Origin of the sequence: Nitrosomonas sp. sh817 (assembly GCF_030908545.1) — a bacterium.
GTDB lineage: Bacteria > Pseudomonadota > Gammaproteobacteria > Burkholderiales > Nitrosomonadaceae > Nitrosomonas.
Genome location: NZ_CP133083.1, coordinates 461372 through 519042, shown reverse-complemented (window position 1 = coordinate 519042; position 57671 = coordinate 461372). Strand labels below are relative to the sequence as shown.

The following is a 57671-nucleotide window of genomic DNA, read 5'->3' as shown; positions in this document are numbered from 1 at the left end:
CCGCAGCGAGAAAGCATTGCCGGTTTGGTCGGAGCGTTTAGGGTTGATCGGCAAATGCGACGTCGTCGAGTTTTATCCGGATGGGCGGATTTATCCGGTGGAATACAAGCACGGTAAAAAACGTGCAAAAGCGCATGACGATATCCAACTGGCGGCGCAAGCGATCTGTCTGGAAGAAATGACCGGAAAACCGGTGACGCACGGTGCGATTTATCATCACACTTCCCGTCGCCGCCGTGAAGTCGCTATTACCGAGGCGTTGCGCCGGCAAGTCGAGGAAACCGTGGCGGCTGTACGTGCTTTGCTGGCTTCCGGGACATTGCCGCCGCCGGTTAACGACGCGCGTTGCAAGGAATGTTCGTTGAAGGAAATTTGCCAGCCGCAGGCGTTGGCGGATAAAACGCACCAGCATGAATTGCTGGATGAATTGTTTAACGTGGACGAATAGCGTAATGAAGCATACCGCATACTCCCAGAAAAGCGCGCTCAATGGAAATCATTTCATCTTCGCTGAGTGTCGCCAAAGGCCCTTCTCCGAATCGGGCGCGATCCAAGGTTCGCGGTTGATCGACGATGATTTGGCAATCCTTCAACAAGCGGTGGCGAGCGGTGACGGTGATGCGCCATTGTTTGAAAGTAGGGTAAACCTGCGTTGTCAGCGGCAGGATGATGATCATCGGTGTGCCGATCGCGGTCAGTGCGTTATCCTGAAAAACCAGAACCGGACGGATTTTGCCGACTTCCTGACCGCGCGGCGGATTCAGATTGGCGACCCAGATTTCGCCACGGCGGATTACTTCCACCATGTTTCGGAAGATTCAGTCTGCGGCAAATCGCCGGATAACAGGTCTTCGGCATTCTCCAGCATGTCGTTTTCGAGGGACAGAAACTCTTCGGAAATGGTCCGCGCTTCTTGCCGGATGCTTTCGTTTGAGTAGGCTGCGCGGGCTTCTTCCAGGAGTTGATCCATGAAACGTTTTTTCTCGATTTCCAACAGATACCAATTCAATGCATCGCGAGCGATTTCGGAACGGGTTTTATTTTCGCGTTCGGCTTCTTCCGAAAGCCGCTGTTCAATCTGCTCGGTCAGCCGGATGTTGAGCGTCGTCATATTGTAAATCCCGATAACTTGGATAAATTTCACAAATTGTAATACATAATGTATCAAATCCTCAACACACTTTATATCATGACACCCAATGCCTACGCGCATTTGGAAAACGATACCGTGCGCATCGACGTGGAACGGCAAAAGAAACTCCAAGTGCCGCTGCATCATTTGGGTACGCTCGTTTGCTTCGGTAACATCATGATTTCCCCGGCGCTGATGCATCGTTGCGCCGACGACGGCATCGGCTTGGTGTTACTCGATGGCAACGGGCGATTCAAAGCCAGGCTGGAAGGCGCGGTCAGCGGCAATATTCTGTTGCGTCAGGCCCAGCATCGCTTGGCTGCGGATACATCCTTTGCCGTTGCGGTTGCGAAAGCGGCGATAGCCGGAAAGCTGCGCAATTCCCGCCAGGTATTACTGCGCGGCGCGCGGGAAACAACGGACGAACAGGATCAAAAAATACTCAGCCAAGCCGCCGATGCATTGGCCGGTTCCATACGCAATCTGGCGGTAGCGGCGGATCTGGACGTGGTGCGCGGCATTGAAGGCGACGCCGCCAAAGTGTATTTCTCCGCATTGCCCAATTTGGTGCGGCGTAATGTCCGCGAATATTTCACCATGGACGGACGCACGCGCAGACCGCCGCGCGACCGTTTCAATGCGCTGCTGTCGTTTCTTTATTCGATGGTGATGAACGATTGCCGCTCGGCCATTGAAAGCGTCGGGCTCGATCCGCAATTGGGTTTTCTGCACGCAGTGCGCCCAGGCAGAGCGGCATTGGCACTGGATCTGATGGAAGAATTCCGGTCGATTCTGGCGGACCGGCTGGCGCTCACGCTGGTCAATCGCGGCCAGATCACCGAACGGGATTTGCAGTTACGCGAAGGCGGCGCGGTGTATCTGGAAAATGACGCGCGAAAAATTGTCGTAGCCGCTTACCAGGAACGCAAGCAGGAAGAAATCAATCACCCGCTGCTGGATACCAAAGTGCCGTTCGGGCTATTGCCGCAACTGCAAGCGCGTTTCATGGCGCGCGCCATTCGCGGCGACATGGAAGCGTATATTCCCTTTCTGGTGAAATGACCATGCTGATTATCGTAACCTACGATGTTTCAACCGAAACCAAGGAAGGCCGCAGAAGATTGCGGCGCGTTGCCAAAATCTGCGAAGGAATCGGACAGCGCGTGCAAAAATCGGTATTCGAATGTAAAGTCAGTTTGATGCAGTATGAAGATTTGGAACGCAGATTACTGGCCGAAATAGACGAAAAGGAAGACAACCTGCGGCTCTATCGTTTGACGGAACCCGTCGATCTGCACGTCAAGGAATATGGAAAATTTAAAGCCGTCGATTTCGATGGATCGCTCATCATCTAACATCCGCGAATCGCAAGCAACGGCAAAATACCGGCTGGTTCGCGCAAAGAATAACCTCATGAAAAATTGCAACCTCCTGAAAACCTTGTTCGCAATCACATCCCAAAATCATTCCCCAAATCCCCAGTTCGCGCGTGAACAAAAAATTTCTTTGTTGTATGATCGGGTTGCAGTTGTACTGTAGCGCCCGGCCCCAAAGCCGGGCGAGGATTGAAACATCTATTTGACCGCAAAAGACCGGGGCAAGTGCGTGTAGCGCCCGGCCCCAAAGCCGGGCGAGGATTGAAACGACGCCAGCGGCTTGCATTTCTGCAATAATTTGTGTAGCGCCCGGCCCCAAAGCCGGGCGAGGATTGAAACAAGCCACAATTGCTTCACCGGATCACAAAAATATGGTAGCGCCCGGCCCCAAAGCCGGGCGAGGATTGAAACGCTAAATACGCTGCTAAATGCATCCGCGTCCATCGTAGCGCCCGGCCCCAAAGCCGGGCGAGGATTGAAACACGCTCAAGTCGGTACTGGCGAATGGTATTTGATTGTAGCGCCCGGCCCCAAAGCCGGGCGAGGATTGAAACCAAGCCAAATTTAAACGAGGCTGTTAATTACGTCGTAGCGCCCGGCCCCAAAGCCGGGCGAGGATTGAAACATTCAGAGACGGTGGGGAAAATGAAAGGTCTAACGTAGCGCCCGGCCCCAAAGCCGGGCGAGGATTGAAACTGATGGCATTACAAACTTTTCCGCAGAAGCGGTGAGTAGCGCCCGGCCCCAAAGCCGGGCGAGGATTGAAACCCGTTATTCGGCGCTATGCCAAACGAATCAACGCAAGTAGCGCCCGGCCCCAAAGCCGGGCGAGGATTGAAACACGGGAGAGGCGAGAGACATACAAGAAAAACTGGGTAGCGCCCGGCCCCAAAGCCGGGCGAGGATTGAAACATCACTGCACCGCCCTTTGATTGCCAACAATCTGGTAGCGCCCGGCCCCAAAGCCGGGCGAGGATTGAAACAATGTACAATTGCACAGTGCCAGCGCCGATCTGAGGTAGCGCCCGGCCCCAAAGCCGGGCGAGGATTGAAACATAGCGTCACCTTTAAAAATGACAGATTGCGAGCGTAGCGCCCGGCCCCAAAGCCGGGCGAGGATTGAAACTTTTACAAATTGCAAGACAAACGCGACAAAAAAACGTAGCGCCCGGCCCCAAAGCCGGGCGAGGATTGAAACTGGTCGACGGTGACGTCGATTCGGTGTATTCCGGTAGCGCCCGGCCCCAAAGCCGGGCGAGGATTGAAACTTTTTACAATAACGAAGCTAAATCAGCCGTAGCCACGGTAGCGCCCGGCCCCAAAGCCGGGCGAGGATTGAAACCATATCCAATTTAATCCGGCCGAAGGGAACAAAACGTAGCGCCCGGCCCCAAAGCCGGGCGAGGATTGAAACCACATAATGTTGATTACGATGATAAGCCCAAAAAAGTAGCGCCCGGCCCCAAAGCCGGGCGAGGATTGAAACTTCCCACAACCAATTCGCGGTCAAGGCGATGATGGCGTAGCGCCCGGCCCCAAAGCCGGGCGAGGATTGAAACCCGTTGAGCTTGGATTCCCGCAAGATTCACAGCGGGTAGCGCCCGGCCCCAAAGCCGGGCGAGGATTGAAACAGCTTGTCGCGCTGCGGCGCAAATGGCCGCCATGAAGTAGCGCCCGGCCCCAAAGCCGGGCGAGGATTGAAACCATCAGCCGGCCTAAATTGGATATGGAAGCCTGAAAGTAGCGCCCGGCCCCAAAGCCGGGCGAGGATTGAAACGTGTTTACGTAGCAACCGGAGTAAGGCTTGCCGGAGTAGCGCCCGGCCCCAAAGCCGGGCGAGGATTGAAACTGCTGATTGCAATTCCCACAGTCTAGTCGGCTGCGTAGCGCCCGGCCCCAAAGCCGGGCGAGGATTGAAACAAACGCAATATTCTATAGGTAGATTAAGTAGATGGTAGCGCCCGGCCCCAAAGCCGGGCGAGGATTGAAACAATGTTACTGGCGATAATAAATCGGGCATAGATAAGGTAGCGCCCGGCCCCAAAGCCGGGCGAGGATTGAAACCAAGTATGCTGATGGATGCGGTGATGACGAGGACGAGTAGCGCCCGGCCCCAAAGCCGGGCGAGGATTGAAACTGAGCATGTTTATCGCCCATACCTAGGCCTTGGGGTAGCGCCCGGCCCCAAAGCCGGGCGAGGATTGAAACCTTGATATCCCACACTTTACCTTTGCGTAACGTCGTAGCGCCCGGCCCCAAAGCCGGGCGAGGATTGAAACTTCGCCATCGGGCCGGACGATTGTATAATCCGCTGTAGCGCCCGGCCCCAAAGCCGGGCGAGGATTGAAACGGGTCTAATTCAGGACAAGGCAACTCTTCGCCGTGTAGCGCCCGGCCCCAAAGCCGGGCGAGGATTGAAACAAGCTGGGCTTGGAATAGTATTGTTGCGGCTGATGTAGCGCCCGGCCCCAAAGCCGGGCGAGGATTGAAACTTAACGCCGGTGGCGCGCTCGCCCAGCAAAAACAGTAGCGCCCGGCCCCAAAGCCGGGCGAGGATTGAAACCCGCAAAAATTGAGGCAAACGTTATCCGTGGCGCGGTAGCGCCCGGCCCCAAAGCCGGGCGAGGATTGAAACCCGCCGTGCGATGCGCAGCATATCCTGGGGTATTGTAGCGCCCGGCCCCAAAGCCGGGCGAGGATTGAAACAATTTGTCTCTCTGTGGCGCGAAAGGCCGCCAAGAGTAGCGCCCGGCCCCAAAGCCGGGCGAGGATTGAAACCTTTGCCATAAGCAGAATTATCTGAAAAGAACCAGTAGCGCCCGGCCCCAAAGCCGGGCGAGGATTGAAACAAAACCCGCTTTACATTGCGCTCAATGAGCGTATAGTAGCGCCCGGCCCCAAAGCCGGGCGAGGATTGAAACGCAATTTGCAACCGCAGACGGGAAAGAGAAAGGCGGTAGCGCCCGGCCCCAAAGCCGGGCGAGGATTGAAACAGCCATTATGATTTTCCTATGTTTGGATTCGTACGTGTAGCGCCCGGCCCCAAAGCCGGGCGAGGATTGAAACATCGGAATCAGGCCAAAACCGCTTGCCTTTGCGGGTAGCGCCCGGCCCCAAAGCCGGGCGAGGATTGAAACAACTCATTTAACAAGCCGCTTTTTAGCGGCTTTTTTGGTAGCGCCCGGCCCCAAAGCCGGGCGAGGATTGAAACTGTGTGGACGTACCGGCTGCTACCGAACTGGCGGCGTAGCGCCCGGCCCCAAAGCCGGGCGAGGATTGAAACAGCTATGCCGTGAAGCAGTGGGGCTTTCGCTTGGTAGCGCCCGGCCCCAAAGCCGGGCGAGGATTGAAACAAAGATGACACCGCGCAAAAGAATTTTGTTAAATGTAGCGCCCGGCCCCAAAGCCGGGCGAGGATTGAAACAGCGCGATGAGCAATATGCCCATGTAACTTTTCAGGTAGCGCCCGGCCCCAAAGCCGGGCGAGGATTGAAACTTTAGCGGCGGCTTGGATAACATGGTCAAGAACGGTAGCGCCCGGCCCCAAAGCCGGGCGAGGATTGAAACCCAGAACGGGTGATGCGGATCCAGCGCAACAAACAGTAGCGCCCGGCCCCAAAGCCGGGCGAGGATTGAAACGCATGGCTTCCCGAAGACGGACTTGGGCGCAGAGGTAGCGCCCGGCCCCAAAGCCGGGCGAGGATTGAAACTGCTGATGATACTGGATAACGCCGACAGCTTGATAGTAGCGCCCGGCCCCAAAGCCGGGCGAGGATTGAAACTTCCGAAATCGTTGGCATGCGGATTAATGCCGGGGTAGCGCCCGGCCCCAAAGCCGGGCGAGGATTGAAACCGCTGGCAACTGTTTTTGTCGGACTTGCTACAGTCGTAGCGCCCGGCCCCAAAGCCGGGCGAGGATTGAAACGACACAACCGCTCGACATTATTTGCTAAACGATGGTAGCGCCCGGCCCCAAAGCCGGGCGAGGATTGAAACTTTGATCTCTTGTTCGATAGCACCTGCGCTTGCTTGTAGCGCCCGGCCCCAAAGCCGGGCGAGGATTGAAACCCATCTTACGACCGGCACCGTGCGAACATGAGTGGTAGCGCCCGGCCCCAAAGCCGGGCGAGGATTGAAACCGCTATAAGCGGATGGATCCCTTGTTGTATTTGCGTAGCGCCCGGCCCCAAAGCCGGGCGAGGATTGAAACTGCGCATCGACAGCCGAGAGCACTTTCGCGCCGGACGTAGCGCCCGGCCCCAAAGCCGGGCGAGGATTGAAACTTCTTCTGTCAGTTCTTTCGACAAATCAATTCCGTGTAGCGCCCGGCCCCAAAGCCGGGCGAGGATTGAAACCCCAGCACGATTGAGCGCAACACGTTGACGCGCCGTAGCGCCCGGCCCCAAAGCCGGGCGAGGATTGAAACATTTTGTTGATATCCCTAAGCCGGGTGACAAGCCGTAGCGCCCGGCCCCAAAGCCGGGCCAAGATTGAAACCTAGCTTCGGTTCTTCGATCTCCTTTTAATCGCCAGTACATAATGTTATAGTCTGTCCGACAATCAGTCAGACGAGGAGCGAATGATGAGAATAACGGTGCGGATTGATGACAGTTATGAACAAAAAATTAAAGCCATTCAGCAAAGAACACACCTCAATACCACGGATGTCATTAAACAGGCTATTGATTTGATGTATGAGAAGGCGGAATTGAGCGCAAAGGAAAAAAACCAGAAGTTAATAGAAATGTTGGCGGGTACGGCTAAAGGTCCGGAAGATTTATCGACTACTTATAAAGTATATCTTGATCAGGGCTGGGAAGAGAAGCATGGTATTAAGTGACACTGGATTCTGGCTTGCATTCTTTAACGCTAATGATCGGTTTCATGCAATGGCTGTGGAACGAATGCAGAAATTGGAAGAGGCTTTGATAACTACCTGGCCTGTCATTACTGAAACCAGTTATTTGTTAGGTAAACGCCTGGGGGGTTCAAGTCAATTACGATTTATTTCGGTTTTAGAGACGGGTTATATCGAGGTTTTTGATCTACAAACTTCACATTTAATCCGAATTCGCCAATTAATTAAACAATACGAAGATCTACCTATGAATTTAGCCGATGCATCTTTAGTCTTGCTTGCGGAAGAGTTAGGACACGGTCAAATTCTTTCCACCGATGTGCGAGACTTTAAAACCTATCTCTGGAAAAATCATCATCCATTTCAGAACTTACTATTGCCCGATGACTGATGTTACCGCCGCTTAAACCGATTGCGTTTTCCCACGCCCGCGGGGATGAACCGGTCAAAATGACGAGCGAGGATTGAAACAAAAGCTTCATGCCCGAGCGGATGCAACACGTATAATACAACTCGGTTAACGATTTTGCCCCTGCAGCCATGCCCACTCCTGAAAGTAATAAGCATCCGCAAACCAAAAACCCTTTACAAGGTGTCACCCTGGAAGCACTGCTGACCGAGCTGCATGCGTACTATGGCTGGGAGGGGTTGTCCAAAAGGATCGATATCAATTGCTTTAAACAAGATCCCAGCATCAAGTCCAGTCTGAAGTTTCTGCGCAAGACACCGTGGGCCAGAGAGAAAGTCGAAACCATTTATATCCAACTGAAAAAGGAAAACCATGAGTGAATTCAGTCTTAAAGGCCACGACGCGATTGCATTGAACGATCTGTTGAAGATCACCGGCCTGTGCGGGAGCGGTGGCGAGGCCAAGGCCGCAATCGCCAAGGGTGAGGTCAAAGTGAATGATCAGGTCGAGCTACGCAAAACTTGCAAGATTCGCAATGGCCAAGTGGTGGAATATGCCCGGGAACAAATCACCGTAACACTCTGAACCGCCCGGTTCAAAAAAGCCAGCGCGGCGCCGGTACATTCGAGTATCCTACGCGGTTATTCAGTACAGATCGTAAATCATGACGCAATACCAACTCTTCGCCACCACGCCGAAAGCGATGGAAGGCATACTCGCCAACGAAATCCAGGCGCTCGGCGGACAAAACGTACAGCAGAAGATGGCCGGAGCGGCATTTCAAGGCGATCTGGCGCTGGCCTACCAAGCCTGCTTATGGTTGCGCACCGCCAGCCGCGTGTTATTGCTGCTCAGCAGTTTCGAGGTGAAATCGCAGCAGGATCTCTACGATGGCGTGCAACGCGTCGACTGGTCGGAGCATCTGAACGCTGACGACAGTTTGGCGGTATCATTCAACAGCAAGAATAATCCGGCGATCAACAATACCCATTTCGGCGCGCTCAAAGTCAAGGACGCCATCGTCGATCAAATACGCGCCAAATTCGGCAGCCGCCCCAATGTCGATACCGAGTACCCCAGCATCCGTGTCAATGTCTATCTGCACAACGATACCGCGCAATTGAGCCTGGATTTATCCGGCGAAAGTTCGCATAAACGCGGCTACCGTGAAGTCAGCATCGCCGCACCGATCAAGGAAAACCTGGCGGCGGCGATCTTGCTGCGCGCCGGTTGGCCGGACATCGCCGCGCAAGGCGGTTCATTGCTCGATCCGATGTGCGGTTCCGGCACGTTGCTGGTGGAAGGCGCGCTGATCGCCGCCGATATCGCGCCGGGGCTGCACCGCGATTATTTCGGTTTTCTCGGCTGGAAGCAGCATGATCCGCAATTATGGCAAAGCTTGCTGGACGATGCCCACAAACGGCGCGAGGCCGGTTTGAGCAAATTGCCGGTGATCGCCGGATTCGACCAAGACCGGCGCACCGTTACCACCGCGTTGCAGCACATCGAGAACGCCGGATTGGCGGGAAAAATTCACATCGAGAAGCGCAACATTGCGGATGCCGCTGCCGCTTTGAGCTGGCCGAAAGGGTTGATCGTCTGTAACCCGCCGTACGGCGAGCGGCTGGGCGATGAAGAGGAAACCGCGGCGTTGTACCGGGAATTCGGTGACGTGCTTAAGCAGCGCTTTAGCGGCTGGCAAGCGGCGATCATTATCGGCAACCCGGAGCTGGGGTTCCGTCTCGGCATCCGTTCGCAAAAACCGGTGACATTATTCAACGGCGCGTTGGAATGCAAGTTATTGCGGCTCACGATTGAAGAAAGCGCATTTTTCGAACCGAAAGCCAAGTCGCAGCAGGAGCGCATCGAACACATCAGCCGCCGCGCGCAAACGGAATCAACCGATAGTCATGCGGAAATGTTCGCCAACCGCCTGCGCAAGAATCTTAAGAAGCTGGGTAAATGGGCTGAAAAAAACCGTATCGATTGTTACCGGCTGTACGACGCCGACTTGCCGGAATATGCGGTTGCCGTCGATGTTTATCACAGCGATCAAACCTGGGTTAACGTGCAGGAATACGAACCGCCTAAAACGATCGATCCGGCCAAAGCCAACCAACGGCTGGCAGGCGCACTGCGAGAAATCGCCAGAGTGCTGGAAATCCCGGCGGAGCAAGTGTTTCTAAAAATCCGCCGCAAGCAGAAAAGCACCGATCAATACGAAAAACTTGGCGATTCGCGCCATTTTCACGTCGTTACCGAAGGCGGTTGCAAATTCTGGGTAAACTTCGAGGATTATCTCGATACCGGCTTATTCCTCGATCATCGTCCGGTACGTTTGCTGATTCAGCAGCAAGCCAAGGGCAAGCGATTCCTGAATTGTTTTGCTTATACCGGCAGCGCAACGGTACATGCCATTATCGGCGGTGCGGTATCGAGCGTAACGGTCGATATGTCAAACACCTATCTCGATTGGGCGCAGCGGAATTTCACACTGAACGGTATCCAAGGCGATCATCAATTGATTCGCGCCGATTGCGTGGAATGGCTGAGCGGACAAGCCAGCAGCAAACGCCGCCCGCAATTTGATCTGATTTTTCTCGATCCACCGACGTTTTCCAATTCCAAGCGCATGGACGAAGCATTCGATATCCAGAAAGACCATGTATCATTGATCCGCAACGCGGCGGCTTTGCTCGCGCCGGGTGGCATTTTGTATTTTTCGACCAATTTCCGCCGCTTCAAGATGGATCAACAGGCTCTTGCCGGATTAATCTTAGAAGATCTCAGCGCGAAACTGATCCCGGAAGATTTCGCGCGCGACGCGAGAATTCACTCTGTTTGGAAAATCACTCGCTGACAGGTCATTGAAAAACTATCTGCGTTGCCGCTACGGTGTTAAAAACAGGCTCAAAATGCTCATTTATTATGCATAAACTGCGCTTTCTCGCCTGTTTTTGCCTTGTATCGGCTGCCTCGAAAACATTTTTTTATAACCTGCAAAAAAACAAACCCCGCACGAAGGCGGGGTTGCTGATTCGATAATGATCACTGTTTAAACGTTCTGGGTCCTGCGGCGCGCCATGAAACCCAGCAATCCCAAACCGGCCAATAGCATGGCATAGGTTTCCGGTTCCGGAACGGCAGTAACTTGATCGAAATTGATATTGTCGATACCGATGTTCCAATCGTTGTAGCCGTAGCGGATCGAGATCGCACCGAAAAATGTTAGGTTGGGGGTAAACGTGCTATGTGTTCCACCTGCTCCCAGCACCGTTACCGGTGAATAATCGATCAGCACAGCCTCGCTGGCGGCATCCAGAATGCGCACTTGTGAATCGGGGTGATCGATTTTAGCGTAACCGGCCAAGTCAAAACTGTTCAGGCGAATCGCCCAGCCCGGTTCCGGCACCAGGGTAATTTCCGCAAAGTGATCTGCGCTAGTCACACTGAATGCCACATTGACCAAGTCACCGTAATTGAAATCCCAGAAATCGAGATTGTTGTAGGCCACTGTATCGGTGCTGATTCGCCAGGTACGGTATTCGGTGGTGATATTCGGCGTATAACCGTTACCCATCGAATAGGATCCCACCGCGTCACTGGCGGCATTGACGTTATCGCCGTATGCACCGGGGATATCACCATAATTACCTACTGACGGGTCCAAATCGAACGTCAAAATGGTCGCTTGCGCGGAAACGGCGAATAACGCGCTTGCGCTCAGCAATAACGTGCTTGAAATAAGCGAACGGGTTTTCATTGTATCTTTCTCCTCATGTTTTTCGTGTAACGAGCGTGCTTCGGATTGCCAGGTAACGGGAAGCGGCTCGAACATCATTATCCGATTACATTTAGTAACCTATTCCACCACTTGCGGCACATGCCCAGCTTCGCGATGCTCGCGTCAAAAGCATATGCAATCCCGCTAAACCTCACAAACCGAAACCATGTTTATCAAAAAGAAAATGCTTAATAAACATAGCTCTGAATGATAGTTTCTCGAACCACACAACCGCTATAGTTGATGCATCCTTTTTTTCCAGGACATTTGTCATAGCGATTCCGCCTGTTTTTAAATGATATGGTATAGTGCAAACGGCATTGCATGTCGCCACTCCGTTAACACACTGTGGAGGATCAAGATGAAGAAAAGCAGACTTGATTTACGTGAAGCAATTGTTGATACGGCAGTCACCATCGCGGAACGCTCGAACTGGGAATCGGTTCGATTGTTCGATGCCGCGGCGGAACTCGATATTACGCTGGACGATATCCGCGTCCATTTCCGCGAAAAAGAGGACCTGGTCGATGCCTGGTTCGATCGCGCCGACAGCCGGATGCTTAAAGCCGCCGAAACTGTCGAATTTTTATCCCTGCCGCCACGCGAACGCTTGCAATTGCTCATCATGGCGTGGCTCGATGCGTTGGCCGCGCATCGCAAAGTTACGCGGCAAATGATCGGCGGTAAACTGGAACCTGGTCACTTGCATATTCAAATCCCCGCCATCCTGCGTGTCAGCCGCACTGTGCAATGGGTGCGCGAAGCCGCGCAACGTGACGCCACGTATGTGCGCCGCGCTCTGGAAGAAACCGCGCTGACGACGATCTACCTGGCGACGTTTGCTTACTGGATGCAGGATGATTCGGAGAATTCGCAAAACACCCGCGATTTCCTGGCGCACAAACTGAAATATGCCGAATCGCTCGATCACTGGGTATACGGAAATCCTCGCAATGAAACTGCGGACAACTCCGGTACCGATTCGGAATCTCAGACAGTTGGGGAATTTGCCGAAGCTCACGGTTCTCCGGCGCCAACATTATCCATCGTCCCGGAAATCCGCGCAAAATCCGGTTAATCAGTGGATCCGCTCACCCATGCACTGAGCGGTGCGCTGCTGGCGCGCGTTGCAAGCCCAACGCGGCCAACGGCGCATCCACCCCACCATGCATTGCCGTTACGCTGGCAAATTGCCGCCGGATTTATTGCCGCTGCTTTTCCCGATATTGATCTGGTTCTGCGGCTGATCGACACCCTCACCTATCTAAACTGGCATCAAGGTCCGACGCATTCGCTGGTATTGCTGCCGGTTTGGGCAGGACTGCTGGCATGGTCGTTTTCCGGACTCAGCCGCGGACGTTTCGGCTGGCAGTTGTTTTATCAACCCGCCTGTCTCGGTCTCACCATCCACATCGCCGGGGATTTGATCACATCGTATGGGCTGATGCTGTTCGCGCCGTTTTCGACTGAGCGTTATTCGCTGCCGCTGGTATTTGTCATCGATCCGTGGTTCAGTTTGATCATTGCCGCCGGTCTAATCGCTTCATGGCGCTATCCGCGGCGTAGAATCGCGGCTATCGCGGCATTGCTGGTGTTATGCGGTTATGTCATCTTCTTGTTCATGCTGCATCAGCAAGCCGCCGCCATCGCCCACCGCTACGCCGAGTCCCAAACCATTTCCTATTCGCAGATCGACGTGTTGCCGCAACCACTGTCGCCGTTTCACTGGAAAATCATCATCCGCAACCGGGAAACCTATCATATCGCCGATATCGATCTATCAATTTCCACTGAAAAACGGCAAACCGATACGTGGCTCCTGTCAAAAATGACCGCCGCCTACCGTCCGGTTGCGGAAAACAACTGGAAAATTCAGCAACAATTCGGCAGCGATCCCACCCGCGCCCCCCTGCTTCGCGAAGCCTGGCTGGCGAACGCTTTCACGCCGTTCCGCGCCTTCGCGCAGTTTCCGGTTTTAGAAGATTCCGTGGATGTGCAAGGGCAGAAATTTTGCGCCTGGTTTTACGACTTGCGCTTCAAATTCCCGGAATTGCCGCCATCATTTCGCTATGGTGTGTGTAGAGAAAACGATCAAACCGATTGGCAGATGGCACGGCAACGGGGGGTGTTTTACATTGATTGAATAAATTCCTAAAATCCATATTTGTTGATACATACACACTTAACATCAGCCTAAATAATTAATATAGTATTAATAATTTTAATTGACTCTATATAAATAAACATATACTATTATAACTATCAATCGTTAAATATAGGAGAATATGATGATAAAACGCCATGTTGATCAAGTCTGGGACCGCCTCGATCAGCTATACGCAAATGGCACAACATTCATTAGCTGGGGAGAGCTATATCATTGGTATGACATTCAGCGCATAGCAAAAACCCCATGGAGGGATATTCAAGCAAAATGGCAAGAACTCCTTGAACAAAAAGGTGAAGAATATCTTGATCCGCAAATCGCGGAAGTACCTGGTGGAATCTCATTCTTCTTCTCCAGAAAGCCAGGACAGCTTAGTAAACTTGCTATTTGACTTCAGATACTGAAGAGATGCTCAAAAGTGTCTCTTCAATCTGAATTGTTATTTTTACTATATGTCATGCCACACCTTGTAGTATGTAGTAGCTACAAACCTGCATACCGGCAAATCTCTTGAGCAAACTGCCGGAAATCCTGCAAAGAATTCCGGCAGATGGCGTACACGATTTCCCAGTTGATCGCCTCATAGTTGTGAACCGCGATATTTCTGAAACCAACAGCCTTTCGTAATCGTTCGTTGGTTTCTTGCGAAATTGCTCCAAGTTCATGCAACTTCGTAAAAATATCGCCCATCGTTTGAGGTAATGTCTGATTGGTTGTACTGATGATGTGACTGCCAATATCGATGCTGATTTGTACAGCGCGTGTGAGATTGATCACCAGAATATCTTGCAAATCGATGTCCCGGATCAAACTGCCCGCATCCTCTGGTGTTTTATCTTCGATGCGTTGCATGCAACGCCGCAGCGATTCCAATTTCTCGGCAATGATCACTTGATCCATCGATTACGCCTTTCAGTAAGCATCCGTTGGTGCAGTGGCAGAAAATCGGCAACGTTGAGCAGATGCCGGTACAACAGATTGCCGCATGCAGTATCGTCGCCAAGCAAGCGGATCCCTCCCAAAACCTGTCCGGTGATAGGTTCCGGTACGTGAAACAAATCGACGATATCGACCGGGCGGCCAAATTTAGCACTAATCGCCTGCATCAATTGCAGCCTAAAACCCGCATTCAGCGGTTCTTGTAACAGCATACCAAGATCAATGTCGCTATCCGGACGTACGCACCCTGTTGCCTGAGAACCGAACAATATCGCTAATTTGATTTGCGGAAATTGCAGCAATAGGGCTGTCAACTGATCCAAAAAACTCTGATCGCTTCCTTTTTTGCTGGCTTCTGTATTCTGTTGATGGGCCTGGAAAGCTTGTCGAGTCATGTCATTCGCTCATCTTTTACGAACCTGCAATCTTGCCCCACGAATCGCGCAATGTCACCGAACGGTTGAAAACCGGCTTGCCGGGCTTCATGTCGATGCGGTCGGCGACGAAGTAACCGTTGCGTTCGAACTGAAAACTTTGCTCGGGTTGCGCTTCGCATAACGCCGGTTCGACGTAGGCGGTAATGATTTGTTTGGAATCCGGATTCAATGCGGTTTTGTAATCCTTGCCACCGCTGTCCGGATGCGGGTCTCTGAACAAGCGGTCGTACAAGCGCACTTCCGCCGCATGCGCATGCGCAGCGGATAGCCAGTGAATATTGCCTTTGACCTTGCGGCTATCGGCACCCGGTGTGCCGCTCTTGGTATCGGGGTCGTAGGTACAGTGAATCGCCTCAATTTCGCCTTGAGCATTTTTGTCGATACTGACACATTTGATCAAGTAAGCATAACGCAACCGCACTTCCGCACCCGGCGACAATCGGAAATAGCCTTTGACGGGCGTTTCCATGAAATCATCGCGTTCGATATACAGCACTTTGGACAACGGAACGGTACGCTTGCCCCACTCCGGTTGTTGCGGGTGATTCGGCGCAAAGCAGTCTTCTTGCTGCCCTTCAGGGTAATTGTCGATGATCAGTTTCAACGGCTTGAGAATGGCAATCCGGCGCGGTGCATGTTCGTTCAAGTCTTCGCGCAAACAATCTTCCAGCACGGTCATATCGATCCACGAATCCGCCTTGCTGATGCCGATACGCTCGGCAAACAACCGGATCGCTCGCGGTGTAAAACCGCGGCGGCGGACACCGGCCAAGGTACTTAAACGCGGATCGTCCCAACCATCGACCAATTTCTTTTCCACCAACTCAATCAGCTTACGCTTGCTCATGACTGTGTAAGTCAGATTGAGCCGGGCAAATTCGATCTGCTGCGGATGACACGGCACTTTGTCAGCCAATTGATCGAGCACCCAATCATACAGCGGACGGTGATCTTCGAATTCAAGCGTACACAAGGAATGTGTAATTCTTTCCAGCGCATCGGAAATGCAGTGGGTGTAGTCGTACATCGGATAAATACACCAACGGTCGCCGGTACGCTGATGATGCACGTGACGGATGCGGTAAATTACCGGATCGCGCATATTGATATTGGGCGATGCCATGTCAATCTTGGCACGTAACACGTATTGCCCGTCGGCAAATTCACCGGCCTTCATGCGACGGAATAAATCGAGACTCTCGTCGGCCGGGCGATCGCGGTAAGGGCTGTTTTTACCGGGACTGGTCAAAGTACCGCGATACTCGCGGATTTCCTCGGCAGTTAGGCTTTCGACGTAGGCCTTGCCTTGCATGATCAAATATTCGGCAAATTCGTAGAGTTGGTCAAAATAATCCGATGAATAATACAGATGCTTGCCCCAGTCAAAACCCAGCCAGGAAACATTGTCGCAGATCGAATCGACGTATTCCTGCGCTTCTTTTTCGGGATTGGTATCGTCAAAACGCAGGTGACACACACCGTTGTAATCATGCGCAATCCCGAAATTCAAACAAATACTCTTGGCATGGCCGATATGCAGATAACCGTTCGGTTCCGGCGGAAAACGCGTTTCCACCCGCCCGCCCCATTTGCCGGTACGGTTATCGTCATCGATAATGTTGCGAATGAAATTGGCCGGAGCTGTCTCTGCGGCAGAATGGTGTTTGGATTTTTCGTTCAAAGCAGGTCTCTCGCAAATGGTAATGATGCTTCCTTTCTAATTATAATTGGCTTTGATTCGTTTGATCTACTGGGAGCCGTACAATCTATTTATCAATAGAACTCTAAATATCTGTTTTATATCATTACAAACAAACGAGAAACCTTTATCAATCCATGACAAACCTTTCGCTATACTCTGAATAATAGGTACTTAGTAATATCTTATAAATTGTAGACAACATATCTTCAATCTCTGTATAGTATAAATTGCTTAAACAACTTCTCATCAGGAGATAGAAAATGGACTTAAAGCGATTCTTTTCATTTTTAGTTCTAGGTATTTTTTCTTGTATGTTATCTGGACGAGCAATAGCTGCTTTACCTCAAGGTTTTATAGATCAAGTAGTTCTTCAGAATAATATATGGACTATTAAAGGTTGGGCATGTCAACCCTACTTAGGAAGCGCAATTAAAGTTCAAGCATACTTGAATAATATAGCAGTTGGTGTTCCGATTAATACTAATCAACCAGCAGAAGTTGCAATCCATACTGCATGCGGAACAAATATAACTTCTGGCATTAAATACCGATTTGAGATTACATTGAATTCAATTTCATCATTAAGTGGGCAATCTATAAAAGTTAATGCGGTAGGCCCAGGTGGTACAGTAGCATTAAACAGATCGAATCAATTTGGCTTACCTAGTAATAGTCAAACTCCCGATAAAGTGCTTGCGGCTGCTAATCGAATTCTGCTTATAATCGCCCACCAAGACGATGAAATTGTATTCTCACCATTTCTGGGTCGATATTGTGGCTCAAAAACTTGTAAAATAGTTACTGCAACTAACGATCCTGTACGAGCAGGGGAATGGCCTGTTTCTATGGGAAAATTTCCTGCACAAAGTTCCTTAGGTGGTTTCAGTTGGAATAGCCCAAACGAACGACCAAGTGTCGTTTTAAGCAGATGGAATAGCGAAGCAGCTAGTCTTGGCTTAATTAATATGAACAATATTATTAAGCTTGAAATTGATAATTTCCGTCCAGATGTAATTTTGACTTTTGATCCCCGACATGGAACAAGCTGCCATTCGGAACATCGTGCTGTCGGTGAGGCAGTTAGACTAGGGGTTGCTGCATATACTGGAACAAATTTCCCAGATAAATCGAAATTATTTTTCTTAACTACACGCAGGGTCGATGGCCTCACAGAAAATGGTTCACCATATACAGCCTTGGTTCCAATCGCACCTATTGATAAAAATAGTGTTGTCTATAGTGCAAATGATTTTATTTCTACTGCCAAGGGAACTGGTTGGGAATTTCTAACAAATCTTATGCGAACTTATCCTTCACAATTCTCACTCGCATCAGTTAACGCTGCTTTAAATACAAATTCATTGGAAAGAACAACAGCGTTTCAACGTGTAACTAATTACTCTCCAACTGATTCTAGATATACTAATGCATATTTGTACGACCCAGCATTCGTACAGTGCCCTCCTTGGTAGCTTCTCTCTAGGTCAATGAGCAAATATTAACTTTATCTAAAGAAAAATGATTTCAGCCTTGTTCGTCAATTATTTTACCCATCAACTTATATCACGCGCAGTAAAAAGCGTGTTAGCCGATGATCCAACCGCTGAAATCATTGTAGTCGACAACAGTGAAGACATGACAGAGCATACAGGTCTGGCATCCATCCTGCCTGGTAATGTTAAGCTTATTCGCGCGGAAAAGAATTTGGGGTTTGGTAACGCATGTAACTTAGCATTTAAAAATTCTCAGGGAGATTTTGTTTTATTACTTAATCCCGATGCCGTCATCTTGCCTGGCTTTATTAAGGGTGCAGTCGAATGTATGCAGCAAAATCCCGATTTCGGAGGAATCACTCCAAAAACATATTGGGATAATTCAAAAACCTTTGTCTTGCCGCCCGGGCAAATGCCAACCCCCCTCTGGGAATTATTAATCAGCATCGGCTTTAGATTGCCGGTGTGGGGAAAGCATTTCTCAAACCGATTCAAATCAGATTCGATAACAACGTTATATGGTGATTCGCTCTCCAATCAAGAAATGCTTTCAGGAAGCACTGCTTTTTTCAGACGCAACGCAATTTTATCACTCGATCATTTTTTCAGGCCCGAGTTTTTCATGTATTACGAAGATACAGATTTATCGATACGATTGCTACGTAAAGGCTGGAAGCTTGGATTAAATCCAGCGATTGAAGCAATCCACGAATGGGAAAACAATCCCAGCAAAGCAGTATATTCCGGTTCTTCGCGTGACTTATTCATGAAACTGAATTTTCCACGGATCGATAAAGTCTTGGGCGGCTTAAGAGGCTGGATAGAGCGTCAGATTCAGTCCAAAACCATATATCACTATGACAATCTCGGAAGCCTAGCGCACTCACCCAAATTTTACTTGGCGCCAGAAGATGGTCCTTACATCATAGAAGTTTCACCGCACCCGCTTTTTATCCCTGCTGCCTATTTTCAATATGCAGGTGCTTTGGAAGAATTCTCCGTTTTTTCTCCCAATATATGGCGATTAATGTTCAAAGGGGATTATTTTATTCGTATAACAAATAAGAAAGCCGAGCAAAATCTTTATCGCTTCAGTATGCTTTCGTCACCAGTGAGCTTATCTGACAATTAGTAAGGACTGAGTATTCGGTCTCAGGGAGCGTTAGGAGATCCAAAATAGTCGCGATTCGCAACATTCAGTATTCTCTCAGAAACTTTTCAGTGCTCCACTCGCCCAACACAGATTATCCCAATAACACCTCAGCGCGCTGGCAGGCCGCCCGACAAGCCGTGCAATTCATCGCGCCGTATAAACGCCAGGTTGCCTACAGCCTGCTGGCATTACTTTTTACCGCAGCGATTACCTTATCGATCGGGCAAGGCATCCGGTTGTTAATCGATCAAGGCTTCGCAACGCAATCGAAAGAGTTGTTAAGCCATTATGTGCTGATTTTTTTATTATTAGTCGTTGCTTTGGCGGTCGGCACGTTTACCCGCTATTATTGGGTCACCTGGTTAGGCGAGCGCGTGATCGCCGATATCCGCAGTCGGGTGTTCAATCATCTGATCCATTTGCATCCCGGATTTTTTGAAGCCAACCGCAGTCTTGAAATTCAGTCGCGTCTGACTGCCGATATGACGCTGCTGCAAACCGTGATCGGATCGTCGGTTTCGTTTGCGCTGCGTAATTTGATCATGATGACCGGCGGCATTATCTGGCTGTTCATCACCAATGCCAAGCTGACCGCGCTAGTGATGATTTGCGTGCCGCTGGTAGTGATGCCGATTCTGATCTACGGCCGCCGGGTACGGCAGTTATCGCGGCAAAGCCAGGATAAAATCGCTGCTGTCGGCGCTTATGTCGGTGAAGTGCTGGGGCAAATCAAAACCGTGCAAGCCTACAACCATCAACCCATCGATCAAAAGCAATTTCATAGCCAGGTTGAAGACGCATTTGCCGTTGCCAAACAGCGCACGTTGCAACGCGCATTGTTAATCACACTCGTCATTTTGCTGGTGATGGGGGCCGTCGGGTTGATGCTGTGGGTGGGAGGTCTGGATGTCATCGAAGGCCGCATCAGCGCCGGTGAATTAGCAGCCTTTGTATTCTACAGCGTGATCGTCGGTTCCGCCGTTGCATCCATCTCGGAAGTGATCGGAGAATTGCAACGAGCAGCCGGTGCCGCCGAGCGCACCATGGAATTACTGAACTCGCCGAATCTGATTCAATCGCCACAACAACCGCAACGCTTACCCAAAGTTTCCGGAAATATCGATATCGACCGGTTGTGTTTTGCTTATCCCGCGCGTCCCGAGGTACTCGCCATCAACGACTTAACGCTGTCGATCCGCGCCGGTGAAACGCTGGCATTGGTTGGTCCGTCCGGCGCCGGAAAATCGACGTTATTTGATTTGTTGCTGCGATTTTTTGATAGCCAATCCGGCACGATCAGGCTGGAAGGCATCGATATCCGCAATCTTGAATTATTTGAGCTGCGCCGCTGTTTTGCATTGGTATCGCAAAATCCGGTGCTGTTTCACGGCACGATCGGCGACAATCTGCGTTATGCCCGCCCCGATGCCAGCGATGCGGCGATACAAACCGCCGCTGAGGCTGCATATGCGCATGAATTCATATGCAAATTGCCTCAAGGCTATGACACGCCACTGGGGGATTTAGGATCGGGATTATCAGGCGGCCAGAAGCAACGATTGGCAATTGCCCGGGCGGTTCTGGCCGATGCGCCGGTGCTGTTGCTCGACGAAGCCACCAGCGCGCTCGACGCGCAAAGCGAGTATTGGGTACAGCAAGCATTGCAGCAATTAATGCGCGGCCGCACCACGCTAGTTATCGCACATCGTCTAGCGACCGTTCAATCCGCGGGCCGTATCGCGGTACTCGATCATGGCCGTCTCGAGGCGCTCGGTACACATGCGGAATTACTACAATCCAGCGCACTTTATGCACGCTTGGCGGCGTTACAATTTCAACAAGCGCAATAACACGCGCTAATTGCCCTGACTCGCCAAGCCGGTACCAGCCATTTCGATGACTTGCGACAATGTTTTGCGCGCTTCCCGCATGCCCGCTCCCATTTGCAATAAGGTGCCCAGCCGGACCGAACGCTTTAGCAGCAGCGCGGTTAAATGCAACGGCTTGACACTGCCATCCGGATTGATGGCTGCAAGCAGCGCTTGCGGCGGCGAGAAATATACCGGATCGATGATCGCGCGCACGGCAATAAACGGAATATTGGCTGCCTTCGCCACTTGCGCGACAGCCGCGCTTTCCATGTCCACCGCGTGAGCGCCACTGGTTTGCGCGAGTCCGCGTTTTGCCTTCTCATCGGTCAGAGGTACGTGACTATCGGCCAGAAGGCCATTAAAGACTGTGATAGATGCTGGCAGTTGCCGTTGCAGCCGGTCGCGCCACGCACAATCGACCGGCAGTAGCTCACCGCTATGGATGGCATCCGGCAGCACCAAATCGCCGGGTTTTAATTGATCGCTCAAGGCGCCGGCGACGCCGAAACTCACCAATGCGGCAACACCGTGCTGCCGCAACCCTTGCGCCGCGGCCCGGGCTGCTTGCGCGCCCATGCCGCTGAGCCACAACAGCGTCTGATCGTTTAGCGAAGCGGGTTGATTGAATGGAACACGCCCCGGTGACACGCATGCGGCCTCAGACCGCAGCGCGGTCACCAAACCGGTTACTCGCACGCGGCGATCGTACGAGTCAGTGCGCGATAACGCGCCAGCGCCCATAGCGGGAAGAATTTTGAATAACCGTGGTAGCGCAAATAGAAAACGCGTGGAAATCCCGGCGCGGTAAACCAAGGATCATCCCATAGATGATCGGCGTTTTGACTACGCAACAAATACTGAATACCTTTTCGCACCGCTTCGCTGTTGACCTCATCCGCCGCCATTAATCCCAGCACCGCCCAGGCAGTCTGGAAAGTTGTGCTGGTTTCGGGAAACTGGCCGGCCCACTGAGCATCCAGGTAAGAATCATTGGTTTCACCCCAGCCGCCGTCATCCCGCTGCACTGATTCCAGCCACTTGACGGCACGGCGCACTGAAATATGCTGCATATCGAACTGCGCCAGCCGGAATGCTTCCAGCACTGACCAAGTGCCATAAATATAATTGGTTCCCCAGCGTCCGAACCAGGAACCGTTTTTCTCCTGCTCGCGCAGCAAAAAGCTGATCCCGCGCCACACTTCCCGCTGATGCTTGCCGTATTTTCCGAGCAAACCGACACAACGCGCGGTCACGTCGCTGGTTGGCGGGTCGATCAATGCACCATGATCGGCAAAAGGTATTTCATTCAAATAATGATAGGTATTATCAATATCGAAGGCGGCAAACCCACCGTTCCGCGACTGCATTCCCGCCAGCCAATTGGCTGCACGATCCAGCGAATACTGGTGGCGCTCTTCGCCCCCTTGTTCCAAGGCCCATGCGACCGCCGCGGTGTCATCCAGATCGGGATAATGCGGATTGGCATATTGAAAAGCCCAGCCGCCGCCCGGTAAATCGGGCCGTTTATCGCGCCAGTCGCCGGGTTCATCCAGCACTTGTTGTTCCACCAGCCAATCCAGTGCCTTCAAAACAGGTGCTTGACCGGTTGTGGCGTCTTCCTGCAACGCCAGGCTGGTCAAAACGGTATCCCAAACCGGCGATGTGCAGGGTTGGCACCAGACACGCTCCCCTTCATCAACCAACAATCCAAGCAGCGCATTGCGGCATTGCACACGATTCGGATGATCCGGCGGATAACCCAGCAGCGCCAGCGCTTCGTAGGCATTGACCATCGCCGGAAAGATCGCGCCGATACCGCATTCACCGTTAAGACGTTCCAGAACCCATTTCTCCGCGCGACGGATGGAATATTGCCGGATCGATTGCGGCAGTTGCGGCTCGAACCGGGACAATAGCCTCTCGACCAGCATAAAACCGCGCTTCAGCGGTGTATCCGCTTTAGGAAAATAATTCTTTTCTTCTTCCGGCGGCACAATGAACAGTTCACGGATATCCACTTTCCGCGGGTTTGCAGCACGCGCCTTCAAGGTACATAAAATTGACAAAGGAATCATTACGGTACGCGACCAGTATGACACTTTGCTGATATGGAAAGGAAACCAGCTCGGCAACAGCACCAGCTCCGAAGGCACGACCGGCACGCCCCGCCACGGAATCTGATCGTACATCGCCAGCAGCAAACGTGTAAAAACATTGGCTTTAGCCGCTCCTCCGTGCGCCAGAATCGCTTCCCGGGCGCGCGCCATGTGCGGCGCATCCGGCGAATCCCCCACCAGCTTCAACGCATAATACGATTTAATCGTGCAACTGATGTCGAAGGCCCCGCCGTAATAGAGCGGCCATCCCCCATGTTTCATGTCTTGCTTGTCACGAATAAAGCGGGCGATCTTATTTTCCAGAATGACATCCACCTCATCCATGAAGTGCATCATCAGGATATATTCAGCCGGAATAGTGCAATCCGCTTCCAGCGGAAAACACCAATGACCGTCAGGATTCTGCAAGGCCAAAATGGCATCGCGCGCCTGATTAAATTTCAAATCCAGTTCACCAGTGTTAACTTCATGCTGATCCGGGTTTGTTGTGATGTGCAATCGCGTCATTTGATCCTTTTCAGCAGAGTCAATTTGCTCCGATACGCTCGAGATTTTTAGAAGCCTGTCCATATATATTTCTAAACACCTTCATATTCATTTAAAAAACGGGATACATGTTACCAACTCTGTACGGCCATATTGTTTTTTTTCTCATGACGGTTTCTGCCGCACAGCCTGATTCATTGATTCAGTGCAATTGCCCCGGCCGCTCATAGTTTCTGCTTCTTCCCATCCGGCTCGAATGGATTATCCTGGAAAGGCTCGTAGTAAAGGTCTAATGGCAGCTTGCCATCGTGCACCAGAAATTCGCGCTGTTGTAACGACGCTTCGCGCACAAACAAATAAGGATCCAGCGCCGCTTCATCCCGGATGCGCATCGGGCCTACTAATCTTGCGCGTTTGTCGATTGCGCCGAGGATTGTCAGAGGGGCTGCAAAATAAGTACCCACCGCAAGTCCCGCATAGAATAATACATTGGTCACAAGCCCTATCGGAATATTGGTGACATCGCGTTCACTGCTCGGTCCAATCAACGGCACAAACAGATAGGAACCCGGTTTAACGCCCCATACTCCTAGCGTTTGGCCAAAATCCTCATCGTGTTTTTGCAAACCCATGTGGCTCGCCATATCGAACAACCCGAACATGCCGATTGTCGAATTGACAAAAAAACGTAAGGTATCTTCTGTCCCTTGTTTTACCTTGCCTTGAAGAAACGAATTCAAAGCGACATTGGGATACGCCAAATTATCATAAAAATTACCGATCGATCGCTGCGCCGCATCCGGCACATAATCGATATAAGCATTTACGACAGGTTCAAACACCGCGCGATCGACTTTATCCGTGAAGTCATAGGACGCGCGATTAAATTTTTCGTGAGGATCGGCCGGGTCAAGCTCTTGATCGCTATTCTTGGGTGTTGAAGCACACCCTTGCAAGACTGCAAAACAAATCCACAAAACAATAAGAAACAAATGGCCATGATTCGTTATTGCACGTGTCTTTCTTAAGATTCCAATAATTCTAACCATTGGCTTTACAAATCAACTTATGGACATCTCGAAAAATTCATATTTCATCACAATACGTCGTTGCCAACAAAAACTATTTCCTTACATATCAATTATATGTTGTGTCAATATTTTTTATTACCGCCTTGTCTTGTTCAAAACTCTGAATTTTTAGAGACCCCTTTATCTTAAATTTCTCTCAATAAAGGCAAACGCCGCATTACTAAACCGCTATCGAGTAACCACTCAATCTCGTCAGCAACTGCCTGACGTACGGAATTTTGTGGCAAACCAAGATCATTAACTGCCTTGCTGCAATCAAAATGCATCGGGTAACGCGCTAATCTTACGCCGGCAAGCGGCGCCATTGGCGGCTTGTGCGTCATGTAATCGGCAACAAACTCACTGACAACCGCCGCTATTAATGCCAACCCATAAGGAATGCGTTTTTTGGGCATGAGCAAACCGGTAATTTCCTCAATCCATGTCAATAATTGACCTAAAGTAATATTTTCATTACCCAGAATATAGCGCTGTCCCGGTTTTCCACGCGCAGCCGCCAATATATGCCCCTGAGCGATATCGCGAACATCCGCCATGTTGAAACGGCAGTCCAGATAGGCCGGTGTTTTGACATTCAAAAAATCCAGTATCATGCGCGTAGGCGGGGTAATGGACCTGTCTCCCGGGCCAACCGGCAATGTCGGCGCAACAATAACAACCGGCAGCCCACTTTCAGCGGCTTTTAACGCTTCCAATTCCGCCAGTAATTTTGATTTGCAATAAGGTCCCGGCATTTCGTTTAATTGACACTCCAATGCGGAAAATGCCGGTACGTTCCTAAGCGCATTTCCAGTCACTATCGATTCGGTCGAAGTATACACGATTACTTCAAGATCATGCTTTGCCGCTTCAGCAAAAATAGTCCGGGTTCCTTCAAAATTAACCCGGTTAAAATCACTTTTTTTCTGCGCCCATAAATTAGGGTTGCCCGCCAAGTGATAGAGCCTTTGAACCCCTTTTAGCGCTTTACGAACCACATGAGGATCACAAATCGTGCCGCGCACAACTTCCACATTGGCCGGCAAAGGAACATCCGGTAGTTCCAGTACTCTGACGATATCGCCATTTTCCTGTAATTGCCTTACCAGATGCGATCCGATAAAACCGCCGCCGCCAGTCACCAATGAACGCCGGTTGCTCATAAAATCCCCCTATTACAGCCCGCGAACTGCAGCGCGAAACATTTAAAATCCGATTAATTTTAAGGACAGATCAACGTTGATGGAACGGGTAGACAACAATCAGCTGTCCCGTTCGCCATGTACAATCTCCACTAATTTTAATGCTTGTAATTCCATTTCAATTACAAAATCATCAACCTTAGCTCGAAAATGGCGATAAAAAATCATACTCGGAATTGCGACGAGAATGCCGAACGCGGCATTATACAATGCCACTGAAATCCCATAAGCCAGCTGTGCCGGATTGCTGCCGGCCGGTGAGCTGGAACCGAAAATTTCAATCATACCGACCAAGGTGCCAAACAATCCCATCAACGGACTTAGTGCAGCAATCGTACCCAGTGTCGTCAGATAGCGATTGAGCTCATGCGCGATTACCCGGCCTGCTTCCTCAATCGATTCCTTCATCACCTCCCGGGAGCTTTTCACATTCTTCAACCCAGCCGCCAGTATCTGCCCGAGCGGAGAATGTTTTTGCAGCTTCGTCAGCATCTCTGCACTGACACCATTACGCTTGTATTCATTTAGCACCTTTGGCAGCAGTTCCTTAGGTGAAATAACATTTAAACGCAAGGTCCACATACGTTCTCCGATAATCCCGATTGCAACGACGGAAGCAATGATGATCGGCCAAATCGGCCAGCCTGCTGCTTGAATTAAAGATAACACGAGATAGTCTCCTCACCCGCTGTAGATCCGGGTATCATTTTTCTCTGGATTTCAGCCAATTTGCATTCTAAAACTAAGTACGCTTTCCAGTATTGATGCAACTTAATACTGAATCATCGGCTTAAAAAGCAACCGATTTTTTATCCACAAATTCTGTGAATAAATTTGTGAGTATGTATCGAAAATAGGAATTAAGTTAGCAATTCCAAACGTCTTTTTTAACTTGATGATTTTTTGATCTTACCTATTGTTGATTAACAAACAACAAGTTATTTTAAAATTATATCATTTTCAGTCATTTAAGCGGTACCCTGTCATCATAAAAATCTACATCGACCCACGGCTCTGATATGAATCTATTTCCGATTACCGGTCTTGCACGCAAGGTCTTGACCGTCAGCGAATTAAATAGCAGTACCCGGCAATTTCTGGAGCAGAATATTCCATTATTGTGGGTGAAAGGTGAAATTTCCAATTTGAAATGTTACCAATCCGGTCATTGGTATTTTTCGCTGAAAGACGCCGAAGCTCAGGTGAGATGCGTGCTGTTCAGCCATAAGAATCGATATTTCGATTGGCAACCCATGGATGGCATGCAAGTGGAAGTACTGGCGTTAGTCACGTTATACGAACCCCGCGGGGATTATCAGTTAAATGTTGAAACCATCCGGAAAGCCGGCCAAGGCGAATTATTCGAAGCTTTCGAGAAACTTAAAGCCAAGCTGGAACAAGCCGGTTTTTTTAACCCAGAAAGGAAAAAAAAGCTACCGGCGTTTCCAAAACAAATCGGCATTATCACGTCACTCGATACTGCAGCGTTGCGGGATGTGCTTTCAACCTTACGCCGGCGCATGCCTTCATTGCCGGTTATTATTTATCCGTCATTGGTGCAAGGAAAAGCCGCCGCCGCCAGTATCGCCGATGCCGTTAAAATTGCCGTATTGCGCAACGAATGCGATGTATTGATCGTGTGCCGCGGCGGGGGAAATATTGAAGACTTATGGGCGTTTAATGAAGAAATCGTCGCACTGGCGATTGCAGCAAGCTCAATACCCATTGTCAGCGGCGTCGGCCATGAAACAGACTTCACAATTACGGATTTTGTTGCGGATATTCGCGCACCGACGCCAACGGCTGCCGCCGAGTTAGTCAGCAAAGACCGGGGCGAATTAGATCGCCATCTGTGTACGATCCGCCAACGCATGTTCCGCATGACTTTACATAGCCTCGAACGAGCCATGCAGCGCGTAGATATGATGTCGCACCGTTTGATTTACCCCGGTCACCGGATTCAACAACAATTTTTTCAATTGCAATACTTGCAGGACCGGCTCAATAAGATCTGCGCACATTCCATGGAAAAAAAACAGTGGGTATTACTTGGATTCAACCAACGGCTAGTTAACACAATTGCTCGTCTCGTCCAATTGGAGCAGCAACATCAAGTATTAGCGGCGCGCTTCTGCAGAGCTTTTTCCTTCTATTTCGAATCACGTTCGGTCAGGTTAACGCATATTCAAGCGCAATTATTACAGTTAAATCCGCAATCGGTCCTAGAGCGTGGGTATAGCATTTCATTCTCAAAGACAGGCGCGATCATCCGGGACAGTAAACAAATTCAATGCGGCGAAAAAATTCAGGTAAAATTCGCGCACGGCATGTGCGAAGCGGATGTTTCCAGCATCAAGAATTCTTAGCCGGCATAGACAGGACAATCCAATTTTCTTTTTGTCAAAAATAATGAGATTTCAATGCCTAAAACTTTTCTGATTCTAGGTGCGCTAAATATTTTCTTCTGCATAGCACTGGGTGCTTTTGGCGCCCACGGCTTGAGAAATTTCCTCCAGGCGGACATGCTGGCGGTTTACCACACCGGCGTACAGTACCATTTCTATCATGCCTTCGGCATACTTGTTAGCGGCTTGCTTTTACTGCATTTCCCGAATTCGCGCTTTATCCGGATAGCCGCCTGGTTGATGATGATCGGGATCGTTCTATTCAGCTTCAGCCTTTATGCGTTGAGCCTCACAGGTACGCGCGCGCTTGGTATGATTACACCGTTCGGTGGGGTTTCATTCCTTACCGCTTGGGCATTACTTGCGTACGCGATTTGGAAAAATAAATAGCCGGGCGCCACACCTGTTTAATCTTTTTGGGATCCAATACCTCGCCCTTTTGGGCGAGGTGCTATCTGGTTATTTGGTTTTCTCCGCCATTTTCCGGTGAGCAGCCGCCATTTCCTTATTACGCTCTACCGCTTTTTCATATTCTCGTAATAACGCTTCATGATGCGAATGAAAATCTTGACCACTCCGGCCATAGTATTCACTATGATCGCTATACTCTTTTAGTAATTCTTTTTGTTTCTCCGCTTTTGCATTCATTTCTTGAGCTTCTTTTTCATACATTTCAGCTAATCCGATATGATCAAACTTGGTTTTAGCTTGAGCTTCAGCTTTATCCATTTTCCCTAATTCTGCAAACGATACGTTTGAAATGGATAAAGCAAAAGTAACCAGTATTGCAATCAATAGCTTTGTTTTCATGACAAGTCTCCTCGATTTGATAAATAATAAGCACGCTCCAGTGCTACTATGGACATTTGACGAGCTGAGCTATTTCATAATAGCAAACTTTGTAAAATCCACAAACGCTTAATGGATAAGCTGCGAGAAGTTTGACTGTAAAATTCTAAAATGAGATTACTATTTTTATTTATTCTGCTTTGTTGTATCTGCCTTCTCGGTTATGCGCAATACTTACAGCATGTGGAAAAATTGCTGCCCTGTCCATTGTGTGTGGCGCAACGCTTGGCTTATTGGTTATTGGGATTAACTGCACTACTGGCATTTCTTCATAACCCCCAAGGAATCGGGCGCCGCATTTACGGTTTTTTGATGGTTGCATTTGCACTAACGGGAGCAGTCATCGCCGCACGCCACGCGTGGCTGATACGTTATCCGGAGGCTTTTGAATGCGGTATCAGTGCGGAAGAAGCTTTTTTGAATTCTTTGCCTATTGCTGAATGGTGGCCTGGCATGTTTGAAGCCAATGGAGATTGTGCAAATGTTGATTGGGAATTTCTATCGTTGACTATACCTGATTGGTCGCTTGTAGCTTTTGCAATTCTTGCACTCTCTGCACTTTATGCATGCTTCGCCAAGAAATAGCTTATTTTAGCCACGTGGATGGTGGCTTGCGTGCAATTGTTTTAGCCGTTCTCGTGCAATATGCGTGTAAATCTGCGTGGTTGAAATGTCTGCATGCCCCAACAATAACTGCACAACCCGTAAATCCGCTCCATGATTCAGCAGATGAGTAGCGAACGCATGACGTAATGTGTGCGGGGAAAGCTGCTTGGTAATACCAACTTGCTGAGCATAACGTTTAATGAGGTACCAGAATGCTTGCCGTGTCATCGCTGCGCCACGGGTAGTGACAAATATCGTATCAGTCACAATGCCATTCAACAACACTGTTCTAGCTTCTCTCGTATAACGATTGAGCCACTCGAGCGCTTCTTCTCCTAAAGGCGCCAGCCGTTCCTTTCTGCCTTTACCCATAACCCGCAAAACGCCCATGTCCATGCTAACTTGCGAGTACCTGAGATTAATCAATTCCGATACGCGTAACCCGCTCGCATACAAAACCTCCAGCATTGCACGGTCACGTAAACCTAATGGCAATCCGAGATCCGGAGCGCTCAACAGCAATTCCACCTCATTTTCTGAAAGACTATCTGGTAAATGGCGTTGCAGCTTAGGGGTTTCGATGTTTAAACTAGGATCGCTGGAGATTTTTCCTTGGCGCAGCAAAAAACGATAAAAACGCTTTAAACTCGACAATTCTCGACTTGTTGTACTGGCTTTCATTTTTGCAGTGACTCTTGATGCAAGAAACTCAAGCAGATCAGAATGTGTCGCTTCCGTTAGTATGCCATTGCCTTGATTACGCTTTCCTAACCATTCTCCGAAAAGCTGCAAATCATTCCGGTAGCTATCGAGTGTATTTCGGGACAAGCCATCTTCCAGCCACAGCGCATCCGAGAACTCATCCAGTAAACTGGCATTAGTATTAGATTCAGGCGCTCTCATGGGATAATAACCAGCGTTTGATCTCGAGCGGATTGCCATCACTTGCATTCATAAAACCTCCCAATCCACCATTTTTGGATATTACTCGGTGACAAGGTATGACGATAGGAATCCTATTAGCGCCGCAGGCCCGTCCCACTGCTCTTGGTGCTGAATGTAGTTGCGCCGCTATCTCTGCATAACTGCTTGTTTGTCCGCTTGGAATAGCCATAATGGCTTTCCAAACGCGTTGTTGATGTGCCGTACCGCCAATATGCAAACTTAAGTCAAATTTGTAATCGGGTTCCGTCAAATATGCTGTTAACTGCCTGCACACTTCCTTCGCCAGTAAGGTTTGCGGAGGTAATGTTGGCGTATCGAGCGGTAAATAATCAATGTCAGTCAACCAGTCTTCATCTGTTCTGATACCTAAAATAGCGAATGGAGTAGCTATCTTGGCCTGATAAATTCTCGTTAAAGGCTTCGCTTCCTGATTCTTCTTTTGCTTGGTCACTGTCTGCCTATATTAATTATCGAAAATAAAGAAAAAATATCAGTCTTTATCCTTCAAAATGGACATTCAGAATCAATAGAAGTTTCAGTTCCGGCTCTTGATCCCCCAGCCAATGATCTTCACTGAAAGTGACATTGACTAAAGATCGAGATTCACGATTTCGACAATAATAACTCGTTAAGTCTTTTAACAAACGCAACCGGATCTTCGAGCTGACCTCCTTCCGCCAACAAGGCTTGATCGAATAATAAATGACACCAATCCTGGAAATTGTCCACTTCGGTTTTTAATTTCTGCACCATCGGATGTTGCGGATTAATTTCCAAAATTGGTTTGGTATGCTGTACTTTCTGCCCGGCTGATTTCAATAATCTTTCTAAATTACCTCCCATATCGTAGGTATCTGCAACCAAACAGGCTGGAGATTCTGTCAGGCGGAACGTAACGCGTACGTCTTTTACTTGTTCGCTGAGAGTTTCTTTCATTTTGTCGGCCAGTTCCTGGAATGCGCTAGCTTCTTTCGCCTGTTCCTCTTTTTCAACAGCATCTTCCAATGCGCCCAAGTCCAGGCCACCTTTAGCGACTGATTGCAACGGTTTTCCTTCAAATTCCGTTAAATTGCTAACCAGCCACTCATCCACTCGATCAGACAACAGTAGCACTTCGATTCCTTTTTTACGGAAAACTTCGAGATGGGGGCTGTTTTTGGCCGCTTTTAGGCTATCGGCAGTCACATAGTAGATTTTTTCCTGACCTTCTTTCATTCGCTGAATATATGTTTCTAGCGAAACTGCTGGTTCATCGTTTTCACTAAGTGTTGTAACAAAGCGTAGCAATCTGGCAATTCGATCGCGATTCGCATAATCTTCACCAATGCCTTCTTTGAGCACTTGCCCAAATTCACGATAAAACGTTCTGTACTTCTCTTTTCCTTGTTCTTCTTCATTCTTCGATAGCTCATCAATCAACCCCAGCACTTTCTTCACAACACCGGCTCTGATTGAATCGATATCTTTGGATTCTTGCAGGATCTCACGCGACACATTCAATGGTAGATTATTTGAATCAATCACGCCACGAACAAAACGCAAATAATTCGGCAACAGTTTCTCTGCATCATCCATGATAAGTACTCTTTGGACATAGAGCTTAATACCATGACGGCGTTCACGATCAAACAAATCAAATGGCGCACGCGCCGGAATATAAAGTAACTGTGTGTATTCCTGTTTACCTTCAACACGTGCATGCACATAGGTAAGTGGTGGTTCAAAATCATGAGCGACATGCTTATAGAACTCGTCATATTGCTCCGCAGTTATTTCGTTCTTTGGCCTCGCCCATAAAGCATTAGCTTGATTAATGGTTTCGTCTTCATCAACAATTTTGTTCTGTTTTTCTTCCGGCGACCATTCTTCCTTCTTCATGACGATTGGTAAGGTAATATGGTCGGAATATTTGCGGATGATGTTGCGAATACGCATGCCATTGAGAAACTCATCTTCATCTTTGCGTAAATGCAAAGTAATGTCCGTACCGCGTCCAGGTTTTTCAATTGTTTCAAGCGTATAATCACCTTCACCGCTCGATTCCCAACGCACGCCATGCTCGGAAGTTAGTCCGGCCCTTCTGGTAATTAAAGTAACTTTATCAGCGATGATAAAAGCCGAATAAAATCCGACGCCGAATTGCCCAATTAAATGCGCATCCTTGACTTGATCTCCGGTTAATGAATTGAAAAATTCACGCGTTCCCGATTTTGCGATCGTACCGATATGATCAATAACTTCTTGGCGAGACATACCAATTCCGTTGTCCGAAATAGTAATCGTTCGCTCGCTACTATCATAACTCACACGAATTTTAAGATCGGAGTCAGATTCGTAGAGTGCTAGATCGGTCAATCCTTCAAAACGCAATTTGTCCGCCGCGTCGGACGCATTTGAAATCAATTCCCGCAGAAAAATTTCCTTATTGCTATATAAGGAATGTATCATCAGCTTTAATAGCTGTTTTGCTTCTGCCTGAAAATTTAATTGTTCTTTGGATGTTTCAACCTGCACAATACGCCTCCATGAAATAAATGTTTTCGAACAAAATGGGGATCATAGTAGCAATTTCAAGTTATCAATTAACCAATATTGCCGTTATCGAGAAAAAATCACTCAAAATCTAAGATATAAAATCTTAGAGTCCACACTTATATCAGCAGAAATACGTCAATAGCAATTGAAACGAGCTTAAGAAACTAAAAATAGGTATACAGCAGTCGAGGAAGGTAACACGCGCTCAAGATAGCTATTTTTTTAAGGAAAATACCGATAAATTGACTGGGCAAGCGGCTTGCCACATTGGATGGCACTTAGAAATCCACTTATTGTATTGATATTTGGAGCTTCTTGATGCCTTAGCAGTCTTGCATTGCATCTCGCCCGGCGAATTAACAACGCTTTAGCTATCCGTTTTCAATCACATTGAATTTTGAATTGCGTAAAGACTTAATCCCATCAGTGCCTGAGGAAATAAACCAAGAGCCAGAACAGCTAAGCCATTTGCACTTAATAGGATTTTTACATCACTATTGGGCATTAACGGCTCATCAGTCTCTGGTTCATCAAAGTACATCAATTTAATGATACGCAAGTAATAAAATGCGCCAATTAAAGAAAATAGAACGGCTACAACCGCTAACCACACAAAACCAGCATTTACTACAGCTTGCAGCACAGCAAATTTCGCATAAAAACCAATCATCGGTGGAATTCCAGCCAAAGAAAGCATCAATAATAGTGTTATAAATGCATACCATGCATTTCTTTTGCTCAATCCTTTAAAATCATTGATATCCTCAGCCTCGAACCCACTTCTGCACAACACCATGATCATCGCAAAAGTACCTAGCGTCATCAATACATAAGCAATCACATAAAAAAGGGCAGAGCTATAACCATTTGAGTCCGCACTAATAAAACCCAACAGCAAAAAACCCATGTGAGAAATAGTTGAATACGCGAGCATCCGTTTGATATTTGCTTGGGCTATCGCTGCAATATTTCCAACTGCCATTGATAAAACCGCCAATATCACCAGCATGCCTTGCCAATCCGCTACCATTTCCCCCATGCCTTCAACCAGCAATCGCATCACAAATCCAAATGCAGCCAATTTAGGTGCAGAGCCAATAAATAACGTGACTGCGGTAGGAGAGCCTTGATATACATCCGGCGCCCACATATGGAAAGGCGCCGCGCTTAATTTGAAACTAATGCCAGCGACAATGAATACCAAACCAACTACTAAGACTTCTCTACTACTTGCTTCGCTTTGAATAATTTGAGTAAGCTGTGAAACATGCAATGTTCCCGTTGCGCCGTATACCAGCGACATGCCATACAGCAAAAATCCTGATGCCAGAGCACCCAATACAAAGAACTTCATCGCCGCTTCCGTAGCAATCTGTGACTCGCGCCGAAGCGCAACCAATGCATACAGGGAAAGCGACAATAATTCCAATCCTATATAGAGCGTGAGAAAATGACTGGCAGATATCATAACCATCATGCCCAATGTCGCAAAAAGGATCAAACTAAAGAACTCTCCACGCAACATGCCTCGATCGCTGATATAGGAATGCGAATATATCAATACTGCCGATACCGTTCCATACACCATTAACTTAAGAATATCCGCCATTGCATCATCCACATACATACCAGAGAACGTATGGTTCATTTCTGTGGAGAAAGATATAAAAGTCAGCAATGCGCATCCGAACAATGTAATTTGTGTCAACAGATAAGCCACATGGCGTCGGTTATCGCCAGCAGTTAAATCAGCCAACATTACTACACACACCATAATGAGCATAAAGATCTCTGAGGAAGCCGGTGCGAAATCAGGTGGTATGAAATTCATTAACTCTAAATCCTTATTGCTAGATATCCTTTGAGATCACTATTACAGTTTACTGGTGCTGACGTGTATTAATAAGTGATCAATCGTAGTATGCATGACTTCAACGAGTGGGAATGGATAGACGCCGATCCATAGCACAAAAATGGCTAAAGTTGCCAATATCATAAACTCGCGTTTTGAAATATCTTGCAATCCTTCCACCGCTGAATTAGCCACGGCGCCAAATATCACCCGCTTATACATCCATAATGTATAAGCTGCGCCAAAAATCAGAGTTGTAGCAGCCAAGAATGCATACCAGAAATTAATCTGAATCGCGCTCATGATAACCATAAACTCACCGACGAACCCGCTTGTTCCTGGAAGCCCGGCATTTGCCATCGCGAACAACATAAAAAAAGCTGCGAAAGCAGGCATCTTATTAACAACTCCGCCATAATCCGCAATTTGGCGCGAATGCAATCGATCATATAATACACCTACACAAAGGAACATCGCACCGGAAATAAATCCATGCGAGATCATCTGCACCATGGCACCTTCGATGCCATAGGAGTTGAATAAGAAGAAACCTAAAGTGACAAACCCCATATGCGCAACTGATGAATAAGCTATCAGTTTTTTCATGTCAGTTTGCATCAAAGCTATTAAACCAATGTAAACCACAGCAATTAATGACAAGACGATCATCATATCAGCTAAATAAACACTGGCATCCGGTGCAATTGGTAAAGAAAATCTTAAAAAACCATAACCGCCCAATTTAAGCAAAATTGCAGCCAGAACGACTGAACCACCAGTAGGCGCTTCAACGTGCGCATCTGGCAGCCAGGTATGCACAGGCCACATCGGAACCTTAACTGCAAATGCCAACAGAAATGCGATAAATATGAATATTTGCGCTGTTAATGGTATCGACAGCTTATGATAGTCTTCAATTGAAAAACTTCCTTCAGACATCCCATATAAATAAATAAATGCGATGAGCATTAATAAGGAACCCAACAAAGTGTACAGAAAAAACTTGATCGCAGCGTAAACTCTATTTGGGCCTCCCCAAATACCGATGATCAGAAACATCGGTATCAACGAGGCTTCCCAAAATACATAAAACAAAATTGCATCCAGAGAAGAAAAAACTCCGTTTACAATTCCAGACATGACGAGAAATGCCCCCATATATTGGGATACGCGCTGTTTAATGACTTCCCAACCCGCCACAACGACTATGGGTGTTATAAAACAATTTAGTAAAATCAACGGCATTGAGATTCCATCAACACCCACATGATAATAAACATTAAAACGCTCAAACCAGACATATTTTTCTTCAAATTGCATCGAACTGGTTGCAATGTCAAAGCCGCTATAAAGTGGGATTGCCACTAAAAAACCTAGTATCGATCCAACCAGAGAAATCCAACGGGCAATCTGGACATTACTATCATTACCGGTCGCAAATACTGCGATACCAAAAATAATTGGCAGCCAAATAATTAAACTGAGTAGTGGGAATTCAAACGACATTCTTATTCCGTTTTATTTATTAAAATCTTATGATTTTTCGATCGGTGCTAAATCCCATCATTGATGCCTGCTTTGACATTATGAAATTGCAGAGTTAGTAAAGCCAAAATGTCAAAATGACAAATATTCCAACAATCATTGTAAATGCATAATGATAGATATAACCGGTTTGATAACGTCGCACAAGTGCAGCGGTCAGAGACACTACTTTCGCTGTTCCATTAACAAAAAAACCGTCGATTACTTTGACATCACCGAACTTCCAAAGAATTGTCCCTAAAGACCGAGTGCCTCCAGCGAATAACCATGAGTAAAGCTCATCTATATAATATTTTCGATCCAGCAGTGTAAAGATTGGAGCGCAACTGCTTTTAATTTTTGCTGGAAGATCAACTCTATAACTATATAAATACCAGGCTGTCAAAATACCGGCTACTGACAGCCAAAACGGCGCCGTTGAGAAAGCATGTAAAATCATGCCACCAATTCCCGTGAATTCCGCACCTAATTTCACAATCGCCTCATGCTCCGATGAAACATGAATCACATTATTAAAATAATCACCAAAAACTACCGGGCCAATGAACCATCCAGCGCCTATTGTAGGAATCGCCAAAATTATTAGGGGTAAGGTTACAACCCATGGAGATTCGTGTAAATGATCTCTCGTATGTTTATCCATTCGAGGTTGACCGTGGAATGTCATAAATATAAGTCGAAAAGTATACAAAGCAGTTACAAATACAGTGGTAAGCACACAAAAATAGGCAAAACCGACGCCGGGTATATTGGCAAAGTGAACAGCTTCGATAATCACGTCTTTAGAGAAAAATCCTGAAAACCCAGGCACACCAGCACTAGCCAATGCTGCTATGAACATTGTCCAATAGGTAATAGGCATATATTTTTTTAGCCCGCCCATATTTTGCATATTCTGTTCATGATGCATCGCAATGATGACAGAACCCGCACCAAGGAATAACACTGCTTTAAAAAACGCATGAGTCATCAAATGAAAAATTGCAGCAGAGTAAGCTGATGCGCCTAGCGCAACTGTCATATAACCCAATTGTGAAAGTGTTGAATACGCCACCACCCGCTTAATATCGGTTTGAACGACAGCAACAAGCGCCATAAACAATGTGGTGATGCCGCCAATCACCAAGATTGTTGACAAAGCAGTCTCTGATAATTCAAACAATGGAGACATTCGCGCAACCATGAAAATGCCTGCTGTCACCATAGTTGCTGCGTGGATTAATGCAGAAATCGGGGTTGGCCCCTCCATTGAGTCGGGTAACCACACGTGCAATGGGAATTGCGCCGATTTCCCCATCGCTCCAACAAATAACAGAATGCATATTACTGTTATAACTAACCACGAGAACCCCGGAATAACTTCAATTGATTGTTCGGTTAATTCCGGCGCTTTCGCAAAAACTGTTGCGTAATCAAGGGTTCCAAAATACATCAATACTAGTGCAATCCCGAGGAGGAAACCAAAATCACCTACCCGGTTCACTAAAAACGCTTTCAAATTAGCATAAACGGCAGTTGGCCGGGTATACCAAAACCCGATCAACAAATACGAGACAAGTCCGACAGCTTCCCAACCAAAAAACAATTGTAGAAAATTGTTCGACATTACCAACATCATCATCGAGAAGGTAAACAACGAAATATAACTAAAGAAGCGCTGATAACCGGGATCATCATGCATATAACCGATGGTATAAATATGAACCATCAGAGAAACTAGGCTAACAACAATCATCATTGTTGCTGATAGTTGATCAATTAAGAAACCAATTTCGAATCGGGTATCACCGGATACTAGCCAAGTATACACGCTACCGTTGTAGCTATTGCCATCTAAAACATCTAGAAAAATAAAAATCGATGATATCAGAGAAACAAAAACTAAAGAGATCGTAACGCGATGGCTCCAAGTACGTCCGATATATCGACCAAATAAGCCAGCAATAATTGATCCTAATAGCGGAGCTAATGGCACCAGTAAGTAGAGTGTTTGCATCGCAAGTAATTATTAATTCTTTTAATAAATAGGCTTTTTAAAGATAAAACTAGCCCTTCAGTTTATCGAGATCGTCAACATTAATTGTGCGCATATTGCGAAAAAGCACGACCAATATAGCTAAACCTATCGCTGATTCCGCTGCAGCAACAGTCAAAATAAAAAACACAAAAATTTGTCCCGAGATATCCTGCAGATAATGGGAAAAGGCCACAAAATTCATATTGACTGCCAGTAACATCAATTCAATTGACATTAATAGAATAATCACATTTTTCCGGTTGAGAAATATCCCAACCAAGCCGATCGCAAATAAAATTGCACCAAGTACCAAATAATGAGATAACGAAACCAAGTCAAAGTCCTTTTTTATTCCATTGATGCTAGCAAAATTGCAGTCATTCTTTTTTTTCTGCTGACATCGTCACTATGCGTAATCGATCTTCTTTTCTAATCTTAACTTGCTTCGATGGGTTCGGTGATCTTTTATCTTCCCGGTGTCGGAGCGTTAATGCAATGGCTGCAATCATTGCCACAAGCAAAAGAACTGCTGCTAATTCGAATGCATAAACGTATTCGGTGTAAAGCAAACGTCCCAATTCTCGGGTATTACTGTAGTCTGCGCCTTGAGGATTAGGATTAGGCATCTCTTCTAATCCAAAATGTCTTCCCATGAATACTGCCGACATTTCAGCAATCATAATCACTGAAATAATGGCACCAAATGGAAACCATTTCCAGAAACCCTCACGTAATCTATCAAGATTGATATCTAGCATCATCACTACAAACAAAAACAACACCATTACTGCACCTACATATACCAAAACCAAAGTTATCGCGAGAAACTCAGCTTCAAGCAACAACCACAAGCCTGCACAGGTCACAAATGCCAATACAAGCAATAATGCGGAATTAACCGGATTTCTTACGGTAATTACACCGAGTGCGGACACTATAAGAACAGTCGAGAAAAAATAGAATAAATAATCTTGAAAATTCATTTGTAGTAATGAGCTGAATTAACGATAACGCGCATCTGCTTCACGGTCTTTTGCGATCTGTTCTTCGTATCGATCACCAATAGCTAATAACATTTCCTTCGTATAAATTAAATCACCCCTTTTTTCACCGTGATATTCCAGAATACGTGTTTCAACAATTGAATCCACCGGGCAAGATTCCTCACAAAAACCGCAAAAAATACATTTACTTAAATCAATATCGTAGCGTGTTGTACGTCTGGTTCCATCTGCTCGCTGCTCGGAATCTATAGTAATAGCCATCGCTGGACAGACTGCTTCACACAATTTGCATGCAATACAACGCTCTTCTCCGTTTGGATAACGACGCAATGCATGCAAGCCGCGAAAGCGTGGCGACTGCGGGGTTTTTTCCTCTGGAAAATGCACAGTGATCTTAGGCTTAAAAAGATAACGCCCTGTGACTGCCATGCCTTTTAACAATTCGAATAATAAAAAAGTACTAAAAAATTTTTTAATGCGATCCATTGTACTATCTCTATATTAAAACCAAATATTCAATGGAAACGAATTTCTCATTGATTCTGGTAATTGCATTATGAAACCTAAGAGCACAATCCACACTAGTGTAATCGGGATAAATATTTTCCAGCCTAATCTCATTATTTGATCATAGCGATAACGCGGAAACGTTGCTCGAAACCAAAGAAAGAAAAATAAAATAAATGCAATTTTCAGCAACAACCAAACAAATCCTGGAATAAGTGTAAATGGCGCCATATCAAGCGGAGCCAACCATCCTCCCAGAAACATAATTGACGTCAACGTTGCAACCAGAATCATATTTGAATATTCGGCCAAAAAGAACACTGTAAATGCCATGCCGGAATAATCCACATGAAAGCCAGCGACAATTTCTGATTCGCCTTCTGCGACGTCGAATGGAGCACGATTTGTTTCAGCCACGCCTGAAATCAGATAAACCAGAAACATGGGAAACAGAGGTATTAAATACCAATTCAACATACTATCACCCTGTTGCCCGTTAACAATATCACCCAAATTTAAACTCTGAGACATCATTAGCACACATACCAGAGCAAACCCCATCGCCAATTCGTATGAAACTACTTGCGCGGCAGAACGCATTGCGCCTAGGAAAGCATATTTTGAATTCGATGCCCACCCTGCAATAATGATGCCGTATATGCCCATCGAAGTCATAGCCAAAATATAGAGCAAACCCGCATTGATATCGGCTAACACTAATTCCGGTGAAAATGGAATAACTGCCCACGCCGCCAATGCAGGCATAATGGTTAATACAGGTGCAAGAATAAACAGAAATTTATTAGCGCCATTAGGAATAATAATTTCCTTCATGATTGCTTTTACTGCATCAGCAATTGGCTGCCCCCACCCCCTCAACCACGGAATCCCAAAGAAAGTTACCCTATTAGGACCGACACGAACCTGCATATAAGCGATTATTTTACGCTCCGCGAATGTTAGATATGCGACGCCAAGGAGCAATGGAACAACAATAGCAAAAATAAAAAACAGATTAGTTGTCAGAGAAAACAACATCATTCCCCATTCTCCGCCAAATATCTCAACAAACAATTGCTCAAAGTTCTCCATCAATTGGCTCCATCAACACCCATTATATTTTTTCTACTTCTAATTCACCGAATAATGCACCCAAACCATAAGTCCTTGGATGAGAACCAGCTAGGCGAATGCAATTAAATGGCAGTTTTTCATCATGAGCGGTTTCTATGGACAAAGATTTCTCACCTTGTTTGATTATAATTTGATCGCCTGCTTTTACCCCAAATTTCTCCAGCATTGCTGTAGTCATCCATGCTTTTGGAGGAGCAGCGTCTTGAGTACATTGGAGAGATTCAGCGCGCCGCACAATTGGATCAGCTTGGTAAGTCGGTACCTCACCGATGCGCTGTATCCCATGCACTTCACTTATAGTCAAAGTTCCGTCAATATTTTTCAAATTATTATTTAGATATTTATTAACTTCAATACCTGACGGAAAAATCTCCTCTCGAACTTGCTCGGAAGTTTCATAATTAAATCCTTCTAAGTCGAGCAAATTGGCCAATACCCTTAGAACCTTCCAACCCGGGCGTGCATCACCAAGCGGTGATACCACTCCATTGAAACTTTGTATTTTCCCCTCAGTATTTACAAAAGTTCCAGATGTTTCGCTAAAAGGTGTAATTGGCAAAAGCACATCAGCATATTCTTTTGCATTCCCTTGGTAGATGTTTAACGATACAACAAAATCGCTGGATTGAATGGTTTCTAGGGCTTTCGGAGAATCATAGGTATCAAATTCAGGCTCTATATTCATTAATACAAAAGCTCTACATTTATCATTTTTATCATTTTGGTAACCGAGCATCTCAGCAGCATTTAAACCGGATTGGAGATTACCAACTCGCATCGGTAATGGAAAAGTGCTAATTTCTGGCACAGCACCTGCCAAATATGCGCCGACACTATTGGCAGCTTCCCCCAAAACCCCAAAACTTGCTCCAGTTATCTCTGCAATCAGACTTGTGAGTATTCTAAGTGACGAATAATCTGGATGATGCTGTGATAAGTTACCCAAATAAACTGCGGCTGGTGCATTCTCAATCAAACTGGACGCAATCGCAAAAGCATCTGCCGAACTTGATACATTTGCTACATCAATATACTTTTTAATCGCTTGTGCTTGTTCACTCCCTTTAATTTCGGCAGCGGCTTTTAAAATTTCGCTCAACACTTTGGCCATAGAAGCAGGAGCAACGATGATTTTATTCTTAACTCTAGTTAACAAATCATCGTCCAATGGATTTACGATGTTCAATTCCATTCCGTTCTTAACTGCCTGACGCAGACGCTGAGCAATTAGAGGATGATCTTTACGAAGCGTGCTTCCAATAATCAACGCGGATCTTAGCTGCGATATTTCCGCAATGCTCGTACCTAACCATGGGATACCTTGCAGTTTTTCATCAACGCGAAAATCGGACTGGCGTAATCGGTGATCAACGTTTCCACTTCCCATTGCTCGTAACAACTGTTGCAGCAAATAAAGCTCTTCCGTCGTACTATGCGCCGATCCTAATGCAGCAATGCTTTCTGCGCCATGCTTTTGCTTGACAGATTTCAGCGCTTGAGCCGTAAATTCCAATGCTTCGGGCCAATCACATTCAGACCATTGCCCATCCCGCTTGATCATTGGACGCGTTAGTCTGTCTTCTGAATTCAAACCTTCATAAGAGAAGCGGTCTTTGTCCGATAACCAGCATTCATTAATTGCTTCGTTATCACGCGGGAGCACACGCATGACACGATTCTGCTTGACTTGCACAACCAAATTTGAACCTAATCCACAATGAGGACTGATGGATTTGCGTCGAGATAATTCCCATGTACGTGCCGAATAGCGAAATGGTTTACTTACCAGCGCGCCAACCGGACATAAATCAATAACATTCCCTGACAATTCAGAATCAACGGTTTTACCAACAAAAGATAGTATCTCAGAGTGTTCTCCCCGCCCTGCCATTCCGAGTTCCATTATCCCCGCAATTTCCTGACCAAACCTTACACAGCGGGTACAGTGTATGCACCGCGTCATATCCGTCGATATCAGCGGGCCAAGATTCTTATTAACAACAACTCTCTTGGTTTCTGTGTAACGCGAGCCACTTGCTCCATAACCAACCGCAAGATCTTGCAGTTGGCATTCTCCACCTTGATCGCAAATCGGACAATCAAGCGGATGGTTTATGAGGAGAAATTCCATAACCCCTTTTTGAGCATTCACGGCTTGCTGCGAGTGGGTATATACCTTCATACCATCCATGACCGGAGTTGCGCAAGCGGGCAGAGGCTTCGGAGCTTTCTCTACTTGCACCAAACACATACGGCAATTCGCTGCTATCGACAATTTTTTATGATAGCAAAAATGGGGAATATATACGCCTATCTGCTTTGCACCGTCCATAATGGTGCTTCCTTTCGGAACAGACACTTGCTTACCGTCGATTTCGATATTGACCATCGGTTAAAATTCTTGGGTTAATTACGAGTATTAAGTTCAATATGTTTGATAATTAAAATAATCAAACCATGCATTTCTTATGTTCTATATGATATGAAAATTCATCGCGAAAATGCTGAATCATGGCACGCACTGGCATTGCAGCCGCATCACCTAGAGCGCAAATTGTTCGACCTTGAATGTTATCTGCAATGTTATCGAGCAAATCCAGATCTTCTGGGCGCCCCTTACCATGCTCAATCCGGTTCACGATTCGATACAACCACCCGGTCCCTTCACGACATGGCGTGCATTGTCCGCAAGATTCTTCGAAGTAAAAATATGACAAACGCTCCAATGCTCTAACCATGCAAGTAGTTTCATCCATGATGATAACCGCCCCAGAACCTAACATGGAACCAGCCTTTGCAATCGAGTCATAATCCATATCCGTTTGCAACATTACATCACCAGGTAATACCGGCATGGACGATCCGCCTGGAATACACGCTTTTAACTTCCGATCTCCGCGCATTCCACCCGCCAATTCCAATAATTCAGCAAATGGAGTTCCAAGTGGAATTTCGTAATTTCCAGGCTTATTTACATGACCAGACACCGAGAATAATTTGGTGCCTCCGTTATTAGGTTTTCCGAGCTGAAGATATTTCTCGCCACTGTTCCGAATGATCCATGGAACGGATGAAAAAGTTTCAGTATTATTAATCGTAGTTGGCTTTCCATATAAACCATAGTTAGCCGGAAATGGCGGCTTAAAACGCGGCTGACCTTTTTTACCCTCAATGGATTCTAGAAGTGCAGTTTCTTCTCCACAAATATAAGCACCATAGCCATGATGATTGAACAATTGGAAACTAAATGCCGATCCCAGAATATTATTTCCTAGATAACCTGCAGCACGTGCCTCATCAATCGCTTCTTCCATTCTTTCATAGGTTTCCCAAATCTCGCCGTGAATATAGTTATAGCCAGCTTTCGCACCCATCGCGTAGGCCGCGATTATCATTCCTTCGATCAACAAATGCGGATTGTAATGTAATATATCCCTATCCTTAAACGTACCGGGTTCACCTTCATCAGAATTGCAAACAATGTATTTATCCCCTTCATACCCCTTAGGCATGAAGCTCCACTTTAACCCAGTAGGAAACCCTGCGCCGCCTCTGCCACGAAGTGCTGATTTTTTAACTTCTTCGATAATTTCTTCTGGAGTAATCTTTTTTGCCAGAACCTTTCTAAGAGCCGCATAGCCTTCCCGCTGTTCATAGCTTTTTAGGCGCCAATTATCCTTATCATTCCGATCTACACCATTCATCAAAGTTAGTGGATACTGATTCATTTGCTCAGCTCCTCCAACAATTGATCGATCTGCTCATTCGACATGAAACTACACATCCGTTTATTGTTTACTAACAAAACAGGAGCATCGCCACAAGCACCAAAGCACTCCCCTTCCTTCAGGGTAAATTGTCCATCCGGCGTAGTCTGATTAAACTCAATCCCGAGTTTTTTCTTTAGATATGCAGCAGTATCGTTACTACCTGAAAGCGCGCAGGGCAGATTGGTACAAACTGTAATTTTATATTTCCCCACAGGCTGCAGGTTATACATATTATAAAATGAGGCTACCTCATAGACCGCAATGGGCGGCATACCTAAGTATTCTGCTACAAAATTCATGGTTTCATTAGCTAACCAGCCTTTCTCATCTTGTGCGATTGCAAGAGCCGACATCACTGCTGATTGCTTTTGATCTGCTGGATATTTTGCAATCTCGCGATCTATTTTTTTTAGAGATTCTGCACTTAACATCGTTATCTATCTATTTCACCAAATACTATATCTTGAGTGCCGATAATTGCGACTACATCAGATATCATATGTCCCCGCGACATCTCATCCAATGCAGCCAAATGTGCAAATCCTGGCGCGCGAATCTTTAACCTATAAGGCTTATTGGCCCCATCAGATACCAGATAAATCCCAAATTCACCCTTTGGATGTTCGACCGCCACATAAGCTTCACCTGGGGGAACGTGAATTCCTTCAGTAAAAAGCTTGAAATGATGAATCATTTCTTCCATATTTTGCTTCATCGCAACACGCGATGGTGGCGCAACTTTATGATTGTCAGTAATCACTGGGCCAGGATTTTTCCTTAACCAATCAACACATTGCTTGATAATACGGTTTGATTGACGGAATTCTTCCATACGCACCAGATAACGATCGTAACAATCGCCATTAACACCCACCGGAATGTCAAATTCGAGACGATCGTAAACTTCATAAGGTTGTTTTTTCCTAAGATCCCATTCCACACCTGAACCACGCAACATAGGTCCTGTAAAACCTAATGCCTTGGCTCGCTCAGGTGAAACAATGCCAATATCAACCAAACGTTGCTTCCAAATTCTGTTATCAGTTAATAATGTTTCATATTCATCCACATAGGCAGGGAAGCGATTGGTAAAATCTTCAATAAAATCGAGCAAAGAACCTTCTCTATTCACATTTCTCAATCGAGTTTGCTTTTCATCATGAATTTTTGATGATTGATACTTAGGCATCGTATCCGGTAAATCCCGATATACGCCTCCAGGCCGATAATATGCAGCATGCATCCGCGCACCTGATACCGCCTCATAACAATCCATCAGATCTTCCCTTTCTCGGAAAGCATACAGAAACATTGTCATGGCACCCACATCCAGAGCATGTGCACCAATCCATAGCAAATGGTTAAGTATGCGGGTAATTTCATCAAACATCACCCGTATGTATTGCGCTCTAACTGGCACGTCAATCTGCAACAACTTCTCAATAGCCATGACATACGCATGCTCATTCACCATCATCGACACATAATCCAATCGATCCATATAGGGAACCGATTGCAGATATGTCTTATTCTCCGCCAATTTCTCGGTCGCTCGATGTAATAAGCCGATATGCGGGTCCGCTCGTCGAACAACTTCACCATCCAGCTCCAGCACCAGCCGCAAAACGCCGTGGGCTGCCGGATGTTGCGGGCCAAAATTCATGGTGTAATTACGTATCTCTGCCATAAGTCACTTACTAAAATCTTTCTTCAATACATTGTGCAATTAGAATTGGATACATTTTATGTTTCACAATCACCATAGAACTCTTCCCTTCGGACAAGTGGAGTGATTTCTCGCGGCTCTATACTTACAGGTTGATAAATAACACGCTTCTGCTGTTCATCATAGCGCATCTCTACGTAACCAGTTAACGGAAAATCTTTTCGAAAAGGATTTCCAACAAAACCATAATCAGTCAGAATTCTACGTAAATCGGGATGGTTTGCAAAAACAATTCCATAAAGATCAAATGCTTCGCGCTCAAACCAATTGGCGACCGGCCAAATGTCTGTTACTGAATCAATTACCGGAAATTCATTACCATCAGCAAGCACTCTCACCCGCAGTCTGCGATTTTTCTCCACAGAAAGCAAATGATAAATTACTGCGAATCGCTTATTACTAACGTTTAGTTTATCTGATAAGCCTCTACCATACGTCAAATAATCTATTCCACACAAATCAATCAATGTATCAAAGCGAAGCGCAACATCATCGCGCAGTATTTTACTAACAGCGAATATATCTATTGCTTCCACTGCAATGGTAAGCTCATCATGCTGCTGATGCAATTCAACGAGCTTTTCACCGAGTACACTGGTTAAAATTTCCGAGAATTTATTTTGTTGTGAAATATTCATTTGGAATTAGCGTGCAATTGTGTTCGTTCTATTTATCTTATTTTGCAGCTGTATGATTCCGTACAATAAGGCCTCAGCAGTTGGCGGACATCCTGGAACATAAATATCAACAGGCACGACACGATCACAACCACGTACCACTGAGTATGAGTAGTGATAGTATCCCCCGCCATTGGCACAGGATCCCATCGAGATTACCCAACGCGGCTCGGCCATTTGATCATAGACCTTCCGTAACGCCGGCGCCATCTTATTGCACAATGTGCCTGCCACAATCATTACATCTGATTGACGCGGACTAGGCCGAAACACTATCCCAAAACGATCAAGATCATAACGCGACGCACCTGTCTCCATCATCTCTACCGCACAACAGGCCAACCCGAATGTCATCGGCCACAATGAACCAGTCCGGCCCCAGTTAATGATAGAGTCAAGGCTTGTAGTCACAAACCCTTTGTCAATAGTTCCTTCTATACTCATGCTATCAGTCCCACTCCAACGCACCCTTCATCCATTCGTATATAAAACCGACTACCAGGATGCTTAAGAAGATCATCATTGCCATAAAGCCAAACATACCAATTTCATCAATGACAATTGCCCATGGGAATAAAAATGCAATCTCCAAATCAAATAAAATGAATAAGATAGCAACCAGATAATAGCGCACATCAAACTTCATCCGAGCATCCTCGAAGGCTTCAAAACCACATTCATACGGAGATAATTTCTCATTATCGGGTCTGTTTGGTGCCAACAACCAACCACAGAGCATTGGTACCACACCAACCAGAAAGCCAACTATCAGGAACAATAAAATTGAAAAATAATTTTCTAGCATTTTTATTAACTTATGATGATTTACTTATTTTTTATCAAAGCATAAACAGATTATCGATGTGCCGACGGCGAGAGTCGAACTCGCACAGCTTTCGCCACCGCCCCCTCAAGACGGCGTGTCTACCAATTTCACCACGTCGGCGGCAAAAAACTACGCGACTATCGTTCTATAAGCTATCGAAAATAAAATCTATGTTAATCGGGTATTTTATTTGCTTTTGAGTTGTCATCATTCTCTGGAACAGTTTTCCTGTTTTCTGCTGTGCTTTCCTCATCAACATTCGAGTCCGCGGAATCCACTGACACTTCCGATTGCTCCATGATACTCATCACACTTCCACTCTCGTTTCGGTTAGCCGAGAAATACGTCAAGCTCATGCTTGTTACAAAAAACATCGCCGCTACAAAACCAGTGGCCCGACTTAAAAAGGTCGCAGAACCACTAGGCCCAAATAGACTACCTGCCGAACCACTGCCGAATGCCGCCCCCATGTCTGCACCTTTGCCATGCTGCAATAATACCAAAATTACCAACACAACGGCTAGCAATACGTGTACTCCCCAAACCAAAATCTCCAAGTTGTCACTCCAAAAAATTAATTCCCTACAGCTTGACAAATCGCTACAAAATCACTTGCAATCAAAGAAGCGCCACCTATCAGGCCACCATCGATGTCCGGCATTGCAAATAATTGAGCCGCATTATTAGCCTTGACGCTACCACCATATAGAACAATTAGCTCTTTAGCAGTATTTGAATTCTGCTTAGAAATAAACGATCTGATAAACATATGCACATCTTGCGCTTGCTGCGGCTCCGCTGTTTTTCCGGTACCAATAGCCCAAACCGGTTCATAAGCAATCACAGCTTTACACAATGATTCAATACCGGCCGAATCTATAACAGCTGTTAACTGTTCTTCAATAATTCTTTCCGTCACTCCTGCTTCACGTTGCTCCAGTGTCTCTCCAACGCACAATATAGGTATTAAACCAGCCTTTTGAACTGTCACATACTTTTCTGCAACTATATGACTGGTTTCTCCAAATAAAGCTCTCCTTTCGGAGTGCCCGACTATTACATACCGACACTCAAAATCGTTTAGCATCGATGCCGATATTTCTCCTGTATAAGCCCCTTTTTCATATTGACTGACATTCTGAGCACCCAACGCAATATTGGTATTTTGCAATAAGTTTTTAACTGAAGGAAGATAGGGATAAGGCACGCATACTGCAAAATCGCCATCACGGACTCCGTTCAGTCCTTTTATAACATCATCCAGTAACTGTTTATTTGTTACCAGGCTACCATGCATCTTCCAATTACCAGCAACTAACTTCCTACGCATTTGCTGCCACCCCAATACTAAAATCGGCGATCGTACCGTTGATTCCCCCCCAAGTCAATCAAATCTCTATCCTAACTCTAATTTGTTTTTGTCTTATCAGAAATACATTGTCAATCTAGAAATTCAGAAAGTTATTTGTTTTTATTCCTACAAATATTTAATTATTTTCATAAACTTATCTCAAATCACCCTATTTTAATCTATCCGAATCTTCCCGTAATATAATCTTCAGTTTGCTTATTTTTTGGTTTGATAAAAATCGTATCAGTTACATTAAATTCAATTAATTCTCCCAAGTACATATAGGCCGTGTAGTCAGAAACTCGAGCAGCCTGTTGCATATTATGAGTAACTATGAGAATAGTAACCTTATTTTTCAGATCCGTAATTAATTCCTCGATACTTGCCGTCGCAATTGGATCAAGCGCCGAAGTCGGTTCATCAAATAACAGTATCTCAGGATCTGTCGCCAATGCCCGCGCTATGCACAAGCGTTGCTGCTGCCCTCCCGAAAGATTGAAAGCAAGATCATGCAAGCGATCTTTCACTTCATCCCATAATGCCGAATTGCGCAATGCAATTTCGATTTTTTCATCTAGAATGGCGCGCTGCTTGATGCCTCGAACACGTAAACCATAAGCAACATTTTCATAGATTGATTTTGGAAAAGGATTCGGTTTCTGAAAAACCATGCTAATTCTCATGCGCACTTCGATAGGATCTACACTAGCTGCCAATATGTTCACATTATCGGGATAGAGAATTATCTGCCCATCGTATCGATTTCCCGGATACAAATCATGCATTCGGTTAAAACAGCGCAGAAATGTCGATTTTCCACACCCTGAAGGTCCAATCAGTGCTGTAATCTTTTTATCATGCAAGACCATATCAATCTTTTTTAGCGCATTAAAGCTACCATAAAAAAAACTGAGATCTTTCACTTCGGATTTATATTTTACTGTCTCTATAGATCTGTCTAAATCATTCTGCATATTTTTCTTACCACTTAATATTTTTCCGCATCCGATACCGCAAATAGATAGCCAATCCGTTCATAGCAAGTGTCATTGCGACCAAGACCAATCCCGCAGCGGCTGCATTCAATTGAAATGCTTCTTCGGGACGGGACACCCAGTTAAACATCTGTATTGGCATAACCGTAAAAGGTGCTGTCAACCATTCAAAAGATAAGTATGGAAAATCATTCTTAATCGGGGATGGTGGCAGGAATGCGATAAATGTTAAAGCACCGATCGTTATAATAGGAGCAGTTTCCCCGATGGCTCGAGCCAAACCGATAATAATTCCTGTCAGGATCCCGGCGGATGAATAGGGAAGCAAATGATCCGATACGGTCTGCCATTTTGTGGCACCAAGCGCATACGCGCCTTCTCTGATAGATACTGGAATTGATCTTATCGCTTCGCGCGTGGCTACAATAACGACAGGAAGTATTAGAAGCGCCAATGCCAAGCCTGCCGCTAAAATACTCTGTCCAAAACCTAATTGATAAACAAATAGACCCAGTGCAAGCAACCCATAGATGATCGAAGGAACGCCCGCCAAATTGGTCACATTAATTTCAATTATTTCCGTCAGCATGTTCTTGGGGGCGTATTCTTCGAGATATACCCCGGATCCTATCCCCAGCGGTACTGCAGCAACGGCCGTAACCAACATTACCAAAGTGGTTCCAACCCATGCAGACAAAATCCCCGCAGACTCGGGTCTGCGTGAAGGAAATGATGTAAAGAAATCCAGTGACAAACGCGGCAACCCTTCAATTAGCATGTGCAAAAATAAAGCCATGAAAGTCAAAACAGCAATCATCAATGCAACAATACCTGTAATCAAAAAAATCAAATCCCATTTCTTATGCAGATTGATTATTCTTCTGATCTCATCCAGATTATTAACGCTTTTCATTGTGCCAGTTTATCTCTAAGTGTTTTCGTTAGCTGAATCTCTTGACTAGCTATTAGCATCCAATTTACCCGTTTTTAAAGATCAATATATCTCACGAAATTTCTTGCGTAGCACGTGGCCGATGATATTAAACACCAGTGTAATTATCAGCAGTGTCAATCCTGCAGCAAAGATCGTTTGATAGCCGATACTGCCATGCGGCAAATCCCCCAAGCTCACTTGCACAATATATGCAGTGATCGTCGCTGCAGGTTCCATGGGATTCCATGTCAAATTGGGTTGCATGCCCGCAGCAATTGCTACCACCATCGTTTCTCCCACGGCTCGTGAAATTCCTAGTATATAAGCTGCGGCAATCCCGGAAAATGCTGCTGGCATAACAACTCGAATAGCAGTCTGGAATCTTGTCGCCCCCATCGCATAAGACCCTTCACGCAAATTCATTGGTACTGCCCGCATTGCATCTTCGGTCATTGAGCTGACATAAGGAATAATCATAATCCCCATGACTAGCCCGGCAGACAATAAATTGAACCCGGGTAATTCAGGAAAAATTTTTTGCAGCAAAGGGGTTACAAACAATAGAGCAAAGTATCCGTAAACTACCGTCGGTACTCCGCCAAGCAGTTCAAGAAATGGTTTAGCCATTTCGCGAATGGTAAATGGCGCGAACTCGGATAGATAGATTGCAATGATTGTTCCCATCGGAAGCGCAACCAACAAAGCGATTAATGAACTAACCACTGTGCCTGACACCAAAGGTAAAATCCCATAGTGCGCATCAGCAAATAGCGGCGTCCATTGCGTATCGGTCAGAAAATCCCAGATCGACACGTGTTGAAAAAAAATTATGGACTCTTTCAGCAGCATCATGATAATTGCAAGCATGATTACTATCGATAAAGCTGCTGACAAGAAAAGAAAAGATTCTATAAATCTTTCATGAATTCGCCGGCGAAAGCTATAACCAAGTTTACCAGCATCCAAAATTATTTTTTTATTGTGTGACTTATCTGCCACAGCGGGACCCTTCTACGAATTACAGCATTATAGTAAGAGAGATGCCAAAGAATTAGCAGCTTTCTTGGCTTATTACTTATTTATGAATGAGTGTTTGATCGACTCATCAAACACTTGAGAATCAATTAAATAATAAAAACTTAAATTTTTTGACTATTCTTTCACACTATATAAAAAATTCTGGAGATTACGCAATCTCCAGAATTTTTCTCTTTTACTAATGAACCAAAACCTGTTTCAGAAGAATAACTGCCACTTACTCCTCGTCATCCTCGTCATCTTCATCACTTTGGGATTCTCCGGCTTCATTTGCGCCAGATTCCCCCTCGTCTTCATCCTCTTCGTCTTCCTCGTCCCCATCTTCATCACTGTCTTCATCTTTCTTCAGCACCATCTTGCCAGCTGCCAAACTCGCATTCAAGTCCGTCATCGGCGCTTCTTCATGTACTAAATTCTGATGACAGTCTATGCACGTCGCACCTTCCGTCTTTAACTTCTTGTGCGCTTCCTGTGCATCCGCTCCCGGTGGATTCGGGTCTTTATGACAGTCTCTGCACGTCACACTGTCCCATTTCTTCAGATTCATCCGCGCATCATGCGCCATGATCAATCGCCGCTCGTTAAACTTCTCCAGCGTCGAGTAGTCATTGATCAGTTCTAAGTACAGTTCCCGCGCACCATCCACCGCATGGGTATACAGCGCTAAGTGAAAGTTCTTGAATCCTTGCGGTATATGACAGTCCTTGCAGCCAGGATTGACGCCCAACGCGCCATAATGCGTCGATTGCTTCAGTTCCGTTTGCGTGTAGGTCATCGAGTGACAACTGGTGCAGAATTCTTCGGTTGAGAGTGCCGCTTCTCCACCAAATACTACCGCTACCAGCAATATCCCGAGTAACCCGCCTGTCAGTAGCGTGCCTATCGCTCCTTTTTGTATCCCTGTCATTACTCTTTCCCTTTACCTTTTTTGTCCGCTGTTTTTTCCTTAGCGCTTGCTTGGAATTCATCGTGATACTTGAATTTCGGTTCGCCTACGAAAGTGCCGTCCAGTTTGTAGTGTTCGTGCATCGCTTTGACGTCTTTGACCATCTTGTCAAAGTCAAACTTGTATTTCGCGTCTACTTCCGGTGTGAACGGTGTGTACGGTGCTTTCGCGCCTTTCCACGGTGAACCTTCGTAGTTTAAGTGACAGGCTGCACAGGCTTCTTCAAAATGAAAGTCTTGTCCTTTGTCTGCAACCACTTTACGCTGTGTGGTGGTGCCTTTGCTTTCAAATGCTTGACCTGCTTTGCGGTGATCTCCTCGGTAGTTCTTGCCGCCGCCATGACAGGATTCACAGCCAACCGCCGCGAGTGGCTTTTTCGCTGTTTCAATGGTGTAGCCGCCTTTCTTACCCCAGCCGTCAACGTGACAGCCTACGCAGTCTTTATCTTGCGTGTAGTCTTTGTCCGGATCCAGCTTCGCTTTGATCTTGGCTTCTTTGCGGGCGCCAGGCTTTAATGATTCCATCGCCTTGGCATGCGCGGTGTCTTTCCAGGATTTCGCTTGCGATTTGTGGCAGGAGCTGCATTTGGTGCGTCCTTCAAAATCCGCCAGTGCCGCACTGGAAAATAATGCCGCTGCCAATATTGATAGTATGTATGCGATCGGGTGTTTCATCCTTCCTCCTTTATGCTTTATGCTTTTTTAATCCAATTCCGATGGCTTCGTATTGTACGCTATCGTCCGTTTGTGTAAATGACTATGTGGCCGCTTTGCGCCTTTTTTGTTGTGCCGGTGTTGTACTTTCTTTGCGTTCTTTTGTGTTCCCTGAGTCCTTGCTGTTCTCTACGGCAGTTTGTATACCCAGTAGCCGCCTTGTTGATAGATCAGCTGCGCCAGTTCCAGTTCTGTCGGTGCTGGTTTGTCTACAAACGGCAACATTCTGGCCAGCAATGTTTGGCTGCTCTTTTCGTCGCTTAGGAAGAATACCCGGATTTCATTGTCCGACAACGATTGCAGGGTGTAGGTGTCAAAGTTGTTTTCCTTCACCTGTACTTTCATTTGGTTGATGAGGCCGTGCATGTTGCCTGTCATCGGGAAGTTTTGATAGGCGACGCCAATTTCTTCCGGGTACATGAGTCCCAGTTTGTATAAGTCGGTTACGTGTACGATCAGGTAGGTTTCCCGGTCGGATCCTATCAGTTGCCGCAGTTGTTTGATGCCTTCTTCCGCTGGCGCCGCTAGTGCCCCGCTGAATTGTTTGAAGCGTTCCAGTTCTTTGGCGTCGGGTTTGCTTTCCCAGAATTGTTTTTCATACGCCCTTATCGCTTCACTTTGTTCCAGCCAGGGTACCGGTATCATGAGCGGTTCGTTCAGGTGGCTGGTAAAAAAGGTGTCGCGTCCGGTGAGTAGTTTGATTTGCCGTGAGGTGTCCCACCAGCTGAGTATCAATGCGTCTTTCGGTGCGTATTTGCTGATTGCGGTTGCCAGTACCGTCAGTTCCGATGGCTTGCGGTCGAAGTTATAGAGTACTTCGTTGGTGCTGTTCTTCCAGTAAATCAATACCGGGGGCTCAGCGTTTTGTTGGGCGACGATAAATTCCGCGATCGGTTTGTCGATTCCTTCCGCTTTGACTTTGTATTCGCTTAGCTTCAGCTCAGGCCAGTCTTCCAGCCCCATTTTGCCGAATTTTTGCACATCGCCTTCCGCTATCAGTTGGTATTGATAAGGCGCCGGTATCGGTTTAAACCAAAGATAGGCAAACCAGCCTAACAAAAGCAAACCTCCCGTCACCAGGAGTATCCCTAATGACGGGAGCAGCTTGTCTCCCGATCGCACTACTTTGGTAGTGCGATCTGTCGTGTCAGCGCCTATCAAGCTTCGCTTTGCTTACGTCTGCGCCAGCCTGCCAGTGCCAGTGTTCCGGCCAGTAGCATGCCACCACCTAAACCGCCCAGAGAGATTTTCTCTGCTGTGCCGTCTAAGTCGAGTAAGCTGGTTTTCTTGTTTTCAAGATTTTTAACACGTTCTTGCAGTGCAACCATTTCACGGATGCGGGTGTTTTCGTCTTGAATTTCAACATACGCGCGGTTGATCGGTCCCCAACCTTCGGTGTAAGTCCATCCACCTGGGTTGACGTGCGCCAATCCTACGTGCATCTTGGCCAGGTCGTTTTCGTGCATTTCCAGTACTTTCAGCTCGATCGCCGCTGGGCTGTTGCCTTTCGACCAGAACAGTTGCGCAAAGTAGGCGTAACCTTCTTTTTCCGGTGCCGGTGGTGCAGGACGGTTGGTTTTTTGTCCTGTCAACAGGCCTTCTTTATACAGTTGATGTACGATTGCGTTGGCTTCCTGGTATTTCGCCAGCCCTTCCAGGGTGCCTTTGTCCATCAGTTCCAGGTAAGAGCGTGCAAAACGTTCGGAGTGGCATTGGGTACACGTGACTACCCATGAGTCCAATCGCGCTTCCGACCATTCGCTTCTGATGTTTTCCGCTATGCCCGGTACAAACGGATAGTTTGCCCAGCGGATCTTTCTTACCATGTTATGGCTGTATTCGCCTTCGTATTCCATGTGGCAGCCCGCACAGGTCGGTGCGTTTTGTCCACCTACTGCATAGGCGTCTTTCAGCGGTGCTTCCCAGTTCCATTTGTCGCCCAGCATCGATACCATCTTGCCGTGCTTGGACATCGAGTACGCCTCCCAGTTGTTGTGGTCTACACCGCTATGACAGGTAGCACAGGCTTCCGGTTTGCGCGATTCCGCTGCCGAGAATTCGTGGCGGGTGTGGCAGGAGTCACATTTGTTTTGGTTGGTGTGGCACATCGAGCAGCCTTCCGCTACTTCTCGTTGTGGCATCGCCGCCCATACCGTGGTCTCTACGTTGGCTTTGTAGTCCAGCGCGTGCGATGGACGTCCATCCGGCCATTGGTCATGCGGCCAGATCATCGTGTCTCTTTCCGATTCACGTTCGACAAATTCCGCCAAGTGACAGGTGCCGCACACATCCGCTGTCGGCATGATGATGTCTTTGGTGTGATCCGCTTTTTTCTTCGCGTTCGGTTCTACGTGGCAGTCGATACAGCCGACTTCTTTCAGGTTCTCACCTTCCGCCAGTTTGCCCATCGAGCGAAGGTTCTTTTCTACTTCTTCCAGTTTGGCTTTCTTGTAAAAAGTCGGATCGCTCGGTTTTAAGTTACGCACCTTGTCCAAGTTCGCATGGGTGCTGCGTTTCCATGCTTGTACCCAGACCGGTGATTCGTCCGTATGGCATTCCACGCATTCCTTACGGCTCGCTATTTCTTTGTTTGTGGTCGGCGATTTGTAAAATGTCGCCGGGTCTAAATAAATCCCGTACGGTATCGGTTCCCAGTATTGCGCCAGTGTGCCGCGCCCGGCTCCTTGTTCAGGATCCTTGTAACGCTTCACTACCGCTTCATATAATTCCTTCGGCGATACTTTCTCCCGATCCAGCTTCAGCGCTTCGTACAGCTCGTTCGGCACACTCGGTATGTTCCCCGCTTGCAATCCCCCTGCTATCACGAGCCCTAACATCAGCGCCCCTTTCTTCAGCCAGCTCTTGGCATTCATCTCTCTCTCCTTTGGTTTTCCATCTTTCTTTTTCCTTTCCTTCCCATCTTCTTCTTGTTATTAACTACTCCGGTCTTCCTAATCCTTAAACCCGCTCAGGACTCGCCCCCTAGACTACTGAGTCATCCACCTACTGTCAAGATTTTTGGAATGCATAAATAGCAAGCAGAAAGATCAATTTATAAATCTTTCCATTTGACTCAAAAGATTACATTCAGCATGAGAAA

55 protein-coding genes, 1 tRNA gene and 1 CRISPR repeat array (1 of these 57 cut by a window edge) are annotated in these 57671 nt (G+C 46.9%); of the genes, 17 read left to right on the top strand and 39 right to left on the bottom strand.

The window, feature by feature from the left end; genetic code table 11:
- On the top strand, positions 1-448 hold the 3' portion of the coding sequence (cas4, locus tag RBH92_RS02480; RefSeq protein WP_307933121.1) for a CRISPR-associated protein Cas4. 185 nt of this gene lie to the left of the window's left edge; only the last 448 of its 633 coding nucleotides appear in the window; the start codon falls outside the window, past its left edge; it ends in the stop codon at positions 446-448.
- Here cas4 and RBH92_RS02475 read toward each other — a convergent pair.
- Together RBH92_RS02475 and RBH92_RS02470 are read right to left on the bottom strand one after the other, a co-directional pair.
- Positions 432-806 (bottom strand): type II toxin-antitoxin system PemK/MazF family toxin, encoded by a 375-nt coding sequence (locus RBH92_RS02475; protein WP_307933120.1) that lies wholly within the window; start codon positions 804-806, stop codon positions 432-434. The genes cas4 and RBH92_RS02475 overlap by 17 nt on opposite strands.
- Complete coding sequence (locus RBH92_RS02470; RefSeq protein ID WP_307933119.1) at positions 794-1111, bottom strand: hypothetical protein; 318 nt, start codon at positions 1109-1111, stop codon at positions 794-796. The genes RBH92_RS02475 and RBH92_RS02470 overlap by 13 nt, the downstream gene beginning before the upstream one ends.
- 78 nt (positions 1112-1189) lie before the next feature.
- Here RBH92_RS02470 and cas1c point away from each other — a divergent pair, with 78 nt between their 5' ends.
- From cas1c to rlmKL, 7 genes are all read left to right on the top strand, one after another.
- A complete protein-coding gene (gene cas1c / locus RBH92_RS02465) occupies positions 1190-2194 on the top strand; it encodes a type I-C CRISPR-associated endonuclease Cas1c (protein WP_307933118.1) in 1005 nt (334 codons plus the stop codon).
- A 2-nt stretch (positions 2195-2196) separates the two neighbouring features.
- The gene (gene cas2, locus RBH92_RS02460) at positions 2197-2487 is read left to right on the top strand and encodes a CRISPR-associated endonuclease Cas2 (RefSeq protein WP_292918399.1); all 291 of its coding nucleotides are present in this window, start codon (positions 2197-2199) and stop codon (positions 2485-2487) included.
- A 180-nt stretch (positions 2488-2667) separates the two neighbouring features.
- Positions 2668-7005: a CRISPR direct-repeat array (repeat unit 37 nt; unit sequence GTAGCGCCCGGCCCCAAAGCCGGGCGAGGATTGAAAC).
- An 82-nt stretch (positions 7006-7087) separates the two neighbouring features.
- A complete protein-coding gene (locus RBH92_RS02455) occupies positions 7088-7348 on the top strand; it encodes a hypothetical protein (protein WP_307933117.1) in 261 nt (86 codons plus the stop codon).
- Positions 7335-7757 (top strand): type II toxin-antitoxin system VapC family toxin, encoded by a 423-nt coding sequence (locus RBH92_RS02450; RefSeq protein ID WP_307933116.1) that lies wholly within the window; start codon positions 7335-7337, stop codon positions 7755-7757. Before RBH92_RS02455 ends, RBH92_RS02450 begins: the two co-directional genes overlap by 14 nt.
- Positions 7758-7906: 149 nt before the next feature.
- Positions 7907-8155 (top strand): VF530 family protein, encoded by a 249-nt coding sequence (locus RBH92_RS02445; RefSeq protein WP_307933115.1) that lies wholly within the window; start codon positions 7907-7909, stop codon positions 8153-8155.
- Positions 8148-8360 carry an RNA-binding S4 domain-containing protein gene (locus RBH92_RS02440; RefSeq protein WP_307933114.1) on the top strand — a complete coding sequence of 71 codons (213 nt, stop codon included), beginning with the start codon at positions 8148-8150 and terminating at the stop codon, positions 8358-8360. The genes RBH92_RS02445 and RBH92_RS02440 overlap by 8 nt, the downstream gene beginning before the upstream one ends.
- Before the next feature lie 79 nt (positions 8361-8439).
- On the top strand, positions 8440-10635 hold the full coding sequence (gene rlmKL / locus RBH92_RS02435; RefSeq protein WP_307933113.1) for a bifunctional 23S rRNA (guanine(2069)-N(7))-methyltransferase RlmK/23S rRNA (guanine(2445)-N(2))-methyltransferase RlmL: 2196 nt from the start codon (positions 8440-8442) through the stop codon (positions 10633-10635).
- 195 nt (positions 10636-10830) lie between these two features.
- On the opposite strand, the gene RBH92_RS02430 is transcribed toward rlmKL, so the two are convergent.
- Positions 10831-11538 carry an FxDxF family PEP-CTERM protein gene (locus RBH92_RS02430; RefSeq protein WP_307933112.1) on the bottom strand — a complete coding sequence of 236 codons (708 nt, stop codon included), beginning with the start codon at positions 11536-11538 and terminating at the stop codon, positions 10831-10833.
- 382 nt (positions 11539-11920) lie between these two features.
- On the opposite strand from RBH92_RS02430, the gene RBH92_RS02425 reads away from it, so the two are divergent.
- The 3 genes from RBH92_RS02425 (at position 11921) to RBH92_RS02415 (ending at position 14117) form a co-directional block, all read left to right on the top strand.
- The gene (locus tag RBH92_RS02425; RefSeq protein ID WP_307933111.1) at positions 11921-12637 is read left to right on the top strand and encodes a TetR/AcrR family transcriptional regulator; all 717 of its coding nucleotides are present in this window, start codon (positions 11921-11923) and stop codon (positions 12635-12637) included.
- 3 nt (positions 12638-12640) lie between these two features.
- Positions 12641-13702, top strand: coding sequence for a metal-dependent hydrolase (locus RBH92_RS02420; RefSeq protein WP_307933110.1), 1062 nt, complete (start codon positions 12641-12643; stop codon positions 13700-13702).
- Between the two features lie 142 nt (positions 13703-13844).
- Entirely contained in the window at positions 13845-14117 is a 273-nt protein-coding gene (locus tag RBH92_RS02415) for a hypothetical protein (protein WP_307933109.1), read from the top strand.
- Between the two features lie 92 nt (positions 14118-14209).
- On the opposite strand, the gene hepT is transcribed toward RBH92_RS02415, so the two are convergent.
- Genes hepT through RBH92_RS02400 form a run of 3 tightly spaced genes read right to left on the bottom strand, consistent with a single transcriptional unit; the run spans position 14210 to position 16783 of the window.
- Positions 14210-14626, bottom strand: coding sequence for a type VII toxin-antitoxin system HepT family RNase toxin (gene hepT / locus RBH92_RS02410; protein ID WP_307933108.1), 417 nt, complete (start codon positions 14624-14626; stop codon positions 14210-14212).
- On the bottom strand, positions 14614-15060 hold the full coding sequence (gene mntA / locus RBH92_RS02405) for a type VII toxin-antitoxin system MntA family adenylyltransferase antitoxin (RefSeq protein ID WP_307933107.1): 447 nt from the start codon (positions 15058-15060) through the stop codon (positions 14614-14616). The genes hepT and mntA overlap by 13 nt, the downstream gene beginning before the upstream one ends.
- A gap of 16 nt (positions 15061-15076) precedes the next feature.
- Positions 15077-16783, bottom strand: a complete 1707-nt coding sequence (locus RBH92_RS02400; protein WP_307933106.1) for a glutamine--tRNA ligase/YqeY domain fusion protein — start codon at positions 16781-16783, stop codon at positions 15077-15079.
- A 281-nt stretch (positions 16784-17064) separates the two neighbouring features.
- Between RBH92_RS02400 and RBH92_RS02395 the strand changes: the two genes are divergently transcribed.
- The 3 genes from RBH92_RS02395 to RBH92_RS02385 all read left to right on the top strand — a co-directional run bounded on the left by RBH92_RS02395 (position 17065) and on the right by RBH92_RS02385 (position 21300).
- The gene (locus RBH92_RS02395; protein WP_307933105.1) at positions 17065-18276 is read left to right on the top strand and encodes a PIG-L family deacetylase; all 1212 of its coding nucleotides are present in this window, start codon (positions 17065-17067) and stop codon (positions 18274-18276) included.
- A 46-nt stretch (positions 18277-18322) separates the two neighbouring features.
- Complete coding sequence (locus RBH92_RS02390) at positions 18323-19429, top strand: glycosyltransferase family 2 protein (protein WP_307933104.1); 1107 nt, start codon at positions 18323-18325, stop codon at positions 19427-19429.
- 89 nt (positions 19430-19518) lie between these two features.
- A complete protein-coding gene (locus RBH92_RS02385; protein ID WP_307933103.1) occupies positions 19519-21300 on the top strand; it encodes an ABC transporter transmembrane domain-containing protein in 1782 nt (593 codons plus the stop codon).
- A gap of 6 nt (positions 21301-21306) precedes the next feature.
- On the opposite strand, the gene RBH92_RS02380 is transcribed toward RBH92_RS02385, so the two are convergent.
- From RBH92_RS02380 to RBH92_RS02360, 5 genes are all read right to left on the bottom strand, one after another.
- Positions 21307-22017: a phosphorylase family protein gene (locus tag RBH92_RS02380; protein ID WP_307933102.1), complete on the bottom strand. Its 711-nt coding sequence runs from the start codon at positions 22015-22017 to the stop codon at positions 21307-21309.
- A complete protein-coding gene (gene shc, locus RBH92_RS02375; protein ID WP_374049946.1) occupies positions 22008-23945 on the bottom strand; it encodes a squalene--hopene cyclase in 1938 nt (645 codons plus the stop codon). Before shc ends, RBH92_RS02380 begins: the two co-directional genes overlap by 10 nt.
- A gap of 203 nt (positions 23946-24148) precedes the next feature.
- Positions 24149-24973 carry an MlaA family lipoprotein gene (locus tag RBH92_RS02370; RefSeq protein ID WP_307933100.1) on the bottom strand — a complete coding sequence of 275 codons (825 nt, stop codon included), beginning with the start codon at positions 24971-24973 and terminating at the stop codon, positions 24149-24151.
- A 167-nt stretch (positions 24974-25140) separates the two neighbouring features.
- A complete protein-coding gene (locus tag RBH92_RS02365; protein WP_307933099.1) occupies positions 25141-26157 on the bottom strand; it encodes an NAD-dependent epimerase/dehydratase family protein in 1017 nt (338 codons plus the stop codon).
- A 99-nt stretch (positions 26158-26256) separates the two neighbouring features.
- The gene (locus RBH92_RS02360; RefSeq protein WP_307933098.1) at positions 26257-26865 is read right to left on the bottom strand and encodes a MotA/TolQ/ExbB proton channel family protein; all 609 of its coding nucleotides are present in this window, start codon (positions 26863-26865) and stop codon (positions 26257-26259) included.
- Between the two features lie 350 nt (positions 26866-27215).
- Here RBH92_RS02360 and xseA point away from each other — a divergent pair, with 350 nt between their 5' ends.
- Together xseA and RBH92_RS02350 are read left to right on the top strand one after the other, a co-directional pair.
- Positions 27216-28562, top strand: coding sequence for an exodeoxyribonuclease VII large subunit (gene xseA / locus RBH92_RS02355; RefSeq protein ID WP_307933097.1), 1347 nt, complete (start codon positions 27216-27218; stop codon positions 28560-28562).
- A 54-nt stretch (positions 28563-28616) separates the two neighbouring features.
- On the top strand, positions 28617-28991 hold the full coding sequence (locus RBH92_RS02350) for a DUF423 domain-containing protein (protein WP_307933096.1): 375 nt from the start codon (positions 28617-28619) through the stop codon (positions 28989-28991).
- Between the two features lie 69 nt (positions 28992-29060).
- Here RBH92_RS02350 and RBH92_RS02345 read toward each other — a convergent pair whose 3' ends face one another.
- Positions 29061-29411, bottom strand: coding sequence for a hypothetical protein (locus RBH92_RS02345; protein WP_307933095.1), 351 nt, complete (start codon positions 29409-29411; stop codon positions 29061-29063).
- Between the two features lie 150 nt (positions 29412-29561).
- Between RBH92_RS02345 and RBH92_RS02340 the strand changes: the two genes are divergently transcribed.
- Positions 29562-30035: a disulfide bond formation protein B gene (locus RBH92_RS02340; RefSeq protein WP_307933094.1), complete on the top strand. Its 474-nt coding sequence runs from the start codon at positions 29562-29564 to the stop codon at positions 30033-30035.
- 6 nt (positions 30036-30041) lie between these two features.
- On the opposite strand, the gene xerD is transcribed toward RBH92_RS02340, so the two are convergent.
- The 27 genes from xerD to RBH92_RS02205 all read right to left on the bottom strand — a co-directional run bounded on the left by xerD (position 30042) and on the right by RBH92_RS02205 (position 57444).
- On the bottom strand, positions 30042-30959 hold the full coding sequence (xerD, locus tag RBH92_RS02335) for a site-specific tyrosine recombinase XerD (RefSeq protein ID WP_307933093.1): 918 nt from the start codon (positions 30957-30959) through the stop codon (positions 30042-30044).
- On the bottom strand, positions 30946-31452 hold the full coding sequence (locus RBH92_RS02330) for a methylated-DNA--[protein]-cysteine S-methyltransferase (protein ID WP_307933092.1): 507 nt from the start codon (positions 31450-31452) through the stop codon (positions 30946-30948). The genes xerD and RBH92_RS02330 overlap by 14 nt, the downstream gene beginning before the upstream one ends.
- Before the next feature lie 152 nt (positions 31453-31604).
- Entirely contained in the window at positions 31605-33515 is a 1911-nt protein-coding gene (gene htpG / locus RBH92_RS02325; protein ID WP_307933091.1) for a molecular chaperone HtpG, read from the bottom strand.
- A 406-nt stretch (positions 33516-33921) separates the two neighbouring features.
- On the bottom strand, positions 33922-35367 hold the full coding sequence (nuoN, locus tag RBH92_RS02320) for an NADH-quinone oxidoreductase subunit NuoN (protein ID WP_307933090.1): 1446 nt from the start codon (positions 35365-35367) through the stop codon (positions 33922-33924).
- A 42-nt stretch (positions 35368-35409) separates the two neighbouring features.
- Positions 35410-36894 (bottom strand): NADH-quinone oxidoreductase subunit M, encoded by a 1485-nt coding sequence (locus tag RBH92_RS02315; protein WP_307933089.1) that lies wholly within the window; start codon positions 36892-36894, stop codon positions 35410-35412.
- 94 nt (positions 36895-36988) lie between these two features.
- Positions 36989-38929: an NADH-quinone oxidoreductase subunit L gene (nuoL, locus tag RBH92_RS02310; protein ID WP_307933088.1), complete on the bottom strand. Its 1941-nt coding sequence runs from the start codon at positions 38927-38929 to the stop codon at positions 36989-36991.
- Positions 38930-38978: 49 nt separating this feature from the next.
- Positions 38979-39284: an NADH-quinone oxidoreductase subunit NuoK gene (gene nuoK / locus RBH92_RS02305; protein WP_013966893.1), complete on the bottom strand. Its 306-nt coding sequence runs from the start codon at positions 39282-39284 to the stop codon at positions 38979-38981.
- Positions 39285-39327: 43 nt separating this feature from the next.
- Positions 39328-39933, bottom strand: a complete 606-nt coding sequence (locus RBH92_RS02300; protein ID WP_307933087.1) for an NADH-quinone oxidoreductase subunit J — start codon at positions 39931-39933, stop codon at positions 39328-39330.
- A gap of 18 nt (positions 39934-39951) precedes the next feature.
- Positions 39952-40440, bottom strand: a complete 489-nt coding sequence (nuoI, locus tag RBH92_RS02295; protein ID WP_132429016.1) for an NADH-quinone oxidoreductase subunit NuoI — start codon at positions 40438-40440, stop codon at positions 39952-39954.
- Between the two features lie 15 nt (positions 40441-40455).
- A complete protein-coding gene (gene nuoH, locus RBH92_RS02290; protein ID WP_307933086.1) occupies positions 40456-41553 on the bottom strand; it encodes an NADH-quinone oxidoreductase subunit NuoH in 1098 nt (365 codons plus the stop codon).
- 22 nt (positions 41554-41575) lie between these two features.
- Positions 41576-43984, bottom strand: coding sequence for an NADH-quinone oxidoreductase subunit NuoG (gene nuoG, locus RBH92_RS02285; protein ID WP_307933085.1), 2409 nt, complete (start codon positions 43982-43984; stop codon positions 41576-41578).
- Positions 43985-44045: 61 nt separating this feature from the next.
- Positions 44046-45323, bottom strand: coding sequence for an NADH-quinone oxidoreductase subunit NuoF (gene nuoF / locus RBH92_RS02280; RefSeq protein WP_307933084.1), 1278 nt, complete (start codon positions 45321-45323; stop codon positions 44046-44048).
- Positions 45320-45796, bottom strand: a complete 477-nt coding sequence (nuoE, locus tag RBH92_RS02275) for an NADH-quinone oxidoreductase subunit NuoE (RefSeq protein WP_307933083.1) — start codon at positions 45794-45796, stop codon at positions 45320-45322. The genes nuoF and nuoE overlap by 4 nt, the downstream gene beginning before the upstream one ends.
- A 2-nt stretch (positions 45797-45798) precedes the next feature.
- Positions 45799-47052 carry an NADH-quinone oxidoreductase subunit D gene (locus RBH92_RS02270; protein WP_307933082.1) on the bottom strand — a complete coding sequence of 418 codons (1254 nt, stop codon included), beginning with the start codon at positions 47050-47052 and terminating at the stop codon, positions 45799-45801.
- A 56-nt stretch (positions 47053-47108) separates the two neighbouring features.
- The gene (locus tag RBH92_RS02265) at positions 47109-47729 is read right to left on the bottom strand and encodes an NADH-quinone oxidoreductase subunit C (protein WP_307933081.1); all 621 of its coding nucleotides are present in this window, start codon (positions 47727-47729) and stop codon (positions 47109-47111) included.
- 6 nt (positions 47730-47735) lie between these two features.
- Positions 47736-48212, bottom strand: coding sequence for a NuoB/complex I 20 kDa subunit family protein (locus RBH92_RS02260; protein ID WP_292924833.1), 477 nt, complete (start codon positions 48210-48212; stop codon positions 47736-47738).
- Positions 48213-48216: 4 nt separating this feature from the next.
- Entirely contained in the window at positions 48217-48573 is a 357-nt protein-coding gene (locus RBH92_RS02255) for an NADH-quinone oxidoreductase subunit A (protein ID WP_307933080.1), read from the bottom strand.
- A gap of 59 nt (positions 48574-48632) precedes the next feature.
- Positions 48633-48714 (bottom strand) — tRNA-Leu (locus RBH92_RS02250).
- A gap of 53 nt (positions 48715-48767) precedes the next feature.
- Positions 48768-49151, bottom strand: a complete 384-nt coding sequence (gene secG, locus RBH92_RS02245; protein WP_307933079.1) for a preprotein translocase subunit SecG — start codon at positions 49149-49151, stop codon at positions 48768-48770.
- 17 nt (positions 49152-49168) lie between these two features.
- Positions 49169-49924 (bottom strand): triose-phosphate isomerase, encoded by a 756-nt coding sequence (tpiA, locus tag RBH92_RS02240; protein ID WP_307933078.1) that lies wholly within the window; start codon positions 49922-49924, stop codon positions 49169-49171.
- 200 nt (positions 49925-50124) lie between these two features.
- Positions 50125-50919: a phosphate ABC transporter ATP-binding protein PstB gene (pstB, locus tag RBH92_RS02235; RefSeq protein WP_307933077.1), complete on the bottom strand. Its 795-nt coding sequence runs from the start codon at positions 50917-50919 to the stop codon at positions 50125-50127.
- A 7-nt stretch (positions 50920-50926) separates the two neighbouring features.
- Positions 50927-51853 carry a phosphate ABC transporter permease PstA gene (pstA, locus tag RBH92_RS02230; protein ID WP_307933076.1) on the bottom strand — a complete coding sequence of 309 codons (927 nt, stop codon included), beginning with the start codon at positions 51851-51853 and terminating at the stop codon, positions 50927-50929.
- 81 nt (positions 51854-51934) lie between these two features.
- On the bottom strand, positions 51935-52846 hold the full coding sequence (pstC, locus tag RBH92_RS02225; RefSeq protein ID WP_374049955.1) for a phosphate ABC transporter permease subunit PstC: 912 nt from the start codon (positions 52844-52846) through the stop codon (positions 51935-51937).
- A gap of 283 nt (positions 52847-53129) precedes the next feature.
- Entirely contained in the window at positions 53130-53819 is a 690-nt protein-coding gene (locus tag RBH92_RS02220) for a NapC/NirT family cytochrome c (protein WP_307931833.1), read from the bottom strand.
- Positions 53819-54532 carry a cytochrome c-550 CycA gene (gene cycA / locus RBH92_RS02215; protein ID WP_307931834.1) on the bottom strand — a complete coding sequence of 238 codons (714 nt, stop codon included), beginning with the start codon at positions 54530-54532 and terminating at the stop codon, positions 53819-53821. The genes RBH92_RS02220 and cycA overlap by 1 nt, the downstream gene beginning before the upstream one ends.
- Positions 54533-54700: 168 nt before the next feature.
- Positions 54701-55732, bottom strand: coding sequence for a hydroxylamine oxidation protein HaoB (gene haoB, locus RBH92_RS02210; RefSeq protein WP_307932964.1), 1032 nt, complete (start codon positions 55730-55732; stop codon positions 54701-54703).
- On the bottom strand, positions 55729-57444 hold the full coding sequence (locus RBH92_RS02205) for a multiheme c-type cytochrome (RefSeq protein ID WP_307933074.1): 1716 nt from the start codon (positions 57442-57444) through the stop codon (positions 55729-55731). The genes haoB and RBH92_RS02205 overlap by 4 nt, the downstream gene beginning before the upstream one ends.
- Positions 57445-57671 lie beyond the last annotated feature (227 nt).

What these genes read in the sequence shown, in the direction of transcription:
- RBH92_RS02445 (WP_307933115.1), top strand. Translation starts at nt 7,907, where the DNA reads ATGCCCACTCCTGAAAGTAATAAGCATCCGCAAACCAAAAACCCTTTA.
- xseA (WP_307933097.1), top strand. Translation starts at nt 27,216, where the DNA reads ATGAATCTATTTCCGATTACCGGTCTTGCACGCAAGGTCTTGACCGTC.
- nuoF (WP_307933084.1), bottom strand. Translation starts at nt 45,323, where the DNA reads ATGAATCAGTATCCACTAACTTTGATGAATGGTGTAGATCGGAATGAT.
- RBH92_RS02315 (WP_307933089.1), bottom strand. Translation starts at nt 36,894, where the DNA reads ATGTCGTTTGAATTCCCACTACTCAGTTTAATTATTTGGCTGCCAATT.
- pstA (WP_307933076.1), bottom strand. Translation starts at nt 51,853, where the DNA reads ATGAAAAGCGTTAATAATCTGGATGAGATCAGAAGAATAATCAATCTG.
- nuoG (WP_307933085.1), bottom strand. Translation starts at nt 43,984, where the DNA reads ATGGTCAATATCGAAATCGACGGTAAGCAAGTGTCTGTTCCGAAAGGA.
- hepT (WP_307933108.1), bottom strand. Translation starts at nt 14,626, where the DNA reads ATGGATCAAGTGATCATTGCCGAGAAATTGGAATCGCTGCGGCGTTGC.
- RBH92_RS02350 (WP_307933096.1), top strand. Translation starts at nt 28,617, where the DNA reads ATGCCTAAAACTTTTCTGATTCTAGGTGCGCTAAATATTTTCTTCTGC.
- RBH92_RS02450 (WP_307933116.1), top strand. Translation starts at nt 7,335, where the DNA reads ATGGTATTAAGTGACACTGGATTCTGGCTTGCATTCTTTAACGCTAAT.
- RBH92_RS02300 (WP_307933087.1), bottom strand. Translation starts at nt 39,933, where the DNA reads ATGAATTTTCAAGATTATTTATTCTATTTTTTCTCGACTGTTCTTATA.
- RBH92_RS02415 (WP_307933109.1), top strand. Translation starts at nt 13,845, where the DNA reads ATGATGATAAAACGCCATGTTGATCAAGTCTGGGACCGCCTCGATCAG.
- RBH92_RS02455 (WP_307933117.1), top strand. Translation starts at nt 7,088, where the DNA reads ATGATGAGAATAACGGTGCGGATTGATGACAGTTATGAACAAAAAATT.
- nuoH (WP_307933086.1), bottom strand. Translation starts at nt 41,553, where the DNA reads ATGGAGAACTTTGAGCAATTGTTTGTTGAGATATTTGGCGGAGAATGG.
- nuoE (WP_307933083.1), bottom strand. Translation starts at nt 45,796, where the DNA reads ATGTTAAGTGCAGAATCTCTAAAAAAAATAGATCGCGAGATTGCAAAA.
- shc (WP_374049946.1), bottom strand. Translation starts at nt 23,945, where the DNA reads ATGACGCGATTGCACATCACAACAAACCCGGATCAGCATGAAGTTAAC.
- nuoI (WP_132429016.1), bottom strand. Translation starts at nt 40,440, where the DNA reads ATGGATCGCATTAAAAAATTTTTTAGTACTTTTTTATTATTCGAATTG.
- nuoN (WP_307933090.1), bottom strand. Translation starts at nt 35,367, where the DNA reads ATGAATTTCATACCACCTGATTTCGCACCGGCTTCCTCAGAGATCTTT.
- RBH92_RS02430 (WP_307933112.1), bottom strand. Translation starts at nt 11,538, where the DNA reads ATGAAAACCCGTTCGCTTATTTCAAGCACGTTATTGCTGAGCGCAAGC.
- RBH92_RS02365 (WP_307933099.1), bottom strand. Translation starts at nt 26,157, where the DNA reads ATGAGCAACCGGCGTTCATTGGTGACTGGCGGCGGCGGTTTTATCGGA.
- pstB (WP_307933077.1), bottom strand. Translation starts at nt 50,919, where the DNA reads ATGCAGAATGATTTAGACAGATCTATAGAGACAGTAAAATATAAATCC.
- RBH92_RS02205 (WP_307933074.1), bottom strand. Translation starts at nt 57,444, where the DNA reads ATGAATGCCAAGAGCTGGCTGAAGAAAGGGGCGCTGATGTTAGGGCTC.
- RBH92_RS02260 (WP_292924833.1), bottom strand. Translation starts at nt 48,212, where the DNA reads ATGAGTATAGAAGGAACTATTGACAAAGGGTTTGTGACTACAAGCCTT.
- xerD (WP_307933093.1), bottom strand. Translation starts at nt 30,959, where the DNA reads ATGAGAGCGCCTGAATCTAATACTAATGCCAGTTTACTGGATGAGTTC.
- mntA (WP_307933107.1), bottom strand. Translation starts at nt 15,060, where the DNA reads ATGACTCGACAAGCTTTCCAGGCCCATCAACAGAATACAGAAGCCAGC.
- RBH92_RS02390 (WP_307933104.1), top strand. Translation starts at nt 18,323, where the DNA reads ATGATTTCAGCCTTGTTCGTCAATTATTTTACCCATCAACTTATATCA.
- RBH92_RS02345 (WP_307933095.1), bottom strand. Translation starts at nt 29,411, where the DNA reads ATGAAAACAAAGCTATTGATTGCAATACTGGTTACTTTTGCTTTATCC.
- cas2 (WP_292918399.1), top strand. Translation starts at nt 2,197, where the DNA reads ATGCTGATTATCGTAACCTACGATGTTTCAACCGAAACCAAGGAAGGC.
- RBH92_RS02475 (WP_307933120.1), bottom strand. Translation starts at nt 806, where the DNA reads ATGGTGGAAGTAATCCGCCGTGGCGAAATCTGGGTCGCCAATCTGAAT.
- RBH92_RS02255 (WP_307933080.1), bottom strand. Translation starts at nt 48,573, where the DNA reads ATGCTAGAAAATTATTTTTCAATTTTATTGTTCCTGATAGTTGGCTTT.
- RBH92_RS02395 (WP_307933105.1), top strand. Translation starts at nt 17,065, where the DNA reads ATGGACTTAAAGCGATTCTTTTCATTTTTAGTTCTAGGTATTTTTTCT.
- RBH92_RS02270 (WP_307933082.1), bottom strand. Translation starts at nt 47,052, where the DNA reads ATGGCAGAGATACGTAATTACACCATGAATTTTGGCCCGCAACATCCG.
- RBH92_RS02470 (WP_307933119.1), bottom strand. Translation starts at nt 1,111, where the DNA reads ATGACGACGCTCAACATCCGGCTGACCGAGCAGATTGAACAGCGGCTT.
- tpiA (WP_307933078.1), bottom strand. Translation starts at nt 49,924, where the DNA reads ATGCGTAGGAAGTTAGTTGCTGGTAATTGGAAGATGCATGGTAGCCTG.
- cycA (WP_307931834.1), bottom strand. Translation starts at nt 54,532, where the DNA reads ATGAAACACCCGATCGCATACATACTATCAATATTGGCAGCGGCATTA.
- nuoL (WP_307933088.1), bottom strand. Translation starts at nt 38,929, where the DNA reads ATGCAAACACTCTACTTACTGGTGCCATTAGCTCCGCTATTAGGATCA.
- rlmKL (WP_307933113.1), top strand. Translation starts at nt 8,440, where the DNA reads ATGACGCAATACCAACTCTTCGCCACCACGCCGAAAGCGATGGAAGGC.
- RBH92_RS02440 (WP_307933114.1), top strand. Translation starts at nt 8,148, where the DNA reads ATGAGTGAATTCAGTCTTAAAGGCCACGACGCGATTGCATTGAACGAT.
- RBH92_RS02370 (WP_307933100.1), bottom strand. Translation starts at nt 24,973, where the DNA reads ATGGTTAGAATTATTGGAATCTTAAGAAAGACACGTGCAATAACGAAT.
- RBH92_RS02220 (WP_307931833.1), bottom strand. Translation starts at nt 53,819, where the DNA reads ATGACAGGGATACAAAAAGGAGCGATAGGCACGCTACTGACAGGCGGG.
- RBH92_RS02340 (WP_307933094.1), top strand. Translation starts at nt 29,562, where the DNA reads ATGAGATTACTATTTTTATTTATTCTGCTTTGTTGTATCTGCCTTCTC.
- RBH92_RS02425 (WP_307933111.1), top strand. Translation starts at nt 11,921, where the DNA reads ATGAAGAAAAGCAGACTTGATTTACGTGAAGCAATTGTTGATACGGCA.
- cas1c (WP_307933118.1), top strand. Translation starts at nt 1,190, where the DNA reads ATGACACCCAATGCCTACGCGCATTTGGAAAACGATACCGTGCGCATC.
- RBH92_RS02265 (WP_307933081.1), bottom strand. Translation starts at nt 47,729, where the DNA reads ATGAATATTTCACAACAAAATAAATTCTCGGAAATTTTAACCAGTGTA.